General features: G+C 72.7%; 49 protein-coding genes (2 of these 49 only partly in view). 28 read left to right on the forward strand and 21 right to left on the reverse strand.

What is annotated here, in order from left to right:
• Positions 1-748, reverse strand: partial view of an amino acid permease gene (locus ACZ6S4_RS29670; protein WP_465478064.1) — the 5' portion only. Its footprint begins 743 nt before the window's first position; 748 of the gene's 1,491 nt are visible here — the first part of the coding sequence; it begins with the start codon at positions 746-748; the stop codon falls past the left edge of the window.
• A gap of 369 nt (positions 749-1,117) precedes the next feature.
• On the opposite strand from ACZ6S4_RS29670, the gene ACZ6S4_RS29675 reads away from it, so the two are divergent.
• Genes ACZ6S4_RS29675 through ACZ6S4_RS29700 form a run of 6 tightly spaced genes read left to right on the forward strand, consistent with a single transcriptional unit; the run spans position 1,118 to position 5,871 of the window.
• Positions 1,118-1,468 carry an STAS domain-containing protein gene (locus tag ACZ6S4_RS29675; RefSeq protein ID WP_465478065.1) on the forward strand — a complete coding sequence of 117 codons (351 nt, stop codon included), beginning with the start codon at positions 1,118-1,120 and terminating at the stop codon, positions 1,466-1,468.
• A gap of 41 nt (positions 1,469-1,509) precedes the next feature.
• Positions 1,510-2,535 (forward strand): alpha/beta hydrolase, encoded by a 1,026-nt coding sequence (locus ACZ6S4_RS29680; RefSeq protein WP_465478066.1) that lies wholly within the window; start codon positions 1,510-1,512, stop codon positions 2,533-2,535.
• Between the two features lie 11 nt (positions 2,536-2,546).
• A complete protein-coding gene (locus tag ACZ6S4_RS29685) occupies positions 2,547-3,782 on the forward strand; it encodes an ATP-grasp domain-containing protein (RefSeq protein ID WP_465478067.1) in 1,236 nt (411 codons plus the stop codon).
• The gene (locus ACZ6S4_RS29690) at positions 3,775-5,058 is read left to right on the forward strand and encodes a cytochrome P450 (protein WP_465478068.1); all 1,284 of its coding nucleotides are present in this window, start codon (positions 3,775-3,777) and stop codon (positions 5,056-5,058) included. The genes ACZ6S4_RS29685 and ACZ6S4_RS29690 overlap by 8 nt, the downstream gene beginning before the upstream one ends.
• A gap of 10 nt (positions 5,059-5,068) precedes the next feature.
• A complete protein-coding gene (locus ACZ6S4_RS29695; RefSeq protein ID WP_465478069.1) occupies positions 5,069-5,392 on the forward strand; it encodes an ArsR/SmtB family transcription factor in 324 nt (107 codons plus the stop codon).
• Entirely contained in the window at positions 5,389-5,871 is a 483-nt protein-coding gene (locus ACZ6S4_RS29700; RefSeq protein ID WP_465478070.1) for an SRPBCC family protein, read from the forward strand. The genes ACZ6S4_RS29695 and ACZ6S4_RS29700 overlap by 4 nt, the downstream gene beginning before the upstream one ends.
• Before the next feature lie 58 nt (positions 5,872-5,929).
• Here ACZ6S4_RS29700 and ACZ6S4_RS29705 read toward each other — a convergent pair whose 3' ends face one another.
• Positions 5,930-7,210, reverse strand: a complete 1,281-nt coding sequence (locus ACZ6S4_RS29705) for an MFS transporter (RefSeq protein ID WP_465478071.1) — start codon at positions 7,208-7,210, stop codon at positions 5,930-5,932.
• Positions 7,211-7,304: 94 nt separating this feature from the next.
• Between ACZ6S4_RS29705 and ACZ6S4_RS29710 the strand changes: the two genes are divergently transcribed.
• From ACZ6S4_RS29710 to ACZ6S4_RS29725, 4 genes are read left to right on the forward strand one after another with little or no spacing between them, the layout of a single operon-like run.
• Positions 7,305-7,748, forward strand: a complete 444-nt coding sequence (locus ACZ6S4_RS29710; RefSeq protein ID WP_465478072.1) for a DUF5990 family protein — start codon at positions 7,305-7,307, stop codon at positions 7,746-7,748.
• On the forward strand, positions 7,745-11,026 hold the full coding sequence (locus tag ACZ6S4_RS29715; protein ID WP_465478073.1) for a DEAD/DEAH box helicase: 3,282 nt from the start codon (positions 7,745-7,747) through the stop codon (positions 11,024-11,026). The genes ACZ6S4_RS29710 and ACZ6S4_RS29715 overlap by 4 nt, the downstream gene beginning before the upstream one ends.
• Positions 11,019-11,750 (forward strand): SWIM zinc finger family protein, encoded by a 732-nt coding sequence (locus tag ACZ6S4_RS29720; RefSeq protein ID WP_465478074.1) that lies wholly within the window; start codon positions 11,019-11,021, stop codon positions 11,748-11,750. The genes ACZ6S4_RS29715 and ACZ6S4_RS29720 overlap by 8 nt, the downstream gene beginning before the upstream one ends.
• A gap of 8 nt (positions 11,751-11,758) precedes the next feature.
• Positions 11,759-12,157, forward strand: a complete 399-nt coding sequence (locus tag ACZ6S4_RS29725) for a nuclear transport factor 2 family protein (protein ID WP_465478075.1) — start codon at positions 11,759-11,761, stop codon at positions 12,155-12,157.
• A gap of 214 nt (positions 12,158-12,371) precedes the next feature.
• Here the strand turns inward: ACZ6S4_RS29725 and ACZ6S4_RS29730 are convergent, their stop codons facing one another.
• The 3 genes from ACZ6S4_RS29730 to ACZ6S4_RS29740 all read right to left on the reverse strand — a co-directional run bounded on the left by ACZ6S4_RS29730 (position 12,372) and on the right by ACZ6S4_RS29740 (position 14,789).
• Positions 12,372-13,418 (reverse strand): NAD(P)-dependent alcohol dehydrogenase, encoded by a 1,047-nt coding sequence (locus tag ACZ6S4_RS29730; RefSeq protein WP_465478076.1) that lies wholly within the window; start codon positions 13,416-13,418, stop codon positions 12,372-12,374.
• Between the two features lie 256 nt (positions 13,419-13,674).
• Positions 13,675-14,031 (reverse strand): DUF4440 domain-containing protein, encoded by a 357-nt coding sequence (locus ACZ6S4_RS29735; protein WP_465478077.1) that lies wholly within the window; start codon positions 14,029-14,031, stop codon positions 13,675-13,677.
• 62 nt (positions 14,032-14,093) lie between these two features.
• A complete protein-coding gene (locus ACZ6S4_RS29740) occupies positions 14,094-14,789 on the reverse strand; it encodes a peptidoglycan DD-metalloendopeptidase family protein (protein ID WP_465478078.1) in 696 nt (231 codons plus the stop codon).
• A gap of 449 nt (positions 14,790-15,238) precedes the next feature.
• On the opposite strand from ACZ6S4_RS29740, the gene ACZ6S4_RS29745 reads away from it, so the two are divergent.
• The 7 genes from ACZ6S4_RS29745 to ACZ6S4_RS29775 all read left to right on the forward strand — a co-directional run bounded on the left by ACZ6S4_RS29745 (position 15,239) and on the right by ACZ6S4_RS29775 (position 23,903).
• Positions 15,239-16,825 carry a pectate lyase family protein gene (locus ACZ6S4_RS29745; RefSeq protein ID WP_465478079.1) on the forward strand — a complete coding sequence of 529 codons (1,587 nt, stop codon included), beginning with the start codon at positions 15,239-15,241 and terminating at the stop codon, positions 16,823-16,825.
• A 17-nt stretch (positions 16,826-16,842) separates the two neighbouring features.
• A complete protein-coding gene (locus tag ACZ6S4_RS29750; protein ID WP_465478080.1) occupies positions 16,843-19,350 on the forward strand; it encodes a pectate lyase family protein in 2,508 nt (835 codons plus the stop codon).
• Positions 19,347-20,366 carry a pectate lyase family protein gene (locus ACZ6S4_RS29755; protein WP_465478081.1) on the forward strand — a complete coding sequence of 340 codons (1,020 nt, stop codon included), beginning with the start codon at positions 19,347-19,349 and terminating at the stop codon, positions 20,364-20,366. The genes ACZ6S4_RS29750 and ACZ6S4_RS29755 overlap by 4 nt, the downstream gene beginning before the upstream one ends.
• A 6-nt stretch (positions 20,367-20,372) precedes the next feature.
• Positions 20,373-21,341 (forward strand): pectate lyase family protein, encoded by a 969-nt coding sequence (locus tag ACZ6S4_RS29760; protein WP_465478082.1) that lies wholly within the window; start codon positions 20,373-20,375, stop codon positions 21,339-21,341.
• Entirely contained in the window at positions 21,338-22,288 is a 951-nt protein-coding gene (locus tag ACZ6S4_RS29765; protein ID WP_465478083.1) for a pectate lyase family protein, read from the forward strand. Before ACZ6S4_RS29760 ends, ACZ6S4_RS29765 begins: the two co-directional genes overlap by 4 nt.
• Positions 22,289-22,457: 169 nt before the next feature.
• Positions 22,458-23,096 (forward strand): methyltransferase domain-containing protein, encoded by a 639-nt coding sequence (locus ACZ6S4_RS29770; protein ID WP_465478084.1) that lies wholly within the window; start codon positions 22,458-22,460, stop codon positions 23,094-23,096.
• Positions 23,097-23,105: 9 nt separating this feature from the next.
• The gene (locus ACZ6S4_RS29775) at positions 23,106-23,903 is read left to right on the forward strand and encodes an AAC(3) family N-acetyltransferase (protein WP_465478085.1); all 798 of its coding nucleotides are present in this window, start codon (positions 23,106-23,108) and stop codon (positions 23,901-23,903) included.
• 13 nt (positions 23,904-23,916) lie between these two features.
• On the opposite strand, the gene ACZ6S4_RS29780 is transcribed toward ACZ6S4_RS29775, so the two are convergent.
• Positions 23,917-24,747, reverse strand: coding sequence for an SDR family oxidoreductase (locus ACZ6S4_RS29780; protein WP_465478086.1), 831 nt, complete (start codon positions 24,745-24,747; stop codon positions 23,917-23,919).
• Positions 24,748-24,826: 79 nt separating this feature from the next.
• Between ACZ6S4_RS29780 and ACZ6S4_RS29785 the strand changes: the two genes are divergently transcribed.
• Positions 24,827-25,207 carry a winged helix-turn-helix transcriptional regulator gene (locus ACZ6S4_RS29785; protein WP_465478087.1) on the forward strand — a complete coding sequence of 127 codons (381 nt, stop codon included), beginning with the start codon at positions 24,827-24,829 and terminating at the stop codon, positions 25,205-25,207.
• On the opposite strand, the gene ACZ6S4_RS29790 is transcribed toward ACZ6S4_RS29785, so the two are convergent.
• The 3 genes from ACZ6S4_RS29790 to ACZ6S4_RS29800 all read right to left on the reverse strand — a co-directional run bounded on the left by ACZ6S4_RS29790 (position 25,186) and on the right by ACZ6S4_RS29800 (position 30,937).
• Positions 25,186-26,652 (reverse strand): SDR family NAD(P)-dependent oxidoreductase, encoded by a 1,467-nt coding sequence (locus ACZ6S4_RS29790; protein ID WP_465478202.1) that lies wholly within the window; start codon positions 26,650-26,652, stop codon positions 25,186-25,188. The genes ACZ6S4_RS29785 and ACZ6S4_RS29790 overlap by 22 nt on opposite strands.
• 143 nt (positions 26,653-26,795) lie before the next feature.
• A complete protein-coding gene (locus ACZ6S4_RS29795; RefSeq protein ID WP_465478088.1) occupies positions 26,796-29,891 on the reverse strand; it encodes an MMPL family transporter in 3,096 nt (1,031 codons plus the stop codon).
• A gap of 77 nt (positions 29,892-29,968) precedes the next feature.
• On the reverse strand, positions 29,969-30,937 hold the full coding sequence (locus ACZ6S4_RS29800; RefSeq protein ID WP_465478089.1) for a hypothetical protein: 969 nt from the start codon (positions 30,935-30,937) through the stop codon (positions 29,969-29,971).
• Between the two features lie 342 nt (positions 30,938-31,279).
• Here ACZ6S4_RS29800 and ACZ6S4_RS29805 point away from each other — a divergent pair, with 342 nt between their 5' ends.
• Positions 31,280-31,891, forward strand: a complete 612-nt coding sequence (locus ACZ6S4_RS29805) for an FKBP-type peptidyl-prolyl cis-trans isomerase (RefSeq protein ID WP_465478090.1) — start codon at positions 31,280-31,282, stop codon at positions 31,889-31,891.
• Positions 31,892-31,927: 36 nt separating this feature from the next.
• Here the strand turns inward: ACZ6S4_RS29805 and yaaA are convergent, their stop codons facing one another.
• The 3 genes from yaaA to ACZ6S4_RS29820 are packed head-to-tail and all read right to left on the reverse strand — an operon-like array spanning position 31,928 to position 34,776.
• Positions 31,928-32,734: a peroxide stress protein YaaA gene (gene yaaA, locus ACZ6S4_RS29810; RefSeq protein WP_465478091.1), complete on the reverse strand. Its 807-nt coding sequence runs from the start codon at positions 32,732-32,734 to the stop codon at positions 31,928-31,930.
• A gap of 9 nt (positions 32,735-32,743) precedes the next feature.
• Positions 32,744-33,088 carry an STAS domain-containing protein gene (locus tag ACZ6S4_RS29815; RefSeq protein ID WP_433717374.1) on the reverse strand — a complete coding sequence of 115 codons (345 nt, stop codon included), beginning with the start codon at positions 33,086-33,088 and terminating at the stop codon, positions 32,744-32,746.
• 44 nt (positions 33,089-33,132) lie between these two features.
• The gene (locus tag ACZ6S4_RS29820; protein ID WP_465478092.1) at positions 33,133-34,776 is read right to left on the reverse strand and encodes a copper resistance protein CopC; all 1,644 of its coding nucleotides are present in this window, start codon (positions 34,774-34,776) and stop codon (positions 33,133-33,135) included.
• A gap of 162 nt (positions 34,777-34,938) precedes the next feature.
• Between ACZ6S4_RS29820 and pgm the strand changes: the two genes are divergently transcribed.
• Positions 34,939-36,582, forward strand: a complete 1,644-nt coding sequence (gene pgm, locus ACZ6S4_RS29825; protein ID WP_465478093.1) for a phosphoglucomutase (alpha-D-glucose-1,6-bisphosphate-dependent) — start codon at positions 34,939-34,941, stop codon at positions 36,580-36,582.
• Between the two features lie 94 nt (positions 36,583-36,676).
• On the opposite strand, the gene ACZ6S4_RS29830 is transcribed toward pgm, so the two are convergent.
• Together ACZ6S4_RS29830 and ACZ6S4_RS29835 are read right to left on the reverse strand one after the other, a co-directional pair.
• Positions 36,677-37,324, reverse strand: a complete 648-nt coding sequence (locus ACZ6S4_RS29830) for a response regulator (RefSeq protein ID WP_465478094.1) — start codon at positions 37,322-37,324, stop codon at positions 36,677-36,679.
• Positions 37,324-39,804, reverse strand: coding sequence for a sensor histidine kinase (locus ACZ6S4_RS29835; RefSeq protein ID WP_465478095.1), 2,481 nt, complete (start codon positions 39,802-39,804; stop codon positions 37,324-37,326). Before ACZ6S4_RS29835 ends, ACZ6S4_RS29830 begins: the two co-directional genes overlap by 1 nt.
• Positions 39,805-39,979: 175 nt before the next feature.
• Between ACZ6S4_RS29835 and ACZ6S4_RS29840 the strand changes: the two genes are divergently transcribed.
• Positions 39,980-42,304: a putative bifunctional diguanylate cyclase/phosphodiesterase gene (locus ACZ6S4_RS29840; RefSeq protein ID WP_465478096.1), complete on the forward strand. Its 2,325-nt coding sequence runs from the start codon at positions 39,980-39,982 to the stop codon at positions 42,302-42,304.
• A 36-nt stretch (positions 42,305-42,340) separates the two neighbouring features.
• On the opposite strand, the gene gndA is transcribed toward ACZ6S4_RS29840, so the two are convergent.
• Positions 42,341-43,771, reverse strand: coding sequence for an NADP-dependent phosphogluconate dehydrogenase (gene gndA, locus ACZ6S4_RS29845; RefSeq protein WP_465478097.1), 1,431 nt, complete (start codon positions 43,769-43,771; stop codon positions 42,341-42,343).
• Between the two features lie 160 nt (positions 43,772-43,931).
• Between gndA and ACZ6S4_RS29850 the strand changes: the two genes are divergently transcribed.
• Together ACZ6S4_RS29850 and ACZ6S4_RS29855 are read left to right on the forward strand one after the other, a co-directional pair.
• On the forward strand, positions 43,932-45,344 hold the full coding sequence (locus ACZ6S4_RS29850; RefSeq protein WP_465478098.1) for a diguanylate cyclase domain-containing protein: 1,413 nt from the start codon (positions 43,932-43,934) through the stop codon (positions 45,342-45,344).
• Positions 45,345-45,386: 42 nt separating this feature from the next.
• The gene (locus ACZ6S4_RS29855) at positions 45,387-45,701 is read left to right on the forward strand and encodes a type II toxin-antitoxin system PemK/MazF family toxin (RefSeq protein ID WP_212994587.1); all 315 of its coding nucleotides are present in this window, start codon (positions 45,387-45,389) and stop codon (positions 45,699-45,701) included.
• On the opposite strand, the gene ACZ6S4_RS29860 is transcribed toward ACZ6S4_RS29855, so the two are convergent.
• Complete coding sequence (locus ACZ6S4_RS29860) at positions 45,702-46,532, reverse strand: transglutaminase family protein (protein WP_465478099.1); 831 nt, start codon at positions 46,530-46,532, stop codon at positions 45,702-45,704.
• Between the two features lie 286 nt (positions 46,533-46,818).
• Here ACZ6S4_RS29860 and ACZ6S4_RS29865 point away from each other — a divergent pair, with 286 nt between their 5' ends.
• The gene (locus ACZ6S4_RS29865; RefSeq protein WP_465478100.1) at positions 46,819-48,675 is read left to right on the forward strand and encodes a SpoIIE family protein phosphatase; all 1,857 of its coding nucleotides are present in this window, start codon (positions 46,819-46,821) and stop codon (positions 48,673-48,675) included.
• Here the strand turns inward: ACZ6S4_RS29865 and ACZ6S4_RS29870 are convergent.
• The 4 genes from ACZ6S4_RS29870 to ACZ6S4_RS29885 are packed head-to-tail and all read right to left on the reverse strand — an operon-like array spanning position 48,657 to position 51,207.
• On the reverse strand, positions 48,657-49,394 hold the full coding sequence (locus ACZ6S4_RS29870) for a 3-keto-5-aminohexanoate cleavage protein (RefSeq protein ID WP_465478101.1): 738 nt from the start codon (positions 49,392-49,394) through the stop codon (positions 48,657-48,659). The genes ACZ6S4_RS29865 and ACZ6S4_RS29870 overlap by 19 nt on opposite strands.
• Positions 49,391-49,873 (reverse strand): DUF427 domain-containing protein, encoded by a 483-nt coding sequence (locus tag ACZ6S4_RS29875; RefSeq protein WP_465478102.1) that lies wholly within the window; start codon positions 49,871-49,873, stop codon positions 49,391-49,393. Before ACZ6S4_RS29875 ends, ACZ6S4_RS29870 begins: the two co-directional genes overlap by 4 nt.
• A gap of 1 nt (position 49,874) precedes the next feature.
• A complete protein-coding gene (locus ACZ6S4_RS29880; RefSeq protein ID WP_465478103.1) occupies positions 49,875-50,723 on the reverse strand; it encodes an alpha/beta fold hydrolase in 849 nt (282 codons plus the stop codon).
• A 28-nt stretch (positions 50,724-50,751) separates the two neighbouring features.
• Complete coding sequence (locus ACZ6S4_RS29885; RefSeq protein WP_465478104.1) at positions 50,752-51,207, reverse strand: anthrone oxygenase family protein; 456 nt, start codon at positions 51,205-51,207, stop codon at positions 50,752-50,754.
• A gap of 122 nt (positions 51,208-51,329) precedes the next feature.
• Here ACZ6S4_RS29885 and ACZ6S4_RS29890 point away from each other — a divergent pair, with 122 nt between their 5' ends.
• Positions 51,330-51,701, forward strand: coding sequence for a winged helix-turn-helix transcriptional regulator (locus ACZ6S4_RS29890; protein WP_465478105.1), 372 nt, complete (start codon positions 51,330-51,332; stop codon positions 51,699-51,701).
• A complete protein-coding gene (locus ACZ6S4_RS29895) occupies positions 51,655-52,707 on the forward strand; it encodes an alpha/beta hydrolase (protein ID WP_465478106.1) in 1,053 nt (350 codons plus the stop codon). Before ACZ6S4_RS29890 ends, ACZ6S4_RS29895 begins: the two co-directional genes overlap by 47 nt.
• 48 nt (positions 52,708-52,755) lie before the next feature.
• Here the strand turns inward: ACZ6S4_RS29895 and ACZ6S4_RS29900 are convergent, their stop codons facing one another.
• Positions 52,756-53,643 carry an alpha/beta hydrolase family protein gene (locus ACZ6S4_RS29900; protein ID WP_465478107.1) on the reverse strand — a complete coding sequence of 296 codons (888 nt, stop codon included), beginning with the start codon at positions 53,641-53,643 and terminating at the stop codon, positions 52,756-52,758.
• Positions 53,644-53,777: 134 nt separating this feature from the next.
• Here ACZ6S4_RS29900 and ACZ6S4_RS29905 point away from each other — a divergent pair, with 134 nt between their 5' ends.
• Positions 53,778-55,205: an alpha/beta hydrolase family protein gene (locus ACZ6S4_RS29905; RefSeq protein WP_465478108.1), complete on the forward strand. Its 1,428-nt coding sequence runs from the start codon at positions 53,778-53,780 to the stop codon at positions 55,203-55,205.
• Between the two features lie 73 nt (positions 55,206-55,278).
• Positions 55,279-57,671: the 5' portion of a glycoside hydrolase family 2 TIM barrel-domain containing protein gene (locus tag ACZ6S4_RS29910; RefSeq protein ID WP_465478109.1), read on the forward strand. 2,158 nt of this gene lie beyond the right edge of the window; only the first 2,393 of its 4,551 coding nucleotides appear in the window; the start codon lies at positions 55,279-55,281; the stop codon falls past the right edge of the window.

Here is a 57,671-nt window from a genome sequence, read left to right on the forward strand (position 1 = left end):
CGCTGCCGGTGGAGACCGCGTCGAAGCCGATGTACGCGAAGAAGATGATCGCGGCCGCCGCGGTGACCCCGTCGACGCCGCTCGGGGCGAACGGCTGGAAGTTGCCGGTGCCGAAGTTGAACAACGCCACCACGATGAAGAACAGCAGCACCGCCAGCTTGACGCCGACCATCACCAGGTTGACCCGGGCGCTCTCGGTGACGCCCCGCACCAGCAGGGCGGTGATCGCCAGCACGATGAAGACGGCGGGCAGGTTGAAGATGCCGCCGTCCTCGGGTGACTTGGCGATCGCGTCCGGCAGGGCCACCCCGAACGCCGAGTCGAGGAAGGCGTTGAGGTTGCCGCCCCAGCCGACCGCGATGGCGGCCACCGAGACCCCGTACTCCAGGATCAGGTCCCAGCCGATGATCCAGGCCACGATCTCGCCCAGGGTCGCGTACGTGTAGGTGTACGCGCTGCCGGAGACCGGGATGGACGACGCCAGCTCGGCGTAGGACAGCGCGGAGAACGCGCATGCCACCGCGGCGAGCACGAAGGAGAGGATCACCGCCGGGCCGGCCACGCCGGCCCCCTCACCGATGACCACGAAGATGCCGGTGCCGATGATGGCGCCGACGCCCATGGCGGTCAGCTGGGTGGCGCCGACGGCCTTCTTCAGGCCGTGGCCTTCCTCGGTGGTCTCGGAGACGAGCGACCGGACATCGCGGATCGCGAAGATCCCCGGCCTTCGGTTCGAGCCTGTGACCATGCTTGGCCCACCCTCCACATGCCTCGGCGGCCGCGTGGAGACCGCCGTCGTGGACACCTCCCCGGCCGCGCCCCGGGAGTGGCCGGATGCGAGCGGGTGCATCGGTGACCACCGCTGTCACCGTGGCCGCTCACCTGCGGAAACCGCAAGATGATCTGCATGATGTGGCGAACTTGCCCGCTCAGGTTGCTCTTTGCCTTTCGTGATGGGTGGCGCTGCTGCTCTTTGCGCCTCGCGGTGGGTGACGTCGCCATGACGCTCGGCGCACCGGCTGTCCGCTCGGCGCACGGAAACGTCCGGCAGCCTGCGAGGTGAACGGCGGGCGTTGTAGCGTGGGCCCACGGGTAACCGGGTGCGGAGGGCGAGACCATGGGCGAGGCCGTGATGACCACGCGGCGGCAGTCGGACGGCGCGATCGTGGTCGACGTGCGCGGCTCGCTGGACGCGGCCACCGTGGACGCGCTGCGGCACGCGCTGGTCAGCACCCTGCACGCCGAGCGCCCGGTCTCGATGATCGTCGATCTCACCTTCGTGACGTTCATGGATTCGATGGGCGTCGGCGCGCTGGTCTCCGGCTACAACGCCGCGCGCGAGACCGGCAGCCGGTTCGTGCTGCGCAACCCCAGCGAGTTCGTGCACCGCCAGCTGCGGATCACCGGCCTGGCGGAGATGTTCGGGTTGCCGTCGGCGTCGCCGGGCCCGCAGACATACACCCCCTGAGACTGCTGCAGGGCGGGCCGTCGGCCGGTTATGGTGCCGTCATGGAAGCGGCGGTCGGGGCGTGGTGCGACGGCACCGAGGTCTGCTTCCGGCTCCAAGATCACGAGCACCGGCTGGTCGCCGTCCGGCTGCGGTCCGGCGTGGCCGCCGGCGACTTCACCTACGACGGCGAGAGCCGCACCTGGCAGCTGCGCCTGCCCCGCCCGGCCGTGCAGCGCATCGAGTACCAGCTCGAACTGGGCCACGGCGACGGCAGCACCGAGACCGTCGCCGATCCGGACAACCCGCGGCGCGAGGGCGACGGCTCGGTCCTGTGGTGCCCCGGTTACCGCGAGCCCGGCTGGCTGCACCAGCCGCAGGCCACCGGTCAGTGGCGCGACGTCTACCTGCCGCTGCCGACACTGCACGGCGAGATGGTGGCCCGGATCTGGTCGCCGGACACGGCCACCGACCGGGTGCTGGTCGCCCACGACGGGCCCGACTACCACCGGTACGGCGACCTGGGCCGTTACACCGCGGCGATGATCGGGGCGGGTCGCGTGCCGCCGTACCACCTCGTGCTGCTGCCGCCGGGGGAACGCTTCGAGTGGTATTCGGCGAGTCCCGCGTACGCCCGGGCCCTGGCGCGTGACGTGCTGCCCAAACTCGCCGCCGAGCTCGGCACCGACCGGCCGGTGCTCGGCGCCGGCGCCAGCCTCGGCGCCCTGGCGATGCTGCACGCCCAGCGCCGCCACCCGCAGCGCTTCGCCGGGCTGTTCCTGCAGTCCGGCAGCTTCTTCCAGCCCCGCTACGACCGGCAGGAGTCCGGCTTCCGGCGCTACCTGCGCATCGTCCGGTTCACCGGCCGGGTGTTGCGCGCCCCCTCGTTCGCGAGCCCGGTTCCCGCGGTCATCACCTGTGGTGCGGTGGAGGAGAACCTGGCGAACAATCGCGACATGGCGGCGGCACTGGGCCGCCAGGACTACCCGGTCAGCTTCACCGAGGTCCCCGACGCGCACAACTGGACCGGCTGGCGCGACGCCCTCGACCCGCACCTGACCACGTTGCTGCAGACAGTGTTCCATTAACGGGAGGCGCCATGGCCGACGTCGAGCACACCATCGGACTGCTGCTGGGCACCGAGGACGACTGGCCGCGGGCGTACGAGGCGTTGCTGCGCCGCGTCGGAGTGGTCAGCGACGCGCAGGGCCGCACTCACCGCACCCGCAGCGTGCGGGTCACCATCGAGCCGTTCAACCTGCGCGACTCGCCGAAGCACGACCTGGTCATCGACCGGCTGGCGTACTGGTACTACCACCCGCGCGAGTGGCTCAAGAAGATCGCGCTGATGGACGACGTGTACCTGCTGAACAGCCCGTTCACCTTCCAGTCGATGGAGAAGCACGCCGCGTACTGCGCGATGCTGCGGCTCGGGCTCAAGGTGCCGGAGACCGTGCTGGTGCCGTTCAAGAACCCGCTGGACAACTCCCGGTACGCCTACACCTCGGCGCGCTACAACCAGCCGTTCGACCTGGAGGCGCTGGCCGAGTCCGTGGGCTACCCGATGTACATGAAGCCGTACGACGGCGGGGCCTGGGTCGGCGTCTCCAAGATCCGCAACGTGGCGGAGCTGCACGCGGCGTACGACGCGTCCGGGGAGCGGCTCATGCACCTGCAGGCGGCCGTCGAGGACTACGACGTGTTCGCCCGTTCGCTGACCATCGGCCCGGAGACCATGGTCATGAAGTTCCGGCCCGAGCTGCCCATGCACGAGCGCTACGCGGTGGACCACAACTTCCTCAGCCCCGCGGTGGGCGACGAGGTCGTCACCATCTCGCGGCTGGTCAACGCGTTCTTCCGGTGGGAGTTCAACAGCTGCGAGTCGCTGGTCAAGGGCGCCGAGGTGCACCCCATCGACTACGCCAACGCCTGCCCCGACGTGGCGGTGACCTCGCTGCACTACTACTTCCCGTGGGCGATGTCGGCCCTGCTGCGCTGGACGATCTACTGCGTCGTCACCGGGCGCAAGCCGCGGCTGGACACCGACACCGCGGAGTACTTCACCATCGCCGACGACCCGTCGCTGGACTACGGGCAGAAGCTCGCCCGCTACCGCCGGCTCGCCGACGACTACTTCGAGACCGAGCGGTACGAGGAGTTCTGCGCCAAGTACCTGGGCCACGTCGACGAGATGGTCGCCGACTGGGTCGGTTCGGAGGAGTTCCGCTCCCTGCTGCGCGAGACGGTCCGGGCGATGTACCCGCCGCACGAGCACGAGCGCTTCCTCGGTCACTTCAACGGCCTCATCGACGCCTGGCTGCGCGACCATGGCTGAGCTGCGCCGGGCCGTCGCGTTCGCCGCCGGGCTCTACCGCAGCCGGCTCGACTTCGCCTACCACGGCTACGTGCGGCGCGACCCGATGTCGCTGCTGCACCTGCGGCCCGGGCGCGACGACCCGTACGCGATCTACCGCGGCATGCCCCGCTTCGGCCCCACCCGGATCGGCAACTGGGTGACGACCAGCCACGCGATCTGCGACACCGTGCTGCGGGACCGGCGCTTCGGGGTGCGCGCCGCCGACCTGATGGCCGCGCCGAAGGCCACCGACGAGTTCGACATGTCGTTCCTCGACAAGAACCCGCCGGACCACACCCGGCTGCGGCGCCTGGCCCAGCCGGCGTTCAGCCCGAAGCAGATGGCCGGCTACCGCCCGCTCGTCGAGCGCACGGTCGACGAGCTGCTCGACCGGGTCGGGCCGGGACGGGAGTTCGACCTGGTGTCCGCGTACGCGGCGCCGCTGCCGATCCAGGTCATCACCGCCCTGCTGGGCGTGCCGGACGTGGACGCGGACCGCTTCGCGCGCTACGGCACGGTCATCGCCAGTGCCCTGGACGGCGTGCACTCGTTGTCGCACGCCGCCCGTCTGCAAGCCGCGAACCGTGAGTTGCGCGAGCTGTTCGAGAGCCTGTTCGCGTTGCGCCGCCGCGAACCGGCCGACGACCTGGTCAGCCGGATCGTGGCCGCCGAGGGCGACAAGATCCGGCCGCACGAGATGGTCCCGATGTGCAATCTGCTGCTGGTGGCCGGCTTCGAGACCACGGTCAACCTGGTCGGCAACGCGGTCAACGCGCTGCTCGCCCATCCGGAGCAGTGGGCGGCCCTGTGCGCCGACCCCGCCGGGCTGGCCGGGCCCGCGGTGGAGGAGACACTGCGCTACGACCCGCCCGTGCAGCGCACCGCCCGCTGCGCCCTGGAGGACGTCGACCTGGACGGCCACCTGGTGCGGCGCGGCCAGTACGTGGTCACGCTGATCGGTGCCGCCAACCGTGACCCGGAGGCCTTCCCCGACCCCGACACGTTCGACATCCGGCGCGAGCAGACCGCCGATCACCTGGCCTTCTCCAGCGGGATCCACTACTGCGTGGGGCAGCCGCTGGCCCGGCTGGAGGCGGAGATCGCCCTGCGCCGCCTCGCCGAACGCCTGCCGGACCTGCACCGCACCGGACCGCTGCGGCGGCGCGTGTCCAGCATCGTCCGCGGCCCCATCCACTTCCCGGTCCGTAGCGGCGCCCGCACCCGCCCCTTGACGGGGGCCGTCGGTAAGTCGTAGCTTTCCGTTCGTGGCTACTTACCAAGCGGAGGACGGCTGGGACGCGTTGGGCGATCCCAGCAGGCGCGCCATCCTCGAGTGCTTGGCCGTACGGCCCCGTGCCGTCGGGGAGCTCGCCGACGAGCTGCCGATCAGCCGGCCGGCCGTCTCCCAGCACCTGAAGGTGCTCAAGGACGCCGGGCTCGTCACCGATCGCGCGGCCGGCACCCGCCGGGTCTACCGGCTCAACCCGGCCGGCGTGGGTGCGCTGCGCGATCAGCTCGAGACGTTCTGGACCCGCGCGCTGGAGGGCTATCAGGACGTCGCCGACCAACCGACCGAGGAGACGTCATGACCGAGACAGCTGAGCAGGTGGTCCGCCGGCAGATCGTCGTGCAGGCACCCATCGAACGCGCGTTCACCCTGTTCACCGAACGCTTCGGCGACTTCAAGCCGAAGGAGCACAACCTGCTGGGGGCGCCGATCGTCGAGACCGTGTTCGAGGCCAAGCCCGGCGGGCACATCTACGACCGGGCCGCCGACGGCAGCGAGTGCCGCTGGGCGCGGGTGCTGGCCTGCGACCCGCCGGACCGGGTGGTCTTCAGCTGGGACATCAGCCCGCAGTGGCAGCTCGAGACCGACCCGGAGCACGCCAGCGAGGTGGAGGTCCGCTTCGTCGCCGAGACCCCGCAACGCACCCGGGTCGAGCTGGAGCACCGCCACCTCGACCGGCACGGCCCCGGCTGGGAATCCGTCCGCGACGGCGTGGCCCACGACGAGGGCTGGCCGCTCTACCTGAGCCGCTACGCCGCCCTGATCGACCAGGACGCCTGAGGGGCGTCTCCGGGGATCATGGGCGGCCCGCGGCGGGTCCATGATCCCCGAGACGCGCTCAGCCCGGCCCGCCGGCGGCGGCGGGGCGCCGCCGGGTGGTGGCGTACAAGGCGAGCAGCAGCAGCGACAGCACGATCAGCGCCGGGCCGAGGACCTGCGCGCCCATCCCGTCGATCAGCACCCCGACGCCGGCCGGGATGAGCGCGCCGCCGAGGCCCGACGCGCCGATCTGCACGCCGATCGTCCGGTCGGCGTGCAGCGACCCGACCCGGTCCGCGGTGGTCAGCGTGAGCAACGGGAACACCGGCGCCGCCGCGAAGCCGATGACCATCAGGCCGGCCACCGCCAGCCAGCCCGGGCCGGGCAGCGCCACCAGCACCGACCCCGCCACCAGGCCGAGCAGGCTGCCGACCAGGATGCGGGTGGTGCCGGCGCGCTCGACGATGAACCCCTGCACGACCCGGCCGACGAACAGGCTCGCCCAATACGCCGACACGCAGATGCCGGCGACCGTCGCGCTGATCCCACGCTCGCCGGTGAGGAACAGGAACGCCCACAGCCCGGCGCTGATCTCCAGTGCGACATAGACGGCGAAGGCCGCCGCACTGATCCACACCGCGGGGATCGCCAAAGTCACGGCGATCCGCGTCGGCTTGGGTGCCGTGCTGCCCGCCCCGGCGTCCGCCGCCTGCTCCGCGGTGGTGGGCCGGGTGCGGTGCTGGGCCCAGGAACGGCGGGTCAGGGCGAACGCGATCGCGAGCAGCGCCTGGCCGGAGGCGACGATCCCGTAACCCCAGTGCCAGGACAGCCCGCCGCTGAGCACGGCGGTCATGATCAGCGGCCCGATGGCGACCCCGAGACCGAAGAACGCGTGCAGCCAGTTCATGTGGCGGGGCCCGAACGCGCCGGCCGCGTACGCGTTGAGCCCGGCGTCGATGGCCCCGCCCCCGAAACCGGCGATCAGGGCACAGGGGACCAGGAAAGCGAAGGCCGGCGAGATCGCGTAACCGGCCAGCGCCAGACTCGCCAGCGCGGTGCTGACCGCGAGGAGCGGGCCGACCCCGAGGCGCGCGATGCTGAAGCCGGCCGCGACGCTGGAGACCAGGTAGCCGGCCGTACCGGCGAACAGCAGCAGGCCGACGGTGTCGGTGCCGACCCGGAACTCCGTGGCCATCGACGGCCAGCCGACCCCGAGCAGACCGTCCGGCAGGCCGAGGCTGATGAAGGCGAAATAGGCCAGCACCAGCACCGACATGCGAACAACCGGCGCCGCGCCGGGCGCCCCGGCCGGCGTCGGCGGAAGGGCATCGGCAGCGGCGTCGGGCGGCAACGAGGTCACCGGGCCATGGTGGCATGCGAGCGAGCCCGCGCGATGCCCCACGGTGATCGGCGCCGCGGCGGAATTGTCGGGGGGTCGGCCTAGAGTTCAGGACGTGCATATCCGGATCGAGGGCAGCGACCTGCCCGGGCGCCGCACCGGCGCGCAGGCCGACGAGCTGCGGCTGAGCAACGTGCAGGTCGGCGTGCAGCGCAAGCAGGAGGTCGTCGAACGGATCAGCGCCACCGCGGCCGCCGCGGTCTGGGAGTTCGAGGTCACCAGCCGCGAGGTCGACGGCCTGCTCGACGTCGCCGGGCCCTACGTGCACGGCCGGCCCGGGGCCCGCTTCCTCTACCTGAGCTGGGGCGCGGTGCACGGCGAGACCTTCGCGGGATTCCGGCGGGCCAAGCTGATGTTCGGAGACATACCCACGCCGCTGCTGCGCGCGGCGCACGACAACGACGGCACGCTGGTGGCCCGGCTGGGCCTGACCGACGCGGCGGGCGGTCCACGCTGCGCCCGGGTACGCCCACCCGACATCACCTGGCAGCTCGCATGACGGCACCCGGGGCCGAAGGGGTCACGGTCCTGCACGGCTTCATCGCCCGCGACGGCACCCTCTGCCTCTGGGCCGAAACCGACCACGCCCCGCCGGATGCGGATCCGGAGGGCGGCCACGCCTTCCCGGGCACCGCCTCTGAGACCGACCACGCCCCGTCGGGCGCAGATTTGGAGGGCGGCCACGCCTTTCCGGGCGCCGTCTCTGAGACCGACCACGCCCCGTCGGGCGCAGATTTGGAGGGCGGCCACGCCTTTCCGGGCACCGCCTCTGAGACCGACCACGTCGCGGAGTGCGGCGGTCTTTCGGTGGGCGTGGTGCCCGCGACAGCCTCGCCGGCTGTCGATTCCGGGCGTGGCTCCACAACAGCGCAGCGGCGTTCCGGGGCCAAGCGGGCGCGGCCGCGTGGGGCCGCGCACGAGCACGGTTTCGCCCTGCCACTGGCCGGGCCGGGGCGGACCGCGACGCTGGTGCTGCCGTCCACGAGCGCCGGGCCGCTGCCCTCGCCGCAGCTCGGGCTGCCGCCGCGACGGGGCGAGCCCCGCCTGCGGGCCTGGTCCGTGCCGGCGGTCACCGTGCCGTTCGTGACCGACGACCTCGCCGACGAATACGGCGGTCGCGCCGCCCCCTCGTTCAGCTACCTCGCCGAGGTCTGTGCGTTCGCCGCCTCGCTCGTCGCCCGCGGCCGGGTCCTGCCCGGCGTGCTGCGTGACGGCCCACGCCCCCGCGCGGTCTGGCGGCCGGTGCTCTCCGGGGCCGACGCCGCCCGGCACGCCGACCTGCTGCGCCGCATGCCGGCCGCCTGCCGGGCCGAGCGCGCCCGCCCCGGAGACGTCGACGGGCTGCCGGCCGCCGACACCCTGCACGCCGCGTTGCACCGGCTCGTCGACGGGCTGGTCCGCACCCGGCTCGCCGAGACCGGGGTGTCCCTCGACGGTGCCGCCTGGCTCACCGCCCTGGCCGCCGAGCCTGAGTTCGACGCGCGGCCCGGCGAGCTCGATCCGCTCACCGACGCCCTCGACGCCTGGCATGCCGAGGCCACCAGCGGCGCCGCCGTACGGCTCTGCTTCCGGCTCACCCACCTGGACGACCTGGAGCCGGAGGAGCCCGACGCCACCGGCACCCCCGAGCCGGTCGCGGCCGAGGACGCCTGGCTGCTCGAGTTCCTGTTGCAGCCGCTGGACGAGCCGAGCCTGCTGGTCACGGCCGAGGACGTGTGGCGCGACCGCAGTGCGCCGCTGCGGCGCTGGACCCATCACCCGCATGAGCGGCTGCTCGCCGGGCTCGGCCGGGCCGCCCGGCTGTTCGGCGATCTCGACGCCGCCCTGCGCGTGGCCCGGCCGGCCGAGCTGGTCCTCGACACCGAGGGCGCGCACCGCTTCCTGAGCCACGCCACCCTGCTCGAACAGGCCGGTTACGGCGTCCTGCTGCCCGCCTGGTGGCGCGAGCCGCAGAACCTCGGACTGGCGCTGGAGGTCCGCCCCCGCGACGAGACCGCCCCGGTGCTGCGTGACGACGCCGCCGATCTGGCCACCATGGTCAGCTACAACTGGGGTCTCGCGCTGGGCGGGCGCACGCTGACCGAGGACGAGCTGGCCGAGCTGGCCCGCGTCAAGGTGCCGCTGGTGAAGCTGCGCGGCCGGTGGGTGTATCTCGACCCGGAACGGCTGCGGGCCGGGCTCGAGTTCCTGCGCCGCGGCGGTGGCACGATGACCGCCGGGGAGGCGCTGCGCCTGATCCGGCTGTTACCGCCCGAGGAGCTGCCCCTTCCGGTGACCGCCTTCGGGGGCAACGGGTGGCTGGCCGACCTGCTCTCCGGGCGGCTGGGGGAGCGGCTGGAGTTGCTGGAGCCGCCCGCGGGGCTGGCCGGTGAGCTGCGGCCGTACCAGTTGCGGGGTTTTTCCTGGCTGGCGTTCCTGGACGGGCTGGGGGTGGGCGCCTGCCTGGCCGACGACATGGGCCTGGGCAAGACGGTCCAGCTGCTGGCGCTGCTGCTGCACCGCGGGGGCGGGCCGACGCTGCTGATCTGCCCGCTGTCGGTGCTGGGCAACTGGCAGCGCGAGGCCGCCCGGTTCGCGCCCGGGCTGCGGGTCCGGGTGCTGCACGGCGCCGATCGGCCCGAGCCGGCCGAGCTGCTCGACGGTGCGGATGTGGTGCTGACGACGTACGCGATCGCCGCCCGCGATGCCGACCAGCTGGCCGCCGTGGCCTGGGACCGGGTGGTTCTGGACGAGGCGCAGCACATCAAGAACAGCGCGGCGGGCGTGGCCAGGGCCGTCCGCCGCTTCCCGGCGCGGCACCGGGTCGCGCTCACCGGCACCCCGGTGGAGAACCGCCTGGCCGAGCTGTGGTCCATCCTGGACTTCCTCAACCCCGGGCTGCTGGGCAACGCACACACGTTCCGCGCCCGCTATGCGGTCCCGATCGAGCGGTACGCCGACGAGGACGCCGCCGCCCGCCTGCGCCACGCCACCCGGCCGTTCATGCTGCGCCGGGTCAAGGCCGACCCCGCCGTCATCCAGGATCTGCCGGACAAGCGGCACACCCGGCACCTGTGCGGGCTGACCGTCGAGCAGGCCACCCTCTACCAGGCGGTGCTCAACGAGATGAGCGAGCGGCTCAAGGAGGAGACCGAGATCCGCACCAAGGGCATCGTGCTGTCCGCGATGACCAAGCTCAAACAGGTGTGCAACCATCCGGCGCAGCTGCTCGGCGACGGTTCCCCGCTGCCCGGGCGCTCCGGCAAGCTCGAACGGCTGGAGGAGATCCTCGACGCCGCCCTGGCCGACGGGGAGAGCGTGCTGTGCTTCACCCAGTTCGCCCGCTTCGGCGCGATGCTGGTGCCGCACCTGGCCGCCCGGTTCGCCGTACCGGTGCGGTACCTGCACGGCGGCACGCCGCGCCGCGAGCGGGACGCGATGGTGGCGGCGTTCCAGGCCGACCGCCGCCCCGGCATCTTCGTGCTGTCGCTGAAAGCGGGCGGCACCGGCCTCAACCTGACCGCCGCCAACCACGTCGTGCACGTCGACCGCTGGTGGAACCCGGCCACCGAGACCCAGGCGACCGACCGGGCGTTCCGCATCGGCCAGCACAAGGACGTCCAGGTGCACACCCTCGTGTGCCTCGGCACCCTGGAGGAACGCATCGACCGGCTGATCACCGACAAGGGTGTACTGGCCGAGCGGGTGGTCGGCAACGGCGAGGGCTGGCTGACCGGCCTGAGCACCGACGACCTGCGATCGCTGCTCGCACTGTCCCCGGAGGCCGTCGGTGAGTGACCGTTTCTCGGCGCCGTTCATCGCCATGTTCGAGTCCCTGCGGATGGCGCCGACGTTCGCCCGCGGCCGCCGCGATGCCCGGGCCGGGCACGTCCGGCACCTGGCGGTCTCCGGCAGCCTGGTCGCGGCGCAGGTGCGCGGCCCGGACGACCCGGCGGCGTTCCGGTCCCGGATCGCGGTCCGGGCCTTCGGCGCCGCGGAATGGGCCCGGATCGAGGACGACCTGGCGGCCCAGGCCCGGTACGTGGCCGACCTGCTCGCCGGGCGCATGCCGGACGACATCGACGCGGTGTTCACCCGGGCCGGGCTGACCCTGCTGCCGTTGTCGCTGGACGAGGTGGCGATGGACTGCTCCTGCGAGCGCTGGCCGATGCCGTGCGTGCACCTCGCCGCGACCTTCTACGCGCTCGCCGAGTCGTTCGAGACCGACCCGTTCGGTGCTTTCACCTGGCGGGGCCGCGGCCGTGACGAGTTGCTGACCCGGCTCAGCCAGCTGCGCGGCACGACAACCCCCGAGCCGGAGCCGGCGGAGGAGGCGGCGGATGCGGGTCTCGGCGAGATCGCCGACTTCTGGGGCGGCGCCACCACGACCATGACCCTCCCGGTCCCCGACGCCGGCCGGCCCGACCTGCTGCTGGATCAGCTCGACCCGCCGCCGCTGCGCCCGGGCGGCGAGCCGCTGATCGAGGCGCTGCGCCCCGCGTACCGGGCGCTGCCGGGATAGCCTGGAGAGTGAGCCAGACGCAGAAAAAAATCTTCGAACGGTATCTGTCCGCCGGCGCGATCCGGCGTGACCCCGACGCGGTCGCGGCGCTGTTCACCGACGACGGCATCTACGAGGCGCCGCTGCTGCCGCCCGGTCATCCGCTGCCGCGCCGCCTGGCCGGCCGCGGGGAGATCCGCGACGGGATCGGTGCCTACCACCGGTATCCGGCGTTCGAGGTCACTGTGGACTTCGAGCGGTCCGGCTACGTCCTGCACGACACGGCGGATCCTGATGTCTTCATCGTCGAGATCGACACTGTGCTGGTGACACCGGCGGGGGAGCGGACGACGATGTCGCTGGTGCAGATCTTCCGGGTCCGGGACGAGCTGATCGTTCGGCTCCGGGACTACTTCGCGCCGAGCTGACCGCTCGACGGCCTGCGCGCAGCCGGCCCGGCCATCGACCGGGCCGGCCATCGACCGGCCGCGCGCAGCCGGCCCGGCCATCGACCGGGCCGGCCATCGACCAGGCCGGCTGCGGCGAGCGGGCCGACTGCGGCGAGCGGGCCGGCTGCGGCGAGCGGGCCGGCTGCGGCGAGCGGGCCGGCTGCGGCGGGCGGGCCGGCTGCGGCCAGTGGGATCAGGCGAAGGTCGCCGCGTCGATGACGAAGCGGTAGCGCACGTCGGAGTTCACGACCCGCTCGTACGCCTCGTTGATCTGCTCGGCCGGGATGGTTTCGATCTCCGCCCCGATGCCGTGCTCGGCGCAGAAGTCGAGCATCTCCTGAGTCTCCCGGATCCCGCCGATCGTCGAGCCCGCGAACGCGCGCCGCTTCGGGATCAGCGAGAAGACCTGCAGCGACAGCGGCTTCTCCGGTGCGCCCACGTTGACCATCGTGCCGTCCACGGCCAGCAGCGACAGATACGCGTCCAGGTCGAGCGACGAGCTCACGGTGTTGATGATCAGGTCGAACGAGTCCGCCAGCTCGGTGAACGTGTCCGGGTCGGAGGACGCGTAGTAGGCGTTGGCGCCCAGGCGCAGGCCGTCCTCCTGCTTCTTCAGCGACTGGGACAGGACCGTCACGTCCGCACCCATGGCGTGGGCGATCTTCACGGCGACGTGGCCGAGCCCGCCCAGGCCGACGACGGCGACCTTCTTGCCGGGGCCCGCCTGCCAGTGGCGCAGCGGCGAGTACGTGGTGATGCCCGCGCACAGCAGCGGCGCGGCGACGTCGAGCTCGAGGCTGTCGGGGATGCGGACGACGAACCCCTCGGTGACGACGATGCTCTGCGAGTAGCCGCCCTGGGTCGGCTGGCCGTCCTTGCCGACGCCCGCGTACGTGCCGACGTTGCCGTTGGCGCAGTGCTGTTCCTCGCCGGCGGTGCAATACCGGCACTCGCCGCAGGAGTCGACCATGCAGCCGACGCCGACGCGGTCACCGACGGCGTACTTGGTCACCTCGGCGCCGACCTCGGCGACGATCCCAGCGATCTCGTGCCCGACCACGATCGGGTACGTGGTCGGCCCCCACTCGCTGCGCGCGGTGTGGATGTCCGAGTGGCAGATGCCGGCGTACTTGATGTCGATCCGGACGTCGTGCGGGCCGACGTCGCGGCGCTCGATCGTCGTCGGCGCCAGCGGCTCGGTGGCCGACGGGGCGGCGTATGCCTTCACGGTGGTGGTCACGGTTCTCCTCGGTGTTCCGGTGCTTTGCGTCCAGGTAACCGCCGGCCGTCCGGATGTGGGAGGGCCTGACGATGGGGGTACTGGTGGAACCTCTCAGCGCGGCCCGGCCCGGCACAGCGTCCGGGCGGAACACCGCCCCCGGGTGCAGGTGCCCGCCCGAGGTCCCGTTATGCCTGTCGGAGGAGTACCGCGACGGAGATGCGACGGGACCACGACGAGAGCTTCAAGATCATACCTCGGGCGCTGGACGAAGAGGTCAGCCCAGCGAGCTGTACTGGACGGCGGCCAGCTTCCAGGCGCCGGCCTGCCGCACCCACACGTGGCTGACCCGGACGGTCAGGTCGATGGGCGTGCCCCGCCAGGTGGCCCGGCACCGCTGCACGCCGCGGACGATCGCGGTGCCGTCGTAGTGCCGGACGTCCGTTTCGGAATTGTCGACGGCGAGGAACCGGAAATCGTCGTGGCGGGCGATCCACTGCTTTTTGTCGAGCACGTATCCCTGTTCGCCGATGGACCGGAAATCGTCGGCCAGCAGCGATTCCAGCCGGCCGGTGTCGCCGCGTAGTTCCGCGTCGTCGAATGCGGCCCGCAGGGCCAGGATCTCGTCCGTCATGACTTTTCCTCGGGTCCGGGCCAGGCCGCCGCGGCAGCGCGTCAACGGGCCACCCTGGCGGCTCAGGCGGGGAGGTCCCCGGCCACCGGTTCGACGATCTCGGACTCGTGCGGGACGCCCTGTGCGACCAGGACCGGGGTGGCGCCGGGCCGGCGGTGGGCGCGATATTCTCCGAACGCCATGGGTACGCCGCGCGCGGTGAACGGATCCACGTTGTCCATGACCTGGATGTGCAGGTGCGGCTGGAGCGAGTTGCCGGAGTTGCCGCAGTGGCCGAGCGGCTCGCCGGTGTCGACCTCGTCACCCGGTCCGACCTGGATCGAGCCGGCCCGCAGGTGGGCCAGGACCACGTATCGCCGTTGGTCGCGAAGTTCCAGGATCACGTGGTTGCCGGCGATGGCCCCCGCGCCCTGCCGCGCCCGGGCCGCCTGGGTCACCGCGTAGGCCACGCGGGTCAGCTGCGAGCGCCGCGCCTCGTGGTCCGGCTCGCCGTCGTGGACCGCGACGACCGTGCCCGCGGCGGGGGCGAGGATCGGCAGGCCGAACGCGTAGAACCGGTCCGGCGGTTCCGTGGCCACGAGCGTGCGCCAGTCGCGTACGCCGGCCGTCCGCCGTCCCCGCACGGCGACGAAGTCCATCGCGTAGGTCGTGGCGAACAGGTGGGTGCCGTGGCTGGGCACCCGCCGGGCCGGGCTGTTGCGCGCCAGCCAGGTGCCCCGGAACGGCAGCGTGAGGGTGACCTGGTCGAGATCGGACATGCGCATTCCCCCGGGTTCGCGGATCGTTCACCGTACCGGTGGGGCGCGCCGTCCGCGGTGCAAACGTTTGCGGTAAAGCGGCCCTGCTATTTGGCGCAAAGCGGCTCAGAGCGGGGCAGTCCGGTTGACGTCCGGGCCGCCCAGGGGGTTTAGTTCGGCGCAAAGGTTTGCCGCGCACCAGGGAACCCCGGTGCAAACAACCGAAGAGCGGCCCGGGCGCAAACCGGACCGAAAGCTTTCTTCTCGACCGTACGGCCGTCGGGCCGATGAATGCCGCGCCTGTCGCATGCAACAGACCTGCATATCGGCGGCATTGACTCCCGACGATGAACTTACCTATGTTTTTCGTAGACGTTTCGTCGACGTTTCGGTCAATTGATCGCGCCAATTCCCTCCACCATCTGTCGTCACTCGGGGATCGCGTACGCCCCTGAAACGGAGAATTCGCCATGCCCAGGAATCCCCTGCTGGCCACCGCTGTCGCGGCCGCCCTGACCGTCATGGTCGCGCTCGCCGGCACGAATGCCGCTTTCGCCGACGCGTTCTTCGGCGACACGTTCGACGACGGCGACGCCAACGGCTGGACGAAGACCGGCGGCAGCTGGTCAGTCGTCACCGACGGCTCACCGGCCTACCGGCAGGCCAGCACGGGCGCCAACGCCAAGACCCAGACCGGCGATCTGGCCTGGTCCGACTACACCGTGCGGGCCCGGGTCAAGCCGACCGCCTTCGCGACGCCCGCCCGATCGGCCGGCATCACCGCCCGCGGCACCACGATGAGCAGCTACTACGCGCTGGTGCTGACCGGCGGCGGCGCGGCGCAGTTGCAGCGCGTCGCGAACGGCACGGTCACCGTGCTGGGCTCCGCGGCCGTCGGCGTCACCACCGGCACCTGGTACGACCTCGCCCTGCGAGTCACCGGCTCCACCCTGGCCGGCTCCGTGAACGGCGCCCAGGTCGTGCAGGCGAGCGACACGACCTTCTCCTCGGGCCGGATCGGGCTGGTCACCTCGTACGCCGCCGCCTCGTTCGACGACGTGGTGGTCGAGACCCCGGCGCCGGGCCCCGACCCGACCGGCTCGACCCCGCCGACCACGCCGCCCGACCCCGGCTCGTGCCGGGTCGCCGGAGCACCGACCGGCTTCGCGGCGGTGAACGCCTGGGGCCGGGCCACCACGACCGGCGGAGCGGGCGGTGCCACCATCGCGGTCGACACGGCCGCCGAGCTGCTCGGCGCCATCGCCCGGCCCGAGCCGCTGACCATCTGCGTGAGCGGCACGATCACCCTGCCGGCCGGCATGTACGACGTGGCGTCGCACAAGTCGATCATCGGCGTGGGCGCCACCGCGGGCATCACCGGCGGCGGCTTCACCATCGGCCTGCCGGTCTCCGCGGTGACCACACCGCCGGCCGACGCCGTGCAGAACGTCATCATCCAGAACCTGTCGTTCCGCCAGGCCAGTGACGACTCCATCAACGTGCAGATGTTCTCGCACCACGTCTGGATCGACCACAACGACCTGGCGCAGGGCTACGACGGCCTGATCGACATCAAGCGCGGCTCGTCGTACGTGACCGTTTCGTGGAACCACACCCACCACCACACCAAGAACATGCTGCTGGGTCACGACGACAACAACGGGGCGCAGGACACCGGACGGCTGAAGGTCTCCTACCACCACAACTGGTTCGACGCGACGCCGCAGCGCAACCCGCGGGTCCGCTTCGGTGAGCCGGTCCACGTCTACAACAACTACTACTTCTACAACACCGACACCGGTGTGGCCTGCCAGAACAACGCGGGCTGCCTGGTCGAGGGCAACTACTTCGAAAACGTCGAGGAGCCCGTGACCAACACGTATGCGGGGCCCGCGGGCCGGTGCGTCGCCCGCAACAACGTCTTCGTCGGGGAGTCGGGTGCCCCGGACTGCTCCGGCACGGTGCAGGAGGCCAGCGCGTACTACGCGTACACGCTGGACGACCCGAACGCCGTCAAGGCCATCGTCACCGCCGGCGCCGGCGTCGGCCGCATCTGATGTCAGGAGGAACGCACATGCCATCCACAAGAGCCCGGTACGGGCTGTACACCGTGCTCGCCGCGGCGGTCGCCGCGCTGACGCTGGTGCTGGGCCTGACCGGCAGCGCCCAGGCCGCGACCCTGTTCACCGACGACTTCAACGACGGCAACGCCACCGGGTGGACCACCAACGGCGGCAGCTGGTCGGTCGCCACCGACGGGTCCGGGGTGTACCGCCAGGGCGGGACCGGCGCTGACGCCCGGGCCCTGGCCGGCACGGCGAGCTGGACCGACTACTCCGTGCAGGCCCGGGTGAAGCCGACCGCCTTCAACGGCAGCAACCGCTTCGCCGCCGTGCTGGCCCGGGTGCAAAGCAGCACCAGCTACTACTACCTGGCCCTGCGCTCCAACAACACCGTGGAGCTCAAGCGCCTGGAGGGCGGCTCGTCGACCACGCTGGACACCGCGTCGCTCACCGTCACCGCCGGGACCTGGTACACCGTACGGCTCGACGTCACCGGCAGCACGCTGCGCGGTTACGTCAACGGCGCGCTGGTCGCCGAGGCCACCGACAGCCGCTGGAGCAGCGGACGGATCGGCGTCGCGACCTTCTACACCGCCGCCGACTTCGACGACGTGCAGGTCAGCACGGGCGCCGTGGTGGACCCGAGCGGCACGCCGAGCACTCCGCCGACCGACCCGACCGAGCCGCCGCCCGGGCCGAACGCGGCCGACGGCTGGGCCTCGGTCGACGCCTGGGGCCAGAACGGCACCAGTGGCGGCGCCGGCGGCCCGACCGTCACCGTCTCCACCGCCTCGGCCTTCCTGGCCGCGATCGCCCAGGCCGGGCCGCTGGTCATCCAGGTGCAGGGCACGCTCGCCCTGCCCGGCCCGATGCACGACGTGACCTCGGACAAGACCATCGTCGGGCTCGGCTCGTCGGCCACCCTCACCGGCGGTGGCCTCACCATCGGCCTGCCGATCGACAACGCGGTCACCGCGCCGCCGGCCAACGCCGTGCACAACATCATCATCCGCAACCTGACCTTCCGGGACTGGGCGGACGACGCGATCAACGTGCAGATGTTCTCGCACCACATCTGGATCGACCACAACACCTGGACCACCGGGGCGGACGGCGGCGTGGACGTCAAGCGCGGCTCGTCCTACGTGACGATCTCGTACAACCACGCCGACGGCACCGACAAGAACATGCTGCTCGGCCACGACGACAACAACGCCGCGCAGGACGTGGGCCGGCTCAAGGTCTCCTACCACCACAACTGGTTCGACGCGACCAACCAGCGCAACCCGCGGGTCCGCTTCGGGGATCAGGTGCACGTCTACAACAACTATTACAACGACACCGCGAACTACGGTGTGGCGTCCACTGAGGACGCCGGGGTCATCGTCGAGGGCAACGCGTTCGAGAACGTCGACGACCCGTACCACCTCGGTGAGGCGTCCTCCGGACCGGGCCGGATCGTCGCCCGGGACAACTGCTTCGTCAACTCGGGCACGCCGCAGGCCGGTGGCAGTGTCACGCCGGTGCCGTACGCGTACACCTTGTTGCCGTGCGCCCAGGTCAAAGCCGCCGTCACCGCCCAGGCGGGGGCCGGCAACGCCGGCAATCCGACCCCGCCGCCGAGCACTCCCACCCCGACGCCCACCGATCCGAGCCCGCCGCCGGCACCGGCGGACGGCCTGATCGGCTGGGCCACCCAGAACGGCGGTACGAGCGGCGGCGCCGGCGGGCAGACCGTCACCGTCACCACCGGCCAGGCCCTCGCCGACGCGCTGGAGTCGTCGTCACCGCTGATCATCCGCGTGCAGGGCACGCTGACCATGCCTGACAAGATGAACGACGTCCGGTCGAACAAGACGGTGCTGGGCAACGGCTCGGCGGTGCTGGACAACGGGCTGAACATCAGCGGCGCCACGAACGTCATCGTCCGTAACCTCACCTTCCGCGGCTGGGACGACGACGCGGTCAACGTGCAGGGCTCCCGCAACGTCTGGATCGACCACAACACGTTCGACGGCGGCTACGACGGCGCTCTCGACATCAAGCGCGAGTCGGACTTCGTGACCGTCAGCTGGAACCGGGTCATGAACCACACCAAGAGCATGCTGCTCGGCCACGACGACGGTCACACCGCCGATCGCGGCCACCTGCGGGTCACCTACCACCACAACTGGTTCGACGGCAGCCGCGAACGGCACCCGCGGGTCCGCTTCGGTGACCCGGTGCACGTGTTCAACAACTACTACAACGGCGCCGACTACGGGGTGGCCTCGACGATGGGCGCCGGGGTGCTCGTGGAGAGCAACTACTTCGAGAACGTCACTCGTCCGACCGCCGTCGGCTACGCCGAATCCGGACCGGGAGACCTGGTGCAGCGCGACAACGTCTTCGTCAATTCCGGTACGCCGGAGAGCGCGGGCGACGTCGCAGCCATCCCGTACGAGTACGCCCGCGACGCCGCGTCCGGTGTCAAGGCGAGCGTCACCGCCGGGGCCGGAGCCGGACGGATCGTCCCGTGAGGGCCCGTCTGCTGGCCGCCGCTACTCTGGCTGCCACTGCCCTGGCCGCGGTAGCCGTCGTGCAGGTGCCGTCCGCGCAGGCCGCGGCGGCACCCGCCACGGCGGACGGTTTCGCGAGCGTCGCCGGCCACGGCCACGGCACCACCACCGGAGGCGCCGGCGGCCCGACCGTCACCGTCTCCACCCCGGCGGCCTTCCTGGCCGCGATCGCGCAGCCCGGGCCCCTGATCATCCAGGTGTCCGGCGCGATCACCCTGCCCGCCGGCTCCCGCGACGGCATGCACGACGTCACCTCGGACAAGACCATCGTCGGGCTCGGGTCCACCGGTGCGCTGGTCGGCGGCGGTCTCAACATCGGCCTGCCGGTCGACGACGACCTCACCACACCGCCGGCCAACGCCGTGCACAACATCATCATCCGCAACCTGCGGCTCACCGGCGCCACCGACGACCTGATCAACGTGCAGATGTTCAGCCACCACGTGTGGATCGACCACAACGACTTCTCCGACGGCGACGACGGCGCGCTCGACATCAAGCGGGGCTCGGACCTGGTGACCGTGTCGTGGAACAGGTTCCACGACCACGACAAGACGCTGCTGCTCGGCCACGACGACGACAACGGCGCCCAGGACGCCGGCCGGTTGCGCACCACCTACCACCACAACTACTTCGACGGCTCCGATCAGCGCAACCCGCGGGTCCGCTTCGCGCCCGTGGTGCACGTCTACAACAACTACTACCGGGACAACAGCTACGGCGTCGCGTCCACCAACGACGCGGGCCTGTTCGTGGAGGGCAACTACTTCCTCAGCGTCAACAACCCCGGCCGGGTCGACTTCAGCGGCCCGCTCGGGCGGATGGTCCAGCGCGACAACATCCTCGTGGAGTGCAACCACGCGATCGAGGTGCGGGGCACGGTAACGGATCCGCGGACCTTCTACGCCTACACGGCGGACAGCGCGTCCAGCGTACCCACGATCGTGCCGGCGGGCGCCGGCACCGGGAAGGTGTGACCCACCATGAGACGACTCCTGGTTGTTGCTGTGCTTGTGCTCGGCGCCGGGATCCTGGTGCCGGGCACGGGAAACGCGGCCGCGGCGGCCTCGGCCGACGGTTTCGCGAGTGTCAACGCGCTCGGGCGTAACGGCACCACCGGTGGCGCCGCGGGACCGACCGTCACGGTCACCACGGGCGCCGCACTGGAGCAGTACGCCGGCACGAACAGCCCGTACACGATCCTGGTCAGCGGCCGCATCACCGTCGACGACATGATCACCGTGGTGGCCGACAAGAGCATCATCGGCGTCGGCTCCACCGCGGAGATCACCGGCGGCGGCCTGCAACTGGGCTCCACCACCCGGCCCGGCAACAACGTGATCATCCGCAACATCAGGTTCAGCAACGCCTCGGACGACTCGGTGAGCGTCACCAACGGCGCCCACCACGTCTGGATCGACCACAACGAGTTCCTGCCGGGCTACGACGGATCGCTCGACATCAAGCGCAAGTCGACCTACGTCACCGTCTCCTGGAACCGTTTCCGCGGCACCGACAAGACGATGCTGCTCGGCCACTCCGACTCGTACTCCGCCGACGTCGGCTACCTCAAGGTGACCTACCACCACAACTGGTTCGACGGCAGCAACCAGCGGCACCCACGGGCCCGGTTCGGCGACCCGGTGCACGTCTACAACAACTACTACCGCGACATCGGGCTCTACGGCATCGCGTCCACCCAGAACGCGGGCGTCGTGGCCGAGGGCAACTACTTCGAGAACGTGCCGTTCCCGTGTCACTCGGTGAGCGGCTACGCCGACAGCGATCCGGGCCGGCTCGTGCAGCGCGCCAACGCCTTCGTCAACTCCGGGGTCTGCGAGGCCGGTGGCACGGTCACCGAGCCGTCGACGTTCTACGCGTACCAGCTCGACGCCGCGTCGTCCGTGCCCGCCGCGGTCACCGCGGGCGCCGGAGTGGGGAGGGTCTCATGAGAATCGCCCTGTGTTCGGCGCTGATCGCGGCCGGCCTCTCTGTGGCCGGGCCGGCCCAGGCGGCCCCGGCCGGCGCCCCGGACGGCTTCGCGTCCGTGGCGGCGCTGGGCCTGTCCGGCACCACCGGCGGCGTCGGCGGGCCGACGGTCACCGTCGACACCACCGATGAGCTGCTCACCGCGATCGACACGGTCGGCCCGATGACCATCCAGGTGGCCGGGACCATCGCCATCACCAGCAAGCAGGGGGTACGGCCGAACAAGACGATCGTGGGCCTCGGCTCGACGGCGGTCATCACCGGCGGCGGCTTCGACTTCTACCGCTCGTCGAACGTGATCGTGCGGAACCTGACCTTCACCGACGCGGAGGACGACGCGGTCAACGTGGGTCAGCAGTCGCACCACATCTGGATCGACCACAACACCTTCCGCCGCCCGGTGGACGGCTCGATCGACATCGTCCGCGGCGCCGACTACGTGACGGTGTCCTGGAACCATTTCGCCGGCACCGACAAGAGCATGCTGATCGGCCACTCCGACGGCGCGGCGTCCACCGACATCGGCCACCTGAAGGTCAGCATCCACCACAACTTCTTCGACAACTCCCGCCAGCGCCACCCGCGGGTGCGCTTCGGCGAACCGGTGCACGTCTACAACAACTACTTCCTCGGCAACGAGCTGTACGGCACCGCGTCCACCGAGAACGCGGGCGTGCTGGTGGAGGGCAACTACTTCGCCTCGGTGCCGTACCCCTGCCACTCCACGAGCGGGTACGCCGACAGCGGCCCGGGCCGGCTGGTGCAGAGGGCCAACGTGTTCGTGGGCTCCGGACCGTGCGAGGCGGGCGGGAACGTGGTGGAGCCGAGGACCTTCTACGCGTACACGTTGGACGCGGCGACGTCCGTGCCGGGCCTGGTGGCGTCCGGGGCCGGCGCGGGGCGGCTCTGACCGCGGGCGGCGCCGGTTTCGGGCCGGCGCCGCCCCCGGCCTCGCGGGACAGCGGGCTCCTGCGCCGCGGTCCCGGCCTCCTGCCGCCCGGCCTCCTGCCGCCCGGCCTCCTGCCGCCCGGCCTCCTGCCGCCCGGCCGGCGTCGCGGGCGGCAGTTAGGGTCACCGGCATGGACTGGACCGCCTGGCATGCCGGCTACGACGATCCGGACTCGGTGCTCGCCCGGCGGCTCGCCGCCGTGCAGGCGGTCATCCGGGCGGCGCTCGACGAAGCACCGCCCGGCCCGCTCACCGCGATCAGCATGTGCGCCGGTCAGGGCCGAGACCTGATCGGCGCGCTGGCGTCACACCCGCGCCGGGACGATGTACGGGCCCGGCTGGTCGAGCTCGACCCGCGCAACGCGGCGGTGGCCGAGGAGAGTGCCGGGCAGGCCGGGCTGGCCGGGATCACGGTAGTGCGGGGCGACGCCGGGCTCATGCGGCACTATCGCGACGCGGCGCCGGCGGACCTGGTGCTGGCCTGCGGGGTGTTCGGCAATCTGACGGACGCGGACGTGCTGCGCACGGTCGAGGCCTGCGCCCAGCTGTGCCGCGAGGGCGGCACGGTGGTGTGGACCCGGCACCGTCGGCCGCCGGACCTGGTCCCGGTGATCGCGGACTGGTTCTCGGCCCGCGGCTTCGAGCAGGTGTTCGTGAGCGATCCGGCGGCCGGCTTCGGGGTGGGCGCCCACCGCCTGCGCCACCCGCCGAAGGCGCTGCCGAGCGCCGACCGCATCTTCACCTTCGTCCCGGAGAAGCAGGCGCACTAAGCTGCCCCGATGGATCAGGCCCGGCCGCACACCGTCACGTCGCTCGCGTCGGACCTGCGCGCGCTCGGGCTGGCGGCCGGCGACGTGGCGCTGGTGCACTCCTCGCTGCGCAGCCTGGGCTTCGTGGCCGGCGGTCCCCAGGCGGTCGTGCAGTCGCTGGTCGAGGTGTGCGGGGCCGGTGGCACCGTGGTTGTGCCCACCCACACCCCCGACAACAGCGATCCGGCCGACTGGAGCCGGCCGCCCGTACCCCGCACCTGGTGGCCGGTGCTGCGGAGCGAGACGCCCGGGTTCGACCCGGCACGGACCCCGAGCCGCTGGATGGGCGCCATCGCGGAGACCCTGCGGACCTGGCCCGGCGCCGTCCGCAGCGACCATCCGCAGGTGTCGTTCGCCGCCCTGGGAAAGGAGGCGACCGGCATCGTCGCCGATCACCGCCTGACCGAAGGGCTGGGCGAGCACTCGCCGCTCGGCGCGGTCCACCGGCTGTACGGCAAGGTGCTGCTGCTGGGCTGCGGGCACGACTCCAACACCTCCCTGCACCTGGCCGAGTCGCGTCAGCCGGCCGCGCCCCGGTGCGTCGCCGGTGCCTCGGTGCGGCAACCGGACGGGACCGACCGGTGGGTCACCTGGTCCGAGGTGGTGGCCGACGAGAGCGACTTCGCCGAGCTCGGCGCCGCCTTCGACGCGACCGGGGCCGTGACGACCGGGCCGGTGGGCAGTGCCACCGCGCGCCTGATGGACCAGCGCGCGCTGGTCGGCTTCGCGACGACGTGGCTGGCCGGGTACCGGCCCCGGCGCCGGTAGGAGGGCCCCGGCCTCAACGGAAGGCGTCCGCGTGGACGGCAGCCCAGGCGGTGAACGGCCGCGGAGGCCGGCCCAGCAATCTCGCCACGTCCTCGCTCGGAGTCTGTTCGCCGGGCGTCGGGGAGCCCAGGATGTCCAGGGTGCCGGCCACCACCTCCGGCGGCATGAAGGCGCCCAGGGCGGCCGTGGCCTCCGCGCGGGTCAGCTCCACGAACGTCACGTCGGCGCCGATCGCCCGGCCGATGGCCGCGGCCTGCTCCCGGGGTGCGATCGGGGCGGGGCCCGTCAGCTCGTACACCTGGCTCTGGTGACCGCCGCGCAGGGTGACCGCGGCGCAGGCCGCGAGGTCCGCCGGGTCGACCACCGGCAGCGCGACGTCCGGGAACGGCGCGGCCACCAGGCGCCGCTCGCGCACCGACGGCGCCCACGCGTACGCGTTGGAGGCGAAACCGCCCGGCCGCAGGATCGTCCACTCCAGCCCGGACCCCCGCACCGCCGCCTCGAACGCCACGAGATGCGCGTGTGACACCGCGCCCGGGCGGGTCCGTACCCCCTGCGAAGACTGCAGGACCACCCGGCGCACGCCCGCCGCCTTCGCCGCACCCAGCACCGCGCCCGGGTCGATCCCCGCCCCGCCACCCGCCACCAGCACGAACAGCGCCTCGGCGCCGTCGAGCGCGGGGCGCAGCGAGTCCGGATCGGTCAGGTCGGCCGGCACGTGCCGGACCCCGGCCGGCAGCACCGCCGGCCGCCGCGACACTGCCGTCACCTGCTCGCCCGCCGCGGCCAGCCCGGCCACCAGCGGGGTGCCCACGTTCCCCGTCGCCCCCGTCACCACGATCATGTCGTCCCTCCGTCGGTCGTTGAGGAAGGGAAGCTACCATCGCCGGGATAGTAGGTACCTAGAGGAAAGTGACTACCCCGTGAAGCCCCGTCGCGAGGCCCCGCCCGAGATCGCCTGCCCGATCGGGCCCGTGGTCGACATCGTCTTCAGCCGCTGGACCACGCCCATCCTGTGGGCGTTGCACGAGTTCGGGCGGCAGCGCTTCGTCGAGTTGCAGCGCCGGATCGCCACCATCACGCCGAAGGTGCTGACCCAGCGGCTGCGCCAGCTCGAACGCGACGGGCTGATCACCCGCACCTACCATCCCGAGGTGCCGCCCCGCGTCGAGTACGAGATCAGCGAGCTCGGCCTGACCCTCGCACCCCTGTTCGCCGCCCTGGCCGACTGGGGCTCGGGCCACCTGGGCAGCGTCGAGCAGGCCCGCGCCGCCTACGACGGTCACCAGGCGATCGGCGCGTAGTCCTTCAGGAAGCAGCCGTACAGGTCCTCGCCCTGCTCGCCGCGCACGATCGGGTCGTACACCCGGGCCGCGCCGTCGACCAGGTCCAGCGGGGCGTGGAAGCCCTCGTCGGCCAGCCGCATCTTGGTCGGGTGCGGGCGCTCGTCGGTGATCCAGCCGGTGTCCACGCTGGTCATCAGGATGCCGTCGGTGAACATGTCCTCGGCGCTGGTGCGGGTGAGCATGTTCAGCGCCGCCTTGGCCATGTTGGTGTGCGGGTGGCCCGCGCCCTTGTAGCCGCGGGCGAACACGCCTTCCATCGCGGACACGTTCACCACGTACCGGCGGGGGAACGGGGATGCCGTCATCGCCGCGCGCAGCCGGCTGACCAGCACGAACGGGGCCGTGACGTTGCAGAGCTGCACCTCCAGCAGCTCCAGGGCGTCGACCTCGTGCACCCGGTCGCTCCAGCTGTTGGTCGGCGCCAGGTCGGGGACCAGGCCGCCGGCGTCGATCGCGGTCAGCGCGGCGATCCGGTCGGGGCTCGCCGAGCCGCTGGTCAGCGCCAGGGCGGTCAACGCGTGCGGGCTGAACGAGGACCCGTCGGTCAGCGATGCCGGGTGCGCCGCCATCGCGTGGCCGCCGAGATACTCCAGCTCCGGCAGGGGACCGTCGGGCAGCGGCGCCGACTCGGCCGCCACCAGTGCCGAGTACGAGCCGGGCGAACGCCGTACCGTCTGGGCCGCGTTGTTGATCAGAATGTCGAGCGGGCCGCGGGCCGCGACCGAATCGGCCAGCGCGACCACCTGCCCCGGGTCCCGCAGGTCGATGCCGACCACCCGCAGCCGGTGCAGCCAGTCCGCGCTGTCCGGCATCGCGGCGAAGCGCCGCACGGCGTCGTTCGGGAACCGCGTGGTGATGGTCGTGTGCGCGCCGTCACGCAGCAGCCGCAACGCGATGTACATGCCGATCTTGGCGCGGCCGCCGGTGAGCAGCGCCCGGCGCCCGGTCAGGTCGGTGCGGGCGTCGCGGTGGCTGTGGTTCTTCGCCGCGCAGGCCGGGCAGAGCTGGTGGTAGAACGCGTCGACCTGCACGTAGCGCTGCTTGCAGATGTAGCAGCCGCGCGGCTGGCGCAGGACGCCGGCGCTGGTCGTGGTGGTCGCGGTGGCGAGCGGGATGCCGGCGGTCTCGTCGTCGATGCGGCTGGGCGCACCGGTCGCGGTCGCGGCGGTCACCGCCCGGTCGTTGGCCAGGATGGCGTCGCGGCGGTCCCGGCGGCGGCGCAGCTTCACGGTCTTGAAAAGACCGGCGGTCGCCCGGCGTACGGCCACAGCATCGGGGTGCTCCGGGTCCAGCCGCTCGGCCTCGGCGATGACCTGCAGGCACAGCGCGAGCCGCTCGGGGTCGATCCGGGTGGTGTCTTCGGGCGCGCCGGCCCAGCCGCCTGACGTGGCGGACTCGTCCATGGTCGCGGTCATGCTCATCCCGTCCCGGTAGAACCCCAACTTCCCCGGGGCATGGTACTGACTACGCCGGGCGCGCCGCTGATCCGTACGGCCCGGCGGGCCACAATAGCCGCAAGACCGCCGAAACGGTTAGCCGGTCGTGGTCACGAGGACGACTCCGGCCGGCCTGGGGGGAGTTCGAGGATGGCTGTGGTGTCGACGCCGGGCTCGCGGCGCTCGGCGTCGTTGTCGCCGGCCGGATCGTCGTCGCCACCGACCGGAGAGCGGTCGGGCGGGTGACGGTCGGCCGGGGTGGGGTAGGCGGAAGTCGGGCCGGCCAGGGCGGAATCGGCCGCAGTGACCCGGCCGGAGAGGTCGACCGTGACCGGCGGGCCGTCGTCGGCGTCGGCTTCGGCCCGGCGGCGTTCGGCCGCCGGTGGCCAGGGCGGCGGAGCCGGAGGGCTCGTCGGCGCGGGGAACGCGCCGCGCTCACCACCGGAGCGCGGCGCTGGGTGACCGGCGGAGGATGGCGATGGCCCGGCGGCGGGGGCGTCTGGATTCGGCGCCGAGCCGGCTCGCGGAACGGACTCGCTCGTCGCCGTGCGGGGCCGCCACGAGGCGTCCCCGTCGTCCCGCTCGTCCAGCGTGATGCGTGCGGACGCGGGATGCGGGGCCGACCCGGCGACCGGATAGCCGGAAGAGGCGCCGCCCGAGACGGGCGCGCTCGCGGAGAATCGGCCGCCGGCTGGTCCGGTTGACGCCGCCGAGTCCGGATCGGTGGCCGAGGACCCGGATTCGGCAGCAGGGCCTGAGGGGGAGACCGATGCGGTTCCGGAGAAATGTTCCGATCGGACCGGGACGCCGGGCGAGACGGGAGCTGTCGCGGACAGGTTGGAAGCGCTCGGGGACACCGGAGCGTCATCATCGTCGGCAAGCGGCGCCGCCGGGGACACCGAGCGCGACGCCGGCTGCGGGGGCCACGCCGACGCCGTGCCACCCGTCCCGGCCGGCGGCTCGAACCACGACGAAGACCGCACCGGCTCCGCCCCCAGGCCGCCCGGGACCGCGGTCCGCGACCCCGCCGCCTCCGGAGCCGCGTGCCGCCCCACCGAGACCGTCGGGAAGAGTTCCTCGTCCTCGTACTCCTGCAGCCCGGCCCGCTGCTGCAGGCGCCGCATCGGGCCCGGGGCCCACCAGGCCGCGTCGCCCATCAGTTTCAGGACCGCCGGGACCAGCAGCATCCGGACCACGGTCGCGTCCAGGAACAGGGCCACGATCATGCCGACGCCGATGAAGCGCATCGTGGTCACCGATGACAGGGCGAACGCCCCGGTCACCACGATGAGCAGGATCGCCGCCGCGCTGATCACCCGGCCGGTTCGGGCCAGGCCCGTGGTCACCGCTTCGGCCGTGGATGCGCCGCGGGTGCGGGCCTCGACCATGCGGGACAGCAGGAAGACCTCGTAGTCGGTGGACAGGCCGAAGACCACCGCGGCCATCAGCACCACGATGCCGACCTCGGGCGGCGCCGGCGTGACCCGCAGCAGGTCCGCGCCGTGGCCGTCCTGGAAGATCCAGACCAGGATGCCGAACGTCGCGCTCAGGCTCAGCGCGCTCAGCACCACCGCCTTGACCGGCAGCAGGATCGAGCCGAAGGCCAGGAACATCAGCACCAGCGTCGCTCCGACCAGCAGGCCGATCATCAGCGGGAGCTGGTCCGCGGTCGCGCTCAGGCTGTCGACGTTGCGCGCGGTGGTGCCGCCGACCAGGACCTCTGTGCCGGGCGGGGCGCGCAGCGACCGGATGTCCTCGACCGCGTCGCGCGCCGCCGTGCTGAACGGGTCGGTGCCGGTCAGGGTCGCGGTGTAGAGCAGGACGTCGCCGCCGCTGCCCGTGGGCGTGACCGCGGCGATGCCCGGGACCTTCTTCACCTCGTTCGCGAACGCCGTACCGTCCTGGGCTGCCGGTGCGGCACCGCGGGTGCCGCGCAGCACCACCTGGACGCCCGCGCTGCTCAGCGCCGGGAAGTCGGCCTTGAGGGTCTCGATCGCCTGCCGGGCCGGGTTGCCCGCCGGCAGGATGCGCTCGTCGTTCTCGCCGAAGCGCACCCCGGTGATCGGTGCGGCCAGCACCAGCAGCCCGGCCAGGATGGGCAGGGCGACCAGCACCGGGTGGCGCAGCACCGCGCCGGCGAGGCGGGCCCAGCCGGTGCCGGCCGGCCGGGTCCTGCCGCGGCGCGGCAGCCGCACCGGCAGCTTGTCGACACGAGGGCCGAGGACCGCCAGTAGGGCGGGCAGCAGCGTCAGCGACAGGATCGCGGCCAGGGCGACGGCGGCGAGGCCGCCGTAGGCCAGCGACTTGAGGAAGCCCTGCGGGAAGAGCAGCAGCCCGGCCAGGGCGATCATCAGCAGCGTCGCGGAGAAGATCACGGTGCGTCCGGCGGTCGCGACGGTACGGGTCACAGCCTCCGCCGGCGTACGCCCGAACCCCTGCTCCTCCCGGAACCGCCCCACCATGAACAGTCCGTAGTCGATGGCCATGCCCAGCCCCAGCAGGCTGGCCACGTTGACCGCGAACGAGTTGACGTCGTGGCCGTACGCGATCGCGTGCAGCACCCCCAGCGAGCCCAGCACCGCGCACCCGCCCACCAGCACCGGCAGCGACGCGGCGACCAGCGAGCCGAACATGAACAGCAGCAGGATCAGCACGATCGGCAGCGACACCGCCTCGGCGAACGCCAGGTCCTGCGTCGACAGCGTGGACGACGCGTCACTGAGCGGCGCGCCCCCGGCGAGCTGGACGCTCGCCCCCTCGACCGACAGCTTGTCGTCGATCTCCCGGTACGCCTCGAGCTTCGCGCCCTCGTCGTCGCCGGCCAGCGTCAGCACCGCCACGGCCCGCGAGCGGTCGGCCGACGCGTACCGCGCGACCTTGTCCGGCCAGTACGACGCGACGGCCGTGACCGCCGACGGCGGCAGCGCCGCGAGCCGGGTCCGTACGCGCTGACCGAGCCCCGCGTCGTCGATGCTGCCCGAGGTGGGCGTGTAGATGACGACGACGTCGCCGCCCTGCGCGCCCAGCTCCTCGCGCACCACCTCGGCGGCCCGGGTCGACTCGCTGCCGGGGTCGTTGTAACCGCCCTCGGTCAGCTGGCCGAAGACGCCCAGCCCCCACACCCCGGCCGCGGCGACCGCCACGACCGTGCACACCAGCACCGGCCACCGGAACCGGGCCACCCATGATCCCCAGGCGGCGAACACACCGATCTCCTTAACACCCGCGTCCCGCACCCCACGGAACGCCCGGATCCCCCACCCCAGATGGGAGCCGGTTCACCTCAGCGCAGCGTGGCCGCCTCGAGCGCGACGCCGCCGCAGTCCTGGCTGAACGCCTCCTCGGTGACCCAGCTCAGGTTGATCTTGCCGTTCTTCGGCGCCCGGTACGTGATCACGAACACCGCCGTGTCGAGATTGTTGCTGCGTTCCTCGAACGTCGAGGTGGCCGAGGCCGAGCCGGTCGACAGCCTGGCCGTCAGCTTGCCGCGGCCGGCCAGCGCGCCCACGTAGAGCCGCAGGGTCCGCACCGAGGTGCCGGCCGGGGCCGAGATGGTGAAGCCGTTGCCCTTGCCGCAGGTGCGGATGCCGGTCGGCGTGCCGTCGCTGTTGTTCACCGGCGAGCCGTCGCGCCAGCTGAACCGCTCGTCGCTGAAGGCGTGCCGGAAGCGCGGCGCGGTGGGGGAGCCCTCGAGGATCTGGAAGTCGCCGTCGGCCCGGCGTTCCAGCGAGAACGTGCTCTGCTCACCCCAGTGCACCCAGTCGCGGTTGCCCTCGCTGGTCAGGTCGACCCGGGACGGGACGTCGTTGCGGTCGACCTCGACCGAGCCCTGGTCCGGTGGTTTCGGCTTGGTGGTCGTGGGCGCCGGCTGCGTGGTGCGGCTCTTCGACGGCGTGGGCGACGGCGACGGCGAGTTGTCGTCGGAGGCGCTGGGCAGCGGGATCGGGAACTGGTCGGCCGGGTTCAGCGACACGTCGCCGAGCGCGGGCGGCTGCACCGGCGGGATGGCCTGCTGGTCGTCGTCGCGGACCGCGCGGCTGATGATGAAGCCGAACGCCACCACGATGAGCACGCCCGCGAGGATGACCGCGGCGGGCATGAGGAACTCGGTCAGCCGGCGCCGTCCGTCGTCGAGCAGCAACGGTGGCACGGCCGCCCCCCGGCGGCCGGTCGTGCGGTAGCCATAGCTGGTGCGCGGGTTCGGTGCGGCGGGGTAGGGCCTGCGGTGCCCCACGTCGGCCGGTCGTCCCACGGACTCAGGCTGGCGACCTGTCGTACGGTCGTCGTCCGGCAACCGACCCTCCCCGGTCGTTCGCGGGCGCGCGCCGGCCGCCGGTGGCGGCCGGGCGGGTTGTCCCGAGTGCTGTGCTGCTTGAGCCGGTGCCGGCGACGAGCGGTCGCCGTGGTGCTGTGGGGAGGTACACCGTCTCACCTTCCGTGAGTGACGGAGAAGAGCGAAATGAGTAACCAAGCCGTCCGGATGATCACCGGGGTCGGCGGTTCGGCGGAGGTTCGCCCCGGGTCCCGGCCGGACGGCGAGTACGGTGTCCGGAGTCTGCCAGCATGTCCCGTCCGACAGGAGAGTCCGATACAGATGAGCGTCCAGGACAAGACCGGTACCAGTCGTCGGGGCCAGGCCCTGACCGGCGCCTTCGCGGGTGTGGCCGTGATCGCCGTACTGGTCGCGGTCTATATCGGCATCCAGGTGTCCGACGGCGACGACAAGCCGGCGACCCCGGCGGCCGCCTCCGCTCCCGCCGACCCGGCCGCCGCGGCGCCGACCGAGCCCGCCCCCGCGCCGAGCCAGCCGCCGGCCGCACCGCAGGTCCAGCTGGACCCGGCGCTGCAGCAGCCGCCGGTGGTCAAGGCCGGCAAGGGCAAGGTCGCCGAGCTCAAGGTCACCGAGATCATCGCCGGCAAGGGCCCGAAGCTGAAGGCCGGCCAGACCATCCAGGCCAACTACGTGGGCGTGACCTACTCCGACGGCAAGGAGTTCGACTCCTCCTGGAAGACCGGCCAGCCGGCCCAGTTCCCGGTCGGCGCCGGCCAGCTCATCGAGGGCTGGGACAAGGGCCTGGTCGGCGTGGCCGTCGGCAGCCGGGTGCAGCTCGACATCCCGGCCAAGATGGCCTACGGCGACCCGGCCCCCGAGGGCCGTCCCGGCGGCGACCTGCGCTTCGTCGTCGACGTGCTGGCCGCCCAGTAAGACGTGCTGGCGGCCCGGTAATCAGCCGCCCGGTAGTCACAGCTCCCGCACGATCACGTCCACCTGCCGGGGGCGGCCCGCCACTACGGGCCGCTCCTCGGCGGTGTACTTCAGGTCCCGCAGCGCGGCCAGCAACTCGTCCACCGAGGCCGGCCGCGCACCGGCCTCGGCCAGCGAGCGCACCAACCGGCCCTTGGTGGCCTTGTTGAAGTGGCTCACCACCGAGCGCCGCGGCTCCCCGCCGACGATCCGCTCGTGCAGCACCCGGACGGTGGCGGTGCGCCCGGCGAGCGCGCCCGAGGGCGACCACATCGCCGCATAGGCGCCGGACCGCAGATCCAGCACCGGGCCGTCGGCGGCCGCGCGGTCCAGCGCCGGGCTCAGCGCCTTCTTCCAGTACGCGGTGAGCCCGCCGAGCGTGGGCAGCGTGACCCCGACCGAGCACCGGTACGCCGGGATCCGGTCGGTCAGCCGCAGCACCCCCCACAGCCCCGAGAAGACCACCGCCCGCTCGTCGACCCAGGCCCTGGCCTCCGGTGCGAGCCCGGCCGGGTCGAGCGCCTCGTAGAGCACCCCGCTGTAGACCTGCGCGGCGGGCGCGGCCGGTGCCGTGGCCAGCCCGGCGTTGCGGGCGACCTCGCGGTGCTGAGCGGCGCTGAGCCCGAGCACCGCCAGCGAATCGGCGACGCCGCGGGCGCTCGTCCGCCGGCACAGCGCCACGAGCTTGGACAGCACCCGGCGCCGGGCCGGGGCGAGCCGGGGGAGCCACAGCTCCGCGGGGTCGGCGGGGGCACCGGTGGCCGGTGCGGTCTTGCCCTCGGACGGCGGCAGCAGGATGAGCACGCCGCGAGGTTACAAGTCCGGCTCGGTGGCCAGCGCGTCGGCCACGCTGGGATAGACCTCCAGCACGGGCAGCAGCCCGGCGACGTGCAGCAGGTCCCGCAGCTGGTCACCCGGGGCGGCCAGCCGCAGCCAGCCACCGGCGGCGACGGCCCGCTCGTGACCGTTGATGAACGAGCGCAGCCCGGTGGAGTCGCAGAACCCGATGCCGGAGACGTCGACGACCACCCGGGGCACCGGCCGGTCCAGCACCTGTTCCAGGGTGGTGCCGAGCACGGTGTCGGTGCCACCGTCCAGGTCGCCGCGCACGGAGATGATCACGGTGTCGTCGGGGTCACCGATGACGGACACTTGCACGACTGGGCCTCCCCGGGGCACGACGGAGACCTCTCTCTGCCCAGTCACGAGGCCGGTGGAACCTGTGGCACCGTGATCGTCGTACGGACCGTCGCCTGGTCGATCTCGCTGACCCGGACGGTGAAGCTGATCTCGTACGTGCCGGGCAGCGGGAACGTCAGCGCGCCGACCGCGTCGTTGCGCGGCGTGAGCGGCAGCATCGGCTCGGACACCGGCTCCAGATCCTGGCCCTGCAGGCGGGTCGTGACGGTCCACTCGGGGGCCGGCAGCGGCTTGCCCTCCGGCGTGTAGGTGAAGCCGTGCACGGTGTTGTTCTCGCCCAGCTCCACCGGGTAGACGTAGTACTGCAGCGTGAACAGCTCTGAGGTAAGCGTCTGCGAGACCCCCTTCTCCGTGCTCGCGGCCCGCTCACCGGTCGCGCTGCGGCCGGGCGTGACCTGCACCAGTACGGCGCTGAGCCCCAGCACCAGCACGGTGGCGGCGACCTCGGCCCCGACTGTGCGCCGCAACGTGGTCACCCCGCCGGTGCGCACCTGGGCCCGCTGCACCATGCGCCGCGCGAAGGCCGCCGCGGCCAGCACCCCGGCCAGGATCGCGATCTTGCCGAGCAGGAGGCGGCCGTACCCGGTGCCCCACAGTGCGCCGACGGACCCCACCTGGACCACCGCCTGCACCGTGCCCGCGCCGACCAGCCACACCACCGCCAGCGCCGCCCAGCGCGACCAGGCCGGCAGGATCACGCCCAGCACCCGGGGATGGGCGCCGCGCAGCAGGAACACCGCCAGCGTGATCAGCCCGCCCAGCCAGACCGCCATCGCGGCCAGGTGCACCACGTCGGCGGTCACGATCGCCGCGGCCAGCGGCGAGTCGGCGGCGTGCCCGGTCAGCGGCCAGGTGGTCAGCCCGGCGGCGGCCAGGGCGAGCAGCACCCCGCCGTGCCATCGCTTACCGGTGCCGTGCAGGACCGGCAGCAGCAGCGCGGTGGCCGCGGCGAGCACGGCCAGGCGGGTCAGCAGGATGACGCCGAACGGGCTGGCCAGCACGTCGGCGAGCTCGGTGACCGAGACGTCCCACAGCGGGGCGCCGCTGCTGTTCGGAGCCTGCGTCCACAGCGCGCCCAGGGTCGACGCCGCGGTGCCGATCACCCCGGCGCGGACCAGCAGGATCGGCCCGCGGCGGGACAGCCGGCGGGGCCACAGCAGGGACAGCAGCAGGGCCGGGCCGATGATGAGGGTCAGTCCGGCGTACCCGATGAACTTTCCCGCGGGCACCGCGACCGCGACCGACGGGTGCACACTGCCGGGATCGCTCTCCGGCGGGCGCGCCGAGGGCGCGCCCACCGAGAAGGTCATGGCGCCGCCGACCGGGTGGCTGTCGCTGGAGATGATCCGATAGCTGACCAGGTACGTGCCCAGCGGCTGGTCCGCGCGCCGCACCTGGATCCGCAGCGTCGATCCGATCGCGGCGACGGCGCCGGTGATCCGCTTGCCGTCCGGCGCCAGCACCTGCGTGCGGTCCGGGACCGGGGTGATGCCCTCGGTGAACGTCAGAGTGATCTCGCCGGGTGCGGTCGCCACCACACTGCCGGGCTCCGGCGTCGCCGTCGTCAACGCGGCGTGCGCGCTCGCCGGCGCCGCCGGAAGCAGCACCGCACCCAGTCCGATCATGGCCACGATGAGCACGCGCACGATCCGCGGCCCCCCAGCCGCTGCAGCCCCAGTCACGACAGGTAGTTCGGATCATCGGGGGGAAAGGTTCAATCCGCGCACGGCGGCTTACCGATCCGCCCGGCCGGGTACCACCCGGCGATACGATCCCGGGCAGGTCCACGCCCTCAAGGAGGCTCCTCGATGTCCGTGCATCCCCGCGCCGGCACCCCCGCCGAATCCCGCGACCGAATCGACGTGCCCCGGGTGGTCCTGAGCTACTACACCGACCACCCGGATCCCGAGGTCGCGGAGCAGCGCGTCGCCTTCGGCACCTCCGGGCACCGCGGCTCCAGCCTGAAGACGGCGTTCAACGAGGACCACATCGTGGCCACCAGCCAGGCCATCGTCGAGTACCGCCGGGAGCAGGGCACCGACGGACCGCTCTACCTGGGCCGCGACACGCACGCGCTGAGCGAGCCGGCGATGATCTCGGCCCTGGAGGTCTTCGCCGCCAACGACGTCCGCGTGCTGATCGACAGCCGCGACGGCTACACCCCGACGCCGGCGCTGTCGCACGCGATCCTGACCTACAACAAGGGCCGCACCTCCGGGCTGGCCGACGGCGTGGTCGTCACCCCCTCGCACAACCCGCCGGACGACGGCGGCTTCAAGTACAACCCGCCGCACGGCGGACCGGCCGACACCGACGCCACCAAGTGGATCCAGGACCGGGCGAACGCGTTGATCGCCGGCGGCCTCAAGGAGGTACGCCGGGTGCCGGCGGCCCGGGCCCGCACCTCGGAGCTGGTCAGCGGCTACGACTACCTGGCCACGTACGTGGACGATCTGGGCTCGGTCATCGACATGGAGGCGATCCGCTCGGCCGGCATCCGGATCGGCGCGGACCCGCTGGGCGGCGCCAGCGTCGCCTACTGGGGCGAGATCGGCTCCCGGTACGGCCTGGACCTGACCGTGGTGAACCCGGACGTCGACCCGACCTTCGGCTTCATGACGCTGGACTGGGACGGCAAGATCCGGATGGACTGCTCGTCGCCGTACGCGATGGCCTCGCTGATCGCCGTCAAGGACAAGTTCCAGCTGGCCACGGGCAACGACGCGGACGCCGACCGGCACGGCATCGTCACCCCCGACGGCGGCCTGATGAACCCCAACCACTACCTGGCCGTGGCGATCTCGTACCTGTACAAGGTCCGGACGGACTGGCCGGCCGCGGCGGCGATCGGCAAGACCCTGGTGTCCTCGTCGATGATCGACCGGGTGGCGGCGGACCTGGGCCGCAAACTGGACGAGGTGCCGGTCGGCTTCAAGTGGTTCGTGCCCGGCCTGCTGGACGGCTCGGTCGGCTTCGGCGGCGAGGAGAGCGCGGGAGCATCGTTCCTGCGCCGCGACGGCAGCCCGTGGAGCACGGACAAGGACGGCATCCTGCTGGACCTGCTGGCCTCGGAGATCGTGGCGACGACCGGCCGCACGCCCAGTGAGCACTACCGCGACCTGACGGCGAAGTTCGGCGACCCGGCGTACGCCCGCATCGACGCGCCGGCGACCCGCGACGAGAAGGCGATCCTGGGCAAGCTGTCGCCGTCGCAGGTGACGGCGAAAGAGCTCGACGGCGAACCGATCACGGCGGTGCTGACGTCGGCGCCGGGCAACAACGCGCCGATCGGCGGCCTGAAGGTGACGACGGAGTCGGGCTGGTTCGCGGCCCGGCCGTCGGGCACGGAGGACGTCTACAAGATCTACGCGGAGTCGTTCAAGGGACCGGACCACCTGGCGCGCATCCAGGAGGAGGCGCGGGCGGTGGTCTCGGCGGCCCTGAAGGGCTGAATCCCGGCAGCCCACCCGTCCTGCCGCGCTCGGCCCGGGCCGCTCCTGGTCCGGGCCGGGCTTTGTCCGGTCCGGGGTCCGGGTCGGCGACGGCTCAGGGGTTGGGGCGGACCAGGCCGAGGTCGTAGGCGGCGATCGTCGCCTGCACGCGGTCGCGGACGCCGAGCTTGGCCAGCAGCGCGTTGACGTGCACCTTCACCGTGCCGGTGGTGATGCCCAGCGCGGTGCCGATCTCGGCGTTGGACATGCCGGTGGCGATGCTGACCAGGACCTCACGCTCGCGGGGAGTCAGGCCCTCCAGCCGCCGCCCGGGCTCGGCGGGACCGGACAACCCACCGCTGGCGAACGCGTCGATCAACCGCCGCGTGACAGCCGGACTGAGCATGGCCTCGCCGTCGGCGACAACCCGGATGGCGGCGAGCAGATCAGCGGGCAGCACGTCCTTGAGCACGAACCCGGCGGCGCCCGCCTTCAACGCCTCATAGACATACCGGTCCTGATGGAACGTCGTGAGGACCAGCACCTTGGTCTCCGGTGCGGCCGCGGTGAGCTGCGCGGTGGCGGTCAGCCCGTCCATGCCGGGCATCCGGATGTCCATGAGCACCACATCGGGCCGCACCCGGGCGGCCAGGTCGAGCGCGGCCTGCCCGTCGGCGGCCTCACCGACGACTTCGAGCCCTTCCTCGGCGTCGACGATGGCGGCGATCCCGGCGCGCACCATGAGCTGGTCGTCAACGACCATCACCCGGACGGCGATGACGCCACCTCCTTGTCGTCCCCGGCCGGCGTACCCGGCCCGTCGTCGGCAGGAATCGTGCCAGCCGGCCCCTCGCCCGCGCCGGCCGGGCCGGCCGCGGCCTCCACGCCGGTCGAGCCCTCGCCGACGGGCAGCGGTGCCGGGCCCGGAACCGGACGGTCCTCGCCCGGATGAGCCACCATCGGCGCCGGGAGGAGGATCTCCGGGAGGCCGTCGCCCGCGGCGGCCATGCTGCCGCCGACCGCAGCCAGCCGCGCCCGCAACCCGGCGGCGATCTCTCCACCCTCGTCCGCCGGCATCGGCCGGATGCTGATCCGCAGCGGGTCCCCACTCAGTTCCACCCGCACGCTCACCGCCCCGGTGTCCCCGGCCAGCAGCAGCTCCACCACCCTGAACGCCGACAGATCCACGTCCGCCGGCAGCACCCGCCCGGCACCGGCGATCTCCAGGTCGACTTGCCGCCCGTTCGTCCGCCACCGGTCCGCCAGCCCGGGCAGGGCCGCCGTCGTCGGCTGGGGGTCGCGGTCGCCGGCGTCGCGGGCCGGGTCCGGCTCGGCGCGCAGGCCGTTGAGGAGGCCGCGCATCGCGTCCAGGGCTGTCCGGGCCGAGGTCAGCACCTGGTCGAGGTCGCCCGCGTCGGCCGCCGTCGCCACCCGGGCCGTGTCGCGCAGGACCGCCGCTTGCAGGCCCGCGGCCACCCGGGCGCGTTCCAGGCCCGCCGCCCAGATCGCCTGGGCCGTCGAGGAGGCGACCGCGTCGTGCTCGCGGGCCTCCAGCTTGGTGCGGCGCCTGCGGACCATGAACCCGGTCAGCCAGGAGCCCACCATCGGCACCCCGAGCGGGCAGCCGATGGCCACGGACATGAAGATCGCCCATACGGCGAAGGGGATGTCCTCCTCCGGTGGCGCGTCCAGCGCCATCGTGACGCCGGAGGCCAGCACCGCCGCGGTGAGCGCGGCCGGGATCGCCAGGGCGGTCAGGTTGTTGCGGCGGGCGTAGCGGGCGACCGCGTACACCGCGACGGCTTCCGCGCCCAGGCCGGCCAGCATGAACCAGCCCAGCGCCGGTGCGACCAGGCCCGCCACCATCAGCGCCGGCAGCAGCCACGAGGTGAGGGCGACCGCGGCGAGCACGGCCCAGGGGTGGGTCCGGCGCCAGATCACCGGTACGGCGTGGGCCGACGCGACCAGGATCAGCAGGGGCACAGGCGCGCCGGTCAGGTCGGGATCGTCGTCCGAGATCAGCAGCGCTCCCACCGGCATGAACAGCGCCAGCAGGAACACGACCACGTCGATCACGTGCTCGGCGCCGGGCCGCTGCCGGCGGCGGGGGGCCGGGGCCGGAGCGCTGGTCACGGGCAGCACAGCGCGGACGCGCCAGCCGCCGCCGGGGCGGGGACCCGCGGTCAGGGTTCCGCCCAGCGCCGTGGCGCGTTCCCGCATGCCGGTGATGCCTCGCCCGGAGCCCATGCCGGTGACGCCGTCCGTGTGGGCGCCGTCGTCGTCGACGGTGAGTTCCAGGCCGTCGGTCACCGGGGCGAGCCGGATGCGGACGCCGCCGGCCGGGGCGTACCGCAGGGTGTTGGTCAGGGCCTCGCGGGTGATGCCGCAGACCGCCTCCGTCGTGGCGGGCGGCAGGTCGTCCGGGGTGGCCTGCACGGTGACCTGCTGGCCGAGCAGCCGGAAGCCCTCGGCCAGCTCCTGCAGGCGGGCGGCGACCGGGCCGGGCCGTTCGTCCGGCAGCTGCAGCAGCGCGACCAGCCGGTGCAGCGCCGCCAGGGTGTCGCGCCCGGTCCGGGCGGCGAACTCGCGGGCCTCGGCGACCAGGTCGGGCCGGGTGCCGCCGAGGCGCTGGGCGGCCGAGGCGATGACCACGATCGAGGTGAGGTGGTGGGCGGTCACGTCGTGCAGCTCGCGGGCCAGGCGGTGCCGTTCGGTGTCGGCGGCCCGGGCCCGCCGGTCCTCCGCCTCGGCCAACCGGCCCGCGGCCTTGGTCCGCTCGGCGTGCCAGCGGTGCCGGGCCCGGCCGAACGCGACGACGGTCGAGTAGACCACCAGGATGCTCACCAGCTCGAGGGCGTACTCGTCGTTCAGGCCCGTGGTGGTGGCGATCAGCACGGCCTGCCAGAGCATCACCGCCGCGGCGATGCCCAGCGTCAGCCGCTGGGGCCGGAACACGGCGATGCTGTAGAGCGCGATCAGGTCGGCGAGCGAGACGACCAGCAGCGCGTCCAGCGGCACACCGTACGTCCCCACGGTCAGCGCCGCGGCCACGACGCCGAGGGCGGCCAGCGGGGCCGACCGGCGCCACAGCAGCGCCACCGTGGCGACGAGGGTGGCCGCGACGCCGGTCGCGACGGCGGGCGCCGGCAGCCGGTCGTCGGAGGCCAGCGGGATGCCCGGCCAGACCGCCAGCTGGGTGACGGCGAGGACCAGCGGCAGCAACCAGACCGGAATGCGCTCCATGACGCACCGACCCTAAAGGGGGCCGGCCACACCCCGCATCGGTCCCGGGTGCCACCGGCGTCTATATCCATGGGTGGAGACGGCCTGGTCCGCGGCGGGAACGCTCAGCTTCGGCTCCCCATCGCCGACTGGTACTGCGCCAGGAGTGACAGAGACCAGGGAGCCGAGCGCAGCGATGAGTCCAGCCGACAAGCGGGTAGGCCGCCGGCGCGCGGTCCGGCCCGCCCGTCCGGGCGTGCTCCCGCTGGCCCTGGCGTTGCTGGCGGTGGCCTGGGTGCTCGGGTGGCTGGTGACGCACCGCGGGGGCACTGTGATGCCCGGGTACGCCGGGGGACCGGTGGCCATGGTGGCCGCGTTCCTGGCCTGCCGGCGGATCGGCTCGATGATCGTGGTGCCGCGGCCGATCCGGGGCTTCTGGCGGCTCTTCTCGCACGCGGCGATCTGCCTGGGGATCGGTTCGGTCGGGGCGTTCGCCTTCGCCAACAACGATCCCGGGCTGTCGCCGTACATGGCCGTGCCGACGATGCTCGGCGTCGTCATGGTGGTGCTGGCCTTCCTGCGGCTGCCGGTGGAGCACCGGTCGCTGCTGCGCTGGGCGCAGCTCATGCTCGACGGCGCGACCGTCGCGGTCGCCGGTGCGCTGATCTACTGGTACGTCGTCCTCGACCTCGCCACGGCGGCGACCTCGGCGCTGACCCAGAACGGCGCCGCCGTCACCGGGGTCGGTTCGCTGATCGCCCTGGTCGTGATCGGCCGCGCGGCGATGAGCCCGGCCAGCGCCGTCGACTCCGTGTCGCTGCGCATCCTGACTGTCGCGCCGCTGGTCGCCGTGGCCACCACGGTGCTGCTCATCGCCGGCGGGGACACCGGACGGCTGATCATCTCGGTGCTGGGCGTACCGCTGGTCGGCGCGGCGATGGCGCTGGCCGCGTACCGTCAGGAAGTTGTCCTGCGCCGCCCCGCGGCGAGCCCCGCCGCAGCGTCCTCGCGCAGCATCTACAACGCGCTTCCGCTGGTCGCGGTCATCGCGACCGCCGCCCTGGTGATCACCGTCTCCGCCCGCCAGCTCGGCTGGCACCAGCGGGTCGTGATCATCGGCGCCGTGCTCATCGCCGCCTTCGTGGTGGCCCGGCAGCTGCTCGGGCTGCGGGCCAACGCCCGGATGCTGGCCGGCATCCGCCGGCAGCAGGCGGAGCTCGAGCATCTGGCAATGCATGACCCATTGACCGGGCTGGCCAACCGCGCCCGCTTCGGCGCCGTCCTCAGCGAGCGCCTCGACGCGCATCGCAGTGCCAGCGTGCTGCTGGTCGACATCGACGACTTCAAGATGGTCAACGACACCATGGGCCACGCCGTCGGCGACCAGCTGCTCTTCGAGGTGGCCCAGCGGCTGCGCCACCACAGCGCGGTCAGCCACCTGCCGTCGCGCCTGGGCGGGGACGAGTTCGCGGTGCTGCTCGACGTCGACGATCCGGCCGAGGCCGAGGAGGCCGCCGCGCGGATCCTGGCCGCGCTCGCGGTGCCGTTCCGGGTCGGTGAGCACCAGCTGCTGGCCCACGCCAGCATCGGCGTCGCCCTGGCCGGGCAGGGCGACAACGCCGACGAGGTGCTGCGCAACGCCGACATCGCCATGTACGCGGCCAAGGCCTCCGGCAAGGCGTCCTGGGCCCGCTTCGAACCGCGGATGCACAGCGAGGTCGTCAACCACGCCCGCCTCGGCAGCGAGCTGCACAACGCCATCATCCGCCACGAGCTCGAGCTGGCCTACCAACCGGTGTTCGACCTGGTCACCGGCCTGATGTCCGGCGCCGAGGCACTGGTGCGCTGGCGGCACCCGGTCCGCGGGCTGGTCTCGCCGGCCGATTTCATCCCGGTCGCCGAGCGTTCCGGGCTGATCGTGCCGCTGGGCTCCTGGGTGCTGCGCGAGGCCTGCGAGCAACTGGCCAGGTGGCACGCCGAGTACGGCGCCGCGGCCATCCGCTCGATCAACGTCAACGTGGCGGCCCGGCAGCTGCGCGAGTCCGGTTTCGTGGACGAGGTCGCGGCCGTGCTCAGCGACACCGGCCTGATCCCGGCGAATCTGGTGCTGGAGGTCACCGAGTCCTCGGTGCTCGACGGCCGGCAGGTCCGCGAGACCCTGCAGGCCCTGCACGAGCTGGGGGTGCGGCTGGCGCTGGACGACTTCGGCACCGGCCAGTCGAGCCTGAGCCTGCTGCGCGCGTTCCCGGTGGACGTGCTGAAGCTGGACAAGTCGTTCGTGGACGGCATCTGCGACGGCGAGGACCGCGGCCGGCTGGCGGTGGCCGCGGCGGTCGCCCAGCTCGCCGAATATTTGGACCTGTACGCGGTCGCGGAGGGCATCGAGACGGCGGCGCAGGCCGAGCGGTTGCGGGAGATGGGCTATCGGCTGGGCCAGGGCTACTTCATGGCCAAGCCGCTGCCGCCCGCCGAGATGGCCGAACTGATGATCCGTACGGTCCTGCCGGTCACCGCGGCGTGACGGGCCGGCCCGCGCGAGCGGACCGGCCCGGCGCTGTTACGCGGAGACCTCGTTGCGCTCGGCGCCCCACATGGTGTGGAAGGCGCCGTCCTTGTCGACGCGGCGGTACGTGTGCGCGCCGAAGAAGTCGCGCTGCCCCTGGATCAGGGCCGCCGGCAGGCGCTTGGCCCGCAGGCCGTCGTAGTACGCCAGCGCCGACGCGAAGCCCGGCGCCGGGATGCCCTGCTGGGCCGCCGTGGCGACCACGCGCCGCCAGGCCTCCTGCGCGCCGCTGACGGCGTCCAGGAAGTATTCGTCGACCAGCAGCGACGGCAGGTCCGGGGACTTGTCGTAGGCCTGCTTGATGAAGTCGAGGAACTTGGCCCGGATGATGCAGCCGGCCCGCCAGATCTTGGCCATCTGGCCGGGGTCGATGTCCCAGCCGTACTCCGCGCTGGCCGCCTGGATCTGCTGGAAGCCCTGCGCGTACGCGACGATCTTCGAGGCGAACAGCGCCTGCTCGACGTCGGCCTGCAGGTCGGCGCCGCCCGCACCGGCGGTCGCCGTCGGGCCGGGCAGGTGTGCCGCCGCCGCGCGGACCTTCGGGTCGCCGGACAGCGCCCGGGCGAAGACCGACTCGGCGATGCCGGAGACCGGCACGCCCAGGTCCAGGGCCGCCTGCACGGTCCAGCGGCCGGTGCCCTTCTGCTCGGCCTGGTCGACCACGATGTCGATGAACGGCTGACCCGTCTCGGCGTCGGTCTGCTTGAGCACCTCGGCGGTGATCTCGATCAGGTACGAGCCCAGCCGGCCCTCGTTCCAGCCCTTGAAGATCTCCGCGATCTCCGCCGGCGAGTGCCCGCCGACCGAGCGGAGCAGGTCGTACGCCTCGGCGATGAGCTGCATGTCGGCGTACTCGATACCGTTGTGCACCATCTTGACGAAGTGCCCGGCGCCGTCGGGGCCGACGTGCACGCAGCACGGCTCGCCGTCGACCTTGGCCGAGATGTCCTCCAGCAGCGGGCCGAGCGAGGAGTAGGACTCCTTGGAGCCGCCGGGCATGATGCTCGGGCCGTGCAGGGCGCCCTCCTCGCCACCGGACACACCGGTGCCGACGAAGTGCAGTCCGCGCTCCTTGAGCGCGGCCTCGCGCCGCCGGGTGTCGGCGAAGTGCGCGTTGCCCGCGTCGATGAGCATGTCGCCCTCTTCGAGCAGCGGGGCGAACTCGTCAATGACCGCGTCGGTGGCCTTACCGGCCTTGACCATGATCACCACGCGGCGCGGGCGCTCCAGGCTCGCGACGAAGTCCTCGGCGCTCTCCGAGGGGATGAACGTGCCCTCGTGGCCGTACGACTCCACGAGTTCCTTGGTGCGCCCGTAGCTGCGGTTGTGCAGCGCGACCGTGTGGCCGTGGCGGGCGAAGTTGCGGGCCAGGTTACGACCCATCACCGCCAGCCCGGTTACCCCGATTTGGGCCTTTTCCGTCATGAACGTCCTTCCTCCACGCGAGCGCCGGACCATGGGTCCCGGCGATCGCAAGCCGTCGCGCTCATTCTTACGTGTTTGCGGGTCCGAGGGTTCGACTGTCCCGTCTCCCGGTTACCCCGGAACCCTCACCAGGGGCTTCGGCGCGCCGATGGAGCAGGACGTGAGCAAGGGCCGGAACTGGTATCTGGGCGTCACGGGCACGTTGACGGTGGCGCATCCGCTGCTGCCCGCCGACGTCCGCTCGATCACGTACCTGGTGGTCTCGGCCTGCACCGTGGTGCCGCTCACGGCCCTGGCCCGGCGGTCGGGGTGGGCGCAGGCCCGGATGTGGTGGGTGCTCGCCGCGGCGATGGCGGTGCTCACCGCCGGCAATGCGGTGACCACGATCGGCGGTACCGCCATGCGGTTGCCGGCCGAGCTGCTGCTCACCGTCGGTCACGCCGGGCTGCTCGGCGCGGCCGTCAGCCTGGTGCTGCGCCGGGGCCGCAACGACATCGGCGGCCTGCTGGACGTCTCGGTGACCGCGATCGGCCTGGGCGGCCTGGTCTGGACCGCGCTGGTCTTCCCGCGCCTGCGGAGCCTGGACACGCCGCAGGGCGAGCAGATGACGCTGCTGATGAGCATGCTGATCCTGCTGGGCGTGCTCGGCGCGCTGGCCCGGGTGTGGCGGATGGCCGAGACCCGGCTGCCGGCCCTGGTCATGCTGCTCGGCGCGCTGCTGCTGGCCCTGGCCGGCAACATTCTGCTGGCGGTCAGCACCGGCACGATGACCACCGGCCGGCCCGGCTGGACCGAGATGTTCTTCCTGCTGGCCTACATCCTCGTGGGCCTGGCCCCGCTGGACGCCTCCGTGCCGGAGCTGCAACGCGCCGGTCCCGCTCCGGTGGACCGGCTCTCCACCGGCCGGCTGGTCTTCCTGGGCGCCACCCTGGCCGCCAACCCGCTGGTCGCCGGTCTGCGGCAGGTGCTCGGCCTGCACGCCGACGGGCTGCTGCTCGCGGTCGGCACCGTGCTGATCGTGCCGCTGGTGATGGTCCGGATCGGCCGGCTCGCCACCGAACGGGGGGCCGCCGAGGAGGCGCTGCGCCACCAGGCCACCCACGACCCGCTGACCGGCCTGCCCAACCGGGCCGAGCTGATCAGCCGGCTGCAGGCCGCCCTGGCCCGCGAGCGCGCCGCCGGGCAGCCCGCCGTCGTGCTGCTCTTCTGCGACCTCAACGGCTTCAAGGCCGTCAACGACCGCCTCGGCCACACCGTCGGTGACCAGCTGCTGACCGGTATCGGCGGGCGGATCAGGGCCGGCCTGCGCGCCGACGAGACCATCGCCCGCTACGGCGGCGACGAGTTCCTGGTGCTGTGCGAGGAACCGGACCAGGCGCAGGCCGCGCGGCGGCTCACCGGGTACGTCGAGAGCGCGCTGGCCGAGCCGTTCCTGCTGGCGGGCACGCAGGTGCGGGCGAGCTGCAGCGTGGGCGCCGTGCTCTCCGACGGCCGGACCGGCGCCGACGAGCTGATCACCCGGGCCGACCAGGCGATGTACCGGGCCAAGCAACGCCAGCACGCCGCGGCCTGACGCGCGGTGGGCCGAAGATCGGTCCGACGGTACGCTCCGTGCGTGAAGCGCGGCGAGATCTGGACCATCGGCAGCCGCACCGACCTGCGCTACCGGGTCCTCGTGCTCTCCTCCGACAACTACAACGACCGGGCCAACCCGTCGCCGTTCTGCGCGCCGATCGTGCGCCAGCGCGGGGCCACCGAGCTGCCGCCGTACGCGGTGGCCCTCACCGAGCAGGATCCGATCACCGGCGTCGTGGTGGTCAACCGGATGCGCCGGCTGCCGGCCTCGGTCGGCGCCGAGCGGATCGGCATGGTCACCGGCTCCAGCATGGCCCGGCTGGCCGAGGCCATGCGCGAGCTGTTCGAGCTGTGACTACTCGACGCTGACGACGCTGACCTCGCGGCTGCCGGTCAGAGTGCCACCCGGCGCCCCGACGTAGGTGCCCGAGGTGGGTGCCACGTCCGCGTAGTCGCGCCCGACCGCCACGGTGACGTAGCCGTTGCCGGCCCGGCGGCCGTGGCACGGGTCGAACGCCAGCGCCACCGCCCGGTCGCCCCGCGGCACCAGCACCTCGACCCAGGCGTGCGTGCCGCCCTGACCGATCAGGTGCCCGGAGACGTAGCGCGACGGCACGCCGAGCACGCGGCACATCGCCAGCATCACGTGCGCCGAGTCCTGGCAGACGCCCCGGCCGCCCGCCAGCGCCTGCGCCGCTGTGGTGCTGACCGAGGTCACGCCGTACTCGTAGGTCAGCGCTGTGTGCGCGAGCGCGCACGCCCGCTCGGCCGTCTCCTCGTTGTCGGCCGCGGCGCAGCCGTCCGCCAGCTCCCGCAGCGCCTCGTCCGGCGCGGTCAGCCGGGTGGCGCGCAGCAGGCGCGGGTCGTGCAGCGCCGCGAGCGGCAGCTGTGGCGGGCCGTCGCCGACCACCCGGTCCAGCGTGGCGGTGAGCCGGAACTCCACTGCCTGCTCGACCCGGGCGGCCACCACCCGCACCACCGTGTTGCCCGCCGCGTCCAGCCGCGAGCGCCGGGCGTGCGCGGCACCGGTCACCGCCAGGTGGTGGCTGCGCCGGTAGAGGTCGCCGTGGCGGCGCCGGGGCACCACTACGAGCCGCTGGGCGAGGGCGGTCACCGGTTCGCGGTAGGCGTACCGGAAGCTCTGCTCGACCCGGAAGCCGATCCGCCGCGCCCCGTCGAGGTCCATCCCGCCATGATCCGGCATCGCTGTTTCCGGCGCATCACCGCACCGGATCGCACCGGCGGCGCCGCACCGCATCGGACCGGTGCCGCGGTCCGTTCGGTGACCTGCGGGAACCGGGCGGCCGGGGCCCGCCACCGGACGGCCCCCGGGCCCCGGTCGTCCTTCCGGGTGACCCGGCCGCGCTGCGCCGCAGGTCGACCCCGGTGGCAGGTGAACGGGGGATGACGCGGCCCGCCGCGCTGGCGTATGCAGGGAACCGTAGTGGTGAATTCCGGCAGGTGGGAGCGGTATGGGCGGCAGGCAGCAGGCGTACCTGGAGGCGATGGAGAACCTGCGTTCGGTGGCGCGTCCGGCCACCGGCGACGGTTCACGCGCCACCATGGACCGGGCTGTGGGGCTGCTCGCCGGGCGTACCCGGTGCCGGCTCTCGGAGGCCCACCGTCACCTGCTGCAGATGGCCGCCGAGCAGAACCGCGACGTGGTCGACGTCGCGGCCGGGGTGATCAGCATGCTGGACATCCCGGAGCCCGCCGACGACCGGGGCCCGCCGCTGCGCTCGATGCTGCTCGCGTCCCGGCGCGCGAGCGCCGACGTCCGCCCGGTCGAGCCGTGGCTGGCGGTCGTGCAGGCCGTGCTGGATCTGCTGCCCGGGCAGTCCGCGCTGCTCACGCCGGTACGGGGCGAGGACGGGGAGCTGGCCGACCTGATCTACGCCGCCGCCACCCCGGAGGCGACCACGCCCGACGGGCGCCGCGGCCGGCAGCTGGTCGGCACCCGGCTGGCCGAGCAGTTCCCGCACGCCCCGGTCAGCGACCGGTGGGCGGCCTACCAGCGGGTGCTGGACACCGGCGAGCCGGTGCAGCTCGGGCCGTTCACCGTCGACGAGCACCGCTTCACCGTACGGGCGCACCGCCTCGGCTCCGGCCTGTTCATGACCTGGGTGCGGCACCGCGCCGGCCCGGACGAGGGTGACCGGATCGCCGGCACCGAGCAGCTCGGCAACCTCGGCTGGGGTGAATGGGACCTGATCAGCGGCGAGGTCCGGTGGTCGGCCCAGCTGTACCGGATCTACGAACGGGACCCGGCCCTCGGCCCCCTGTCCACCGAGGAGACCGAGGCGCTCGCCGTGGCCGAGGACGCCCCGCTGCGGCTGGCGGCGGCGGAGGCCTTCGAACGCGGCGAGCGGGTCGACGTGACGTTGCGGGTCCGGATCAAGGGCCGGATCAAGCACCTGCGTACGGTCGCCGACGCCACCCGTGACGGCGCCGGCCGGCCACTGCGGCTGTACGGCATCGTGCAGGACGTCACCGCCCGGGAGAACAGCGCCCGCCGGCTGGCCGACGTCGAGCAGCAGCTCGCCGAGCACCGCCGCAGCCTGCACGCCGAGCACGAGCTGGCGGCCCGGCTGCAGCACATCATCCTGCCGATCCCGGAGCGCCCGGTGGAGCTGCCCGGCATCAAGGTGGCCGTGCGGTACCTGCCGGCCGGCCAGGAGAGCCTGGTCGGCGGCGACTGGTACCACGCGGCTGCGCTGCGTGACGGCTCGGTGCTGCTGGCGATCGGTGACGTGGCCGGGCACGGCACGCTGGCCGCGACGACCATGGCGCAGCTGCGGTACTCACTGCGGGCCCTGGCGGTGACGACCACCGATCCGGCCGAGCTCCTCGGGCACCTCAACCGGATCACCTGTGACCTGGACCAGGAGCGGCCGGAGACGGCGGCGACCGCGATCGTGGCCCGCTACGAGCCGGCCCTGCGCCGGCTGACCTGGGCGCAGGCCGGGCATCCGCCGCCGTTGCTGAGCCGCGGTGGGCGGACCCGGCCGCTGCCGCGTCCGAGCGGACCGATGCTGGGGGTGGTGGAGGACGCGAGCTACGAGTGCGCCGAGCTGCGGCTGGCGATCGGCGACCTGCTGCTGCTCTACACCGACGGGCTGGTGGAGTACCGCTGCCGCAGCCTGGACGAGGGGCTGGACGCGGTGATCCGTACCGTCGACGAGGCCGTGGCCGCGGCGCCCCTGCAGCCGCTCGCGGAGCTGGTCAGCCGGCTGCGGCAGGCCAATCCGGACGACGACACGTGCATCCTGGCGGTGCGTCCGACCACGGGGGAGACCCAGGACCTGCGCCGCTATCTGCGCTCGCGCTGAGCGGTCCAGACCCGCAGCGCCCGCCGGACCAGGTCGGCGTTGCCGGTCGCGGGCCGGCCGTCGTCGGTGACCAGGGTGTCCTCGAGGCCGATGCGGGTGGGCAGGCCGAGGCTCCCGGCGTGGGCGATCAGCGGCCAGCAGGCGTCCTGCTCACCGTGCAGCAGCCGCGGTCCGGTGACCTCGAGCCGGTCGAGGATGGCGTCCGCCGCGGCCACCGCGTCCGCGGCGGGCGTATCGAGGATCTCGATCAGGATCCGGTCGACCGGTACGCCGTCCAGCCGCTCGGCGTCCCGTGGTGACCAGACGCCCGCCTCGACGCCCACCCCGGCTCCCCGCAGCAGCGTGACCAGCTCGGCGAAACCGTCCTCGCCGACGTTGACCGACGCGAACGCGGGCCGCTGGTCAGCGCCGAGGTCCGCCCACCGGGCCACGGTGGCGTGCCGCCGGGCGACGTCACCGCCGGTGATCCACAGCCCGGTGGAGACCCCGACGGGCGTCCCGGGGCAGCTCGCCCGGACGGCGGCCACCGCCGCGCCGATGTCGGCCGGGTCGAGGCTCTCCGCACCGTCCGCGTCCCGGGGGTGCACGTGCACCGCCTCGGCCCCGGCCGCCACCGCCTGCGCCGCGGCCACGGCCAGCTCGGCCGGGGTCACCGGGACGGCCGGATGCTCGCCGCGGGTCCGGCCGCCGTTGAGGCAGGCCTTGATCCGCCGGATCATTTTTCCTCCGGGGAGAACGGGGTCCGCGGCCGGTCCAGCAGGTCGGCGTGCAGCGTGCCACCCGCGCGCACCGACCAGTAGCCCGTTGTGCGCCCCTTGTACGGGGAGGCGGTGACCGTCTCGCTGGGCACCAGAGCAGTGAAGTCCACGGCGGTCCGCGGCAGGTAGTAGCGCGGCGGCAGCCCGGTCTCGAAGACGATCACCGGCGTCGCGGACTCGGCCAGCCGTACCCCGTCGAGCTCGACACGCACGTGCCGGGTCGAGCGCAGCGCGTCCACCCGCGCGTACGGGTTCCGGGGATGGACGAACACCTGCTCGTCCTCCTCGAACCAGGCGTCCAGCGCGTCCCGCTCCAGCCGGACCAGCCCGGCCAGCTCCCCTCCGGTGTGCAGGTGCCCGGCGGCCGCCCGGGTCACCTCGCCGGAACGCAGGCCCACCCGCCGGGCGGTGGCCTTGATCAGTCCGGGGTAGCCCGCCATGTCACTCCTTCACCCGCGTGTCCAGGAACTCGTCGACGGCCCGCCGGAACGCCTGGGGCTGCTCCACCCACGGGTAGTGCCCGCACCGGTCGAGCACCTCCGCGGTGCCGTCCGCGAACAGCTTCGTCAGCGCGACGGCCGGCGCGCAACCCGTGATGGCGTCCTCGGCACCGGCGACGACCAGCACCGGCGCCGTGACGGCGGCCAGCCGGCCGGCGAGGTCGGCCGGTGGGTCCACGCCCGGCCAGGCCCGGTTCGCGGCGTAGCTGAACCGGCCGAGGTCGGCGTGCGCCCGCTCCGCCGGTCCCCAGGTGGCGTAGCCGAGCGGTGCCACCCGGGTCATGAAGTCGTTGAACCCCTCGTCGTCGCGCCGGGTGAGCCCCTGCCGGGACGCCGCCAGGGCCGCCTCGAACACCGCGTCTCCGCGGCGGCGCTCGCTCACCTCGGCGACGTCGGATGCCATGTCGAGCAGCCAGGTCACCGGCGGCGTGACCAGCACGAGGCAGCCGACCCGCTCCGGGTACCGGGCGGCGTAGCTGACGGCCAGCCGGGTCCCGGCCGAGTGGCCCAGCAGCCGCAGCCGCTCGACGCCCAGGTGCAGCCGCAGCCGTTCCAGGTCGGCCGCCTGCTGCCAGAACGAGCCGAGGGTCACGTCGGCGGGCAGCGGCGAGCGGCCCACCCCGCGCAGGTGCGGGATGATCAGCCGCCGGTGCCGGCCGAGCCCGGCCAGGTCACCCAGATACGCGGGGTGCCGGCCCGAGCCGCCGGCCAGGGTGACCAGCGGCGGACCGTCACCGCCGGTGTCGTCGTAGGACAGCGGCGTGGCGTCGGCGCCCGAATAGGTCGGCATGGCTCGATTCTGACGGCTGGGCGCCGGCCTAGGAGCTCTGGATGACGCCGATCGTGACGAGGACGAAGGCTGTGACGATGACGGCGACGCGCGCGTAGTGGTACCGATCCCAACGGGCCTGCTGCTCACGCCAGTTGTCCGGCGCCTGTTCGGGCGTCCAGTTCTTCGCGCGGTTGTTGATGGGCACCAGCACGGCGACGGACATGACGATGCTCAGCACGAACAGTGCTGCCCCGCCGACCAGAGCGCTCAGGCCTGGGTCGTGACGGTGGCTCACGGCCAGCACGACGGTGAGGACGAGTGTCGCCGTGTACCAGACCGGCATGACGCGGCCGAGCACGCGTCCGCCGTCGGCCCGGCCGGCCAGACCGCCGTTGCCCGGTAGCCGGTCGAAGATGGGGTTGACGAAAACGGCGACGCTGAACTCCACGCCCACCATGACGCCCGCGACGGTGAGCGCGGCGACGGCCAGTACCAGATTCATGACCTCATGAGACCCTGGCACTGCAGAACGCGCTAGTACTGACAATTTTGTCAGCGCTGAACTACGGTGAAGACATGAGTCAGAGTCCCCACGAGAGTGCACAGTGTCCGGTCGACGCCGCGGTGAGCGTCATCGCGGGCCGCTGGAAGGGCACGATCCTGTGGCGTCTGGTCGACGGGCCGATGCGCACCGGGGAACTTCGGCGCAGCATCCCGGACATCACCGAACGCATGCTCATCCGGCACCTGCAGGAACTGGTGGCCGACGGCATCATCGACCGGCACGACGCGCGGGAGGTACCGCCCCGCGTCACCTACTCGATCTCGGCGTACGGCCGGACTCTCGTGCCACTCGTCGCGCAACTGTGCCGGTGGGGAGAAGCGCACCTGGCCCGAGCTGTACCGGCGGCGGCAGATCCGGATCGCGCGCCTGTGCCAGGATCGGCCGATGGAGAACATCGAGTGGCTTCGCCAGGCCCGCGGCGTCACCTATGACGTGCTCGTCGGTGGACCGGACGACGGCGTGCCGGTGCTGCTGGTGCACGGCAACTGCTCGTCCGCGGAGTTCTGGCTGCCCCTGATCCGCCGGCTGCCGGACGGCATCCGGGTTGTCGCCCCGCACCTGCGCGGGTACGGCCGCAGCGAGGCGGCACCGGTGGACGCCACCCGGGGCCTGCGGGACTTCGCCGACGACGTGGCCGTGCTGCTCGACGACACCGTCCTGTTCCCCCGGCGCGGCCCCGTGGTGGCGGCTGGGCACTCGATGGGTGGCGGCGTGGTCATGCGGCTGTTCGCCGATCACCCGGGCCGGTTCGCGTCGGTCCTGCTGGAGGCGCCGGTGAGCCCGTACGGCTTCGGCGGCACCCGCGACCTTGACGGCACCCGGACATCGGCGGACTTCGCCGGCACCGGGGGCGGCAGCGCCAACCCCGACTTCGTGGAGCGCCTCAGGGCGGGCGACCGCAGCGCCGAGGCCCGGACCAGCCCTCTGTCCGTGCTGCGCTCCATGTACGTGGCCGACCCGGCGGCGCTCGGCGACGACGAGGAGCTTCTGCTCAAGGCGATGCTGAGCACCGCCGTCGGCGAGGACAACTACCCGGGCGACAGCAAGCCGGCCGACAGCTGGCCGTGGTTCGGGCCGGGTGACCGGGGCGTGCTCAACGCCATGGCACCCACGTACTTCAACGTCGCTGACGCCCTGGTCGGTGCTGCCCAGAAGCCACCGATCGTCTGGGTTCGCGGCGACCGGGACGTGATCGTGTCGGACACGTCGCTGCTCGACCGGGCGTACCTGGGCTCGGTCGGCGCGGTGCCGGACTGGCCCGGCGCCGGCGCGTGCCCGCCGCAGCCCATGGTCGGCCAGATCCGCGCGGTGCTGGAGCGATACGCGGAAAGCGGTGGCAGCTACCGGGAGATCGTCTACGACCAGTGTGGTCACTCACCCCATCTCGAACGTCCGGCTGAGTTCGCCGCCGAGCTCCTGGCACTCGTCCGTACCTGAGCGTGCGGAGGCGGGGGGGGACGCCCGCCGGCTCCGGTCCGGTCCTGATCAGGACAGCGGGCAGGTGTTGCGGTAGTCGGAGATGGCCGAGCTGCTCGGGCCGGGGCAGAGGAACTGGTCGTAGCGGGTGTCGTCGTCGACGAAGCGCTTGAGCCAGGCCACCGCCTGCCGGGCGGTCGGGTCGTTGGTCGTCTGCGGGAAGAAGTGGCTGGCGTTGTTGAGTTCCAGGTACGCCTTCTCGGTGGCCGACGGGATGCTGGTGTAGAACGGGATCGAGTGCGAGGAGACGGGCGCGATCGAGTCGCTCTCGCCGCCGATGATCAGGGTCGGCACCCGCAGGCCGGACCAGGACTTGGTCAGGTTCCACGGGGCCAGCGGTACCGCGGCCTGCAGCGACGGCCGGTCCTTGGCGGCCTCCAGGGAACCGCCACCGCCCATCGAGTGCCCGGCCACGGCGAGCCGGCTCGCGTCGATGCGGGTGCGCACCGAGCTGCTGCGGGTCAGGTAGTCCAGCGCCGCGAGCAGCTGGTCGCCGCGGGAGGCGGGCTGGTCGAGGGTCGAGTTGGTCTCGATGCCGATGACCACGAAGCCGTGCGAGGCGATCCGCGGCCCGAGCCAGCTGATGCTCGACCAGCTCGCGGTGTAGCCGGGCGAGATGGCGACCGCGCCGAAGGTGCCCTCGGCGGTGCTGGTCGGGTAGTAGATGACGCCGCCGCCGAAGCCGGAGACGCTGAGCCTCGAGACACTCTGCTGAGCCGTGGCGAACGGCCCGCGGCTGGCGTCCAGGATGGCCGTGGTCGGGGCCGGGCCGCGCTCGTACGGGCTGGCCGCCTGGGCGCTGGTGGCACCGGTCAGCGAGCCGGCGATCAGAGCCAGCGTCGCAGCTGCGGTAGCGAAGAACCGGCGGGACCGGGCGGGGATGGTGGGTGACTGCACGTCGGACTCTCCTCGGGTGGGACGGGATCGACGAGCGTCAGTCTTCGGCCGGACCTCACGGCGACACATCGGTGAAATCACCGGCCTTGACATCACCCCGGGCACGTTCTTGAGTGTTACTCGGAGGTAACCCTGTGAGAATCAGCCGGAAACAATTCGCGCTCGCCGTGGCGCCGGCCCTGATCGCCGGTGTGCTCGCCGTCCCCGCGTCGGCTGCCGCGCCCACCTGCGCCGCGCCCGTCGCCAGTACCACCCAGCCCGGCTACCTGGTCGCCGACCCGGCCTGCGAACCGAACGGCACCCCCTTCACCGCCACGCCGGACTCCGTCGTGCACACCGGCATCCGCGAAGGCGCGGCGTACCGGATCGAGGTGCCCAGGGCCTGGAACGGCCAGCTGGTCGTCTACGCGCACGGCTACCGCGGCACCGGCACCACTGTGTACGTCGACAGCCCGTCCCTGCGCGCGCACTACATCGCCCGGGGCTTCGCGTGGGCCGCCTCCAGCTACCAGACCAACGGCTACGACGTGGGCCGGGGCGTCCGCGACTCGTACGCGCTGATCGACCTCTTCCGCGAGGTCACCGCCCAGCGCGCCCGGTCGGTCTACATGACCGGCGCCTCGATGGGCGGGCACATCACCGCGGTCGCGATCGAGGAGCACCCGCGGTCGTTCGTCGGTGCGATGCCGGTCTGCGGGGTTCTGGGCGACGCCGAGCTGTTCGACTACTTCCTGGATTCCAACGTCACCGCGGCCGCGCTCGCCGGTGTCGACATCGACTTCCCGCTGACCCCGGACGCCGGCTTCGCGGACCGGTGGCGTGCGCAGGTCAAGCGCATCCTGCCGGCCCTGGGTGTCACGACCGGCCGGCCGCCGGTGCTCACCGAGGCGGGCCGGACCTGGGCGGACGTCGTCGAGCGGCGCAGCGGGGGCGAGCGGCCGGGCTTCGCCGCGTCGTTCGCGTACTGGAACGCGGCGCCCTCCTCGGCACCCACCGCGGACCTGCCGTTCATCTTCGGCCTTTACCCGGGGTTGTCCGGCGGCACCGCCGGCATCGCGGAGGGCAACCTCACGGACAACCGGTTCACGCTCTACCGCAGCACCGACCGGCTCCTGCCCACCCGGGCCGAGTGGCAGCTCAACCGCGACGTGCTGCGGGTGGCGCCGACCGCCCGGCCGAGCCGGGGCCTGGACGGCGTGCCGCGGGTGGACGGCCGGCCACCGGTGCCGGTGCTCTCGCTGCACGACATCGGTGACCTGTTCGTACCGTTCTCGATGGAGCAGGTGTACGCCCGCCGGGCACTGCAGAACGGCCGGGCGAAGCTGGTCGTCTCCCGGGCGATCCGGGGCGTCGGGCACTGCGACTTCACCCAGGCGGAGCTGCGCCAGGGCTTCGACGATCTGGTGACCTGGGTCCGCGGCGGCCACCGCCCCGGCGGGGACGCGATCCTGAACCGGCGCACCGTGGCGGCGGCGGACTTCGGCTGCCGCTACACCGTCGGGGAGCGGGCCGCCTTCGGCGCCGCGTGCCCCGCGAAGGTGGGTGCGACCGGCCGCCGATGACGGTTGACATGAGGGCAGGCCATTGAAAGGGTTCAATGGCTTGTCCTGCGTCCCGAGCCGTCAGGAGCGACCGATGCGCCGTGCCCCGTCGTGGATTCCGCGCGCCGCCCTCACCGTCGCTCTCGTGCTGCCCCTGGTGGCGCCGCCGGCGGCTGCCGCGGCGGCACCGGCCGGGGAGGGTCCGCAGACGGTGGCGGACGTCTACCGCTACCTGGAGGACCCGCAGCTCACCGGCGAGGGCCAGGAGGCGCCGCACACGGATCTCCGGCCGTACGCCAGTGCCCGCGCCGCCGCGGCCGACGTGACCAGGCACGACGCGCGTGACCCCAACGTCACCTCGCTGAACGGCCAGTGGCGGCTCAAGATCTTCGACCGGCCGGACGACGTGCCCGCGGCCTTCCACGGCGCCGGCTTCGACGCGTCCGGCTGGCCGTCGGTCTCGGTGCCGCACACCTGGCAGTCCGACTTCATCGACCACCCGATGTTCCGCAACATCCCGTCCGACATCGCCCCGGACGACCCGCCGAAGGTGCCGCGCGACGTGAACCCGACCGGGGCGTACCTGCGCACGGTCGACCTGCCCGCGGACTGGACCCGCGACAGCGACCGGGTCCTGCTCCGCTTCGAGGGCGTGACCAGCAACTACCTGGTCTGGGTGAACGGCGGGTACGTCGGTTACGACCAGGGCGGCTACACCCCGGCCGAGTTCGACATCACCGAGCGGCTGCGCCCGGGCCGCAACACCATCGCGGTCCAGGTGCACCGCTGGGGCAGCGGCGCGTACCTCGAGGACGTCGACCAGTGGCGTTACAGCGGCATCTTCCGCGACGTGCGGCTCTACCGCTTCGCCCGGACCCGGCTGCGCGACGCCACCATCACCACCGACCTGGACGCGGCGTACCGGGATGCGACGCTCAGCGCCCGGGTCGAGCTCGCCGGCGCGCCCGGCGACTTCACCGTGCGCGGCACCCTGCAGGACCGGCGCGGCCGGACCGTGACCACCATGAACGCCGCGGCGAGCAATGGCGCGGTGACGCTGACCGCGCCGATCAGCAACCCGGCGAAGTGGAGCGCGGCGGAGCCCAGCCTCTACACCCTGGTGCTGCAACTGCTCAGCCCGGACGGGCGGGCCCTGCACACCACGGCCCAGCCGGTCGGCTTCCGTGAGATCGAGGTCCGCGACCGGCAGATCCTGGTCAACGGCGCGCGCATCCTGATCAAGGGCGTGAACCGGGCGGAGACGGATCCGGACACCGGCCGGCACGTGACCCGGCAGGCCCAGCGCGACGACGTCTTCCTGATGAAGAAGCTGCACCTCAACGCCGTCCGCACCTCGCACTACCCGTCCGACCCCTACCTGTACGACCTGGCGAACGAGCACGGCCTGTGGGTCGACGACGAGGTGGACATCGAGACGCACAGCCACGAGACCTGCCCGTCGAACTGTCTGGCCGACCGTCCGGAGTGGCAGGCCGCGTTCGCCGACCGCTCCCAGGCGATGGTGGCCCGGGACAAGAACCACCCGAGTGTCGTCTTCTGGGACACCGGCAACGAGGCCGGGCTGGGCGCCGCGCACTACGCGATGGCCGCCTGGGCCGACGCCCACGAGCCGACCCGGCTGCTCTACCACCAGTCCAACAACCCGGACGGCGACGCCCCGTTCGCCGACGTGGACGGTCCCCGCTACCCGACCCCGGCCCGGCTGGAGAGCCGCACCCTGAGCAGCACCAAGCCGATCGTGATGGGCGAGTACGCCCACGCCATGGGCAACGGGCTGGGCAACTTCGACCAGTTCTGGGCGCTGGCCCGCAAGTACCCGGCGATGCAGGGCGGCTTCATCTGGGACTGGGCCGAGCAGAACCTGCGCCAGCCGCTGATCACCACCCCCGACGCGGCCCACGGCATCCAGACGTTCCTGGTCGGCAAGCCCGGCCCGGTCCCCGGCCGCCGCGGCCAGGCCGTGGCCCTGTCCAGCCTGGACGACTTCGTGGACGTCTTCCGCGACAAGCGGCTGGACCTGACCGGTCCGCTGACGCTGGACGCCTGGGTCAAGCCGGGCGAGTGGGCCGGCAGCTTCCCGATCCTGACCAAGGGCCAGGGGTACGCGCTGCAGATGCGCGACCGCGACACCCTGGAGTTCGGCGTGGACGCGGGCGGCTGGGCGACGGCCGCGGCGGACGTACCGGCCGGCTGGTACGGCGCCTGGCACCGCGTCACCGGCGTCTACGACGGCACCGCTCTGCGGCTGTACATCGACGGTGCCGAGGAGGCGACGACTGCCCGTACGGGTGCGGTGGACCCGGGCCTGTTCGAGGTCAACCTGGGCCGCAACGCCGACACCCAGCAGGACAACGACCTGTGGAGCATCCGGCTCGGCCGCGGCCTGATCGACGACGCCCGCGTTTACCCGTCCGCTCTCACCCCGGCCCAGCTCGCCGCGGGCGCGGACCCGGTCGCCGGTGCGGT

This window comes from Actinoplanes sp. NPDC051405 (genome assembly GCF_055586185.1).

Coding starts and splice junctions, on each gene's coding strand:
- ACZ6S4_RS29675 (WP_465478065.1), top strand. CDS start 1,118: ATGGGCGAGGCCGTGATGACCACGCGGCGGCAGTCGGACGGCGCGATC.
- ACZ6S4_RS29680 (WP_465478066.1), top strand. CDS start 1,510: ATGGAAGCGGCGGTCGGGGCGTGGTGCGACGGCACCGAGGTCTGCTTC.
- ACZ6S4_RS29685 (WP_465478067.1), top strand. CDS start 2,547: ATGGCCGACGTCGAGCACACCATCGGACTGCTGCTGGGCACCGAGGAC.
- ACZ6S4_RS29690 (WP_465478068.1), top strand. CDS start 3,775: ATGGCTGAGCTGCGCCGGGCCGTCGCGTTCGCCGCCGGGCTCTACCGC.
- ACZ6S4_RS29700 (WP_465478070.1), top strand. CDS start 5,389: ATGACCGAGACAGCTGAGCAGGTGGTCCGCCGGCAGATCGTCGTGCAG.
- ACZ6S4_RS29715 (WP_465478073.1), top strand. CDS start 7,745: ATGACGGCACCCGGGGCCGAAGGGGTCACGGTCCTGCACGGCTTCATC.
- ACZ6S4_RS29735 (WP_465478077.1), bottom strand. CDS start 14,031: ATGACGGACGAGATCCTGGCCCTGCGGGCCGCATTCGACGACGCGGAA.
- ACZ6S4_RS29740 (WP_465478078.1), bottom strand. CDS start 14,789: ATGTCCGATCTCGACCAGGTCACCCTCACGCTGCCGTTCCGGGGCACC.
- ACZ6S4_RS29745 (WP_465478079.1), top strand. CDS start 15,239: ATGCCCAGGAATCCCCTGCTGGCCACCGCTGTCGCGGCCGCCCTGACC.
- ACZ6S4_RS29750 (WP_465478080.1), top strand. CDS start 16,843: ATGCCATCCACAAGAGCCCGGTACGGGCTGTACACCGTGCTCGCCGCG.
- ACZ6S4_RS29760 (WP_465478082.1), top strand. CDS start 20,373: ATGAGACGACTCCTGGTTGTTGCTGTGCTTGTGCTCGGCGCCGGGATC.
- ACZ6S4_RS29765 (WP_465478083.1), top strand. CDS start 21,338: ATGAGAATCGCCCTGTGTTCGGCGCTGATCGCGGCCGGCCTCTCTGTG.
- ACZ6S4_RS29770 (WP_465478084.1), top strand. CDS start 22,458: ATGGACTGGACCGCCTGGCATGCCGGCTACGACGATCCGGACTCGGTG.
- ACZ6S4_RS29775 (WP_465478085.1), top strand. CDS start 23,106: ATGGATCAGGCCCGGCCGCACACCGTCACGTCGCTCGCGTCGGACCTG.
- ACZ6S4_RS29780 (WP_465478086.1), bottom strand. CDS start 24,747: ATGATCGTGGTGACGGGGGCGACGGGGAACGTGGGCACCCCGCTGGTG.
- ACZ6S4_RS29790 (WP_465478202.1), bottom strand. CDS start 26,652: ATGGACGAGTCCGCCACGTCAGGCGGCTGGGCCGGCGCGCCCGAAGAC.
- ACZ6S4_RS29805 (WP_465478090.1), top strand. CDS start 31,280: ATGAGCGTCCAGGACAAGACCGGTACCAGTCGTCGGGGCCAGGCCCTG.
- pgm (WP_465478093.1), top strand. CDS start 34,939: ATGTCCGTGCATCCCCGCGCCGGCACCCCCGCCGAATCCCGCGACCGA.
- ACZ6S4_RS29830 (WP_465478094.1), bottom strand. CDS start 37,324: ATGGTCGTTGACGACCAGCTCATGGTGCGCGCCGGGATCGCCGCCATC.
- ACZ6S4_RS29835 (WP_465478095.1), bottom strand. CDS start 39,804: ATGGAGCGCATTCCGGTCTGGTTGCTGCCGCTGGTCCTCGCCGTCACC.
- ACZ6S4_RS29840 (WP_465478096.1), top strand. CDS start 39,980: ATGAGTCCAGCCGACAAGCGGGTAGGCCGCCGGCGCGCGGTCCGGCCC.
- gndA (WP_465478097.1), bottom strand. CDS start 43,771: ATGACGGAAAAGGCCCAAATCGGGGTAACCGGGCTGGCGGTGATGGGT.
- ACZ6S4_RS29860 (WP_465478099.1), bottom strand. CDS start 46,532: ATGGACCTCGACGGGGCGCGGCGGATCGGCTTCCGGGTCGAGCAGAGC.
- ACZ6S4_RS29865 (WP_465478100.1), top strand. CDS start 46,819: ATGGGCGGCAGGCAGCAGGCGTACCTGGAGGCGATGGAGAACCTGCGT.
- ACZ6S4_RS29870 (WP_465478101.1), bottom strand. CDS start 49,394: ATGATCCGGCGGATCAAGGCCTGCCTCAACGGCGGCCGGACCCGCGGC.
- ACZ6S4_RS29875 (WP_465478102.1), bottom strand. CDS start 49,873: ATGGCGGGCTACCCCGGACTGATCAAGGCCACCGCCCGGCGGGTGGGC.
- ACZ6S4_RS29880 (WP_465478103.1), bottom strand. CDS start 50,723: ATGCCGACCTATTCGGGCGCCGACGCCACGCCGCTGTCCTACGACGAC.
- ACZ6S4_RS29885 (WP_465478104.1), bottom strand. CDS start 51,207: ATGAATCTGGTACTGGCCGTCGCCGCGCTCACCGTCGCGGGCGTCATG.
- ACZ6S4_RS29895 (WP_465478106.1), top strand. CDS start 51,655: ATGGAGAACATCGAGTGGCTTCGCCAGGCCCGCGGCGTCACCTATGAC.